Genomic DNA, 56,378 nt, shown 5'->3' with positions numbered 1-56,378 from the left:
CGTCTTCATGCAGTTCGAGCAGATCACGAAGGAAGAGCGCGTCGACCTGCCGCGTCCGTCGATCGATACCGGCATGGGGCTCGAGCGCGTCGCCGCGCTGCTCCAGGGCAAGCACGACAACTATGACATCGACCTGTTCCGCGCGCTGATCGACGCGTCCGTCGAGGCCACCGGCGTTCCGGCGGAAGGTGACGCGCGCGCCAGCCACCGCGTCATCGCCGATCACCTGCGCTCCTCCGCCTTCCTGATCGCCGACGGCGTGCTGCCGGCGAAAGACGGCCGCGGTTATGTGCTTCGCCGCATCATGCGCCGCGCCATGCGCCACGCGCAGCTGCTCGGCGCACGTGATCCGCTGATGTGGAGGCTGCTGCCGACGCTCGTCAGCGAAATGGGCCGCGCCTATCCGGAACTGCAGCGCGCCGAAGCGCTGATCTCCGAGACGCTGAAGCTTGAGGAAACCCGCTTCCGCACCACGCTGGAGCGCGGCCTCAACCTGCTTTCCGACGCGACGTCCACGCTGCACAAGGGCGATACGCTCGACGGCGAGACTGCCTTCAAGCTCTACGACACCTACGGCTTCCCGCTCGACCTGACACAGGACGCGCTGCGCGGCCGCGGCATCGGCGTCGATCTTTCCGGGTTTACCGATGCGATGGATCGCCAGAAGGCGGAAGCGCGTGCCCATTGGGCCGGCTCCGGCGAGGCCGCCACGGAAACGGTCTGGTTCGAGCTGCGTGAAAAGTTCGGCGCGACGGAATTTCTCGGCTACGACACGGAGACGGCCGAAGGCGTCGTCCAGGCGATCGTGCGCGAAGGCAAGGTCACCGATAGCGCGAAGGCCGGCGAGACGGTGCAGATCGTGGTGAACCAGACGCCGTTCTACGGCGAATCCGGCGGCCAGATGGGCGATACCGGCACGATCACGACGGATACGGCCCGCCTGACGGTGACCGAAACCCAGAAGAAGGGCGAAGGCGTCTTCGTCCATAGCGCGGTCGTTGCCGAAGGCACGCTCAATGTCGGCGACGCCGTGGCGCTGACGGTCGATCACGCCCGCCGCGCGCGCCTGCGCGCCAACCATTCGGCAACGCACCTGCTGCACGAGGCGCTGCGTGAGGTTCTCGGCACCCATGTGGCGCAGAAGGGCTCGCTGGTCGCGCCGGAGCGTCTGCGCTTCGACGTCTCGCATCAAAAGCCCATGTCGGCAGAGGAACTGCGCGTCATCGAGGACATGGCGAACGAGATCATCGTGCAGAATTCGCCGGTCACCACGCGCCTGATGACGGTGGATGACGCGATTGCGGAGGGCGCCATGGCGCTCTTCGGCGAGAAGTACGGCGATGAGGTGCGCGTGGTCTCCATGGGCACCGGCGTGCGCGGCGCGAAGTCGAACCGGCCTTATTCGGTCGAACTGTGCGGCGGCACGCATGTCGCGGCTACAGGTGAGATCGGCCTCGTGCGCATCGTTTCGGAAAGCGCCGTCGGCTCTGGCGTGCGCCGGCTCGAAGCGCTGACGGGCGAGGCGGCCCGCGCCTATCTTGCCGAGCAGGACGAGCGCGTGAAGACGCTTGCCACGACGCTGAAGGTGCAGCCGGGCGAAGTGCTTTCGCGCGTCGAGGCGCTGGTCGATGAACGCCGCAAGCTGGAGCGCGAACTGACCGAAGCCAAGAAGAAGCTGGCGCTTTCCGGCGGTTCGGCCGGCGGCGATGACGGCGTGCGCGATGTTGCGGGGATCAAGTATCTCGGCAAGGTCGTCACTGGCGTCGAGCCGAAGGACCTGAAGAGCCTGGCGGACGAGGGCAAGAAGAGCCTCGGTTCCGGCGTCGTCACCTTCGTCGGCGTTTCCGCCGATGGCAAGGCGAGCGCGGTGGTCGCCGTAACGGACGACCTGACCGGCCGCTTCAGTGCGGTCGATCTCGTGCGCCGCGCCTCCGAAGCGCTCGGCGGCAAGGGCGGCGGCGGTCGTCCCGACATGGCACAGGCCGGTGGCCCGGATGGCGCGAAGGCGGCCGATGCAATCGAGGCGGTTGCCGCGACAATCGCCGGCTGAGCGGGACGTCTCGCCATTCTGGATCGATACGAACGGCGGGCTTGTGCCCGCCGTTTCGTTTGCAAAGTCTTCAAGGTTTCCGCCTAGCATTCGCGCGCGCGGAGTACCGGTTGTGATCGAAGACATCGTCAGCATATCTACCTTGATGATCTGCACCTTTCTGTCGACCACGGTCGTCGGGATTTTCATGTTGCAGGTCTGGCTGACCGACCGGCGCCAAACGGCAGCCGGATACTGGTGCCTTTCCATGTGGGTCGGCTCGCTCTGCACGCTGCTGTTCACGTTGCGCCCGTTAGGAATTCCCGTCGTTACCATCGGCCTCGGCAATGCGCTTGCCGCGCTCGGCTATGCCCTGATGTGGGCGGGCTTTCGGGCTTTCGATCGCCGTCCCATCCATCTGCTTGTCGTACTGGCCGGCCCACTCCTGTGGAGCGCCGCCTATTTCGGCCTGCGTCCCGTGGCCGAGGACGTCAACAACCGGATCATCCTGACCTCGCTGATCATCTCCGGCTATTCCATCTGGATCGGGCTCGACATCTGGCGCGGACGTCTTGGCGAGCGGCTGCCGACCCGTTCCATCGCTGCCATCTTCTTCATGACGCATGGCGTCATCTATTTCCTTCGCGTGCCGATGGCGGTCGTTTCGCCCGCCCCGATGGAGAACGGCACGGCCTATTCGGCGTGGTTCGCGCTATTCTCGCTGGAGCTGTTCGCCCATACGATCCTTGCTGCCGTCGCCATGCTCGTGCTCATCAAGGAGCGCAGCGAGGCACGCTATCGCAAGGCCTCGCGCACCGATTCGCTGACGGGCATGGCCAATCGCGGCTCGTTCCTCGATGATATGCGCACCCACCTTGCTGCCGGGAACGAAGGCACGCTGATGATCTTCGATCTCGACCACTTCAAGTCGATCAACGACACCCATGGCCATCTGGCGGGTGATGCCGTGCTGATACGGTTTTCAGCGCGGGTATCGTCCTGGCTGGAGGAGGGCATGCTGTTCTGCCGCTTTGGCGGCGAAGAGTTTGCGCTCTTTGCGCCGCGGCACGATATCGACCGGGCGGAAGTTTTTGCGGAGCTGCTTCGCCGCGAGGTCGCAGCCATGAGCGTTCCCACGGAAGGGCACGATATCGGCATCTCGGTCAGCATCGGCCTTGCCGACGTTGCCACCTTCGGTACGGATTTCGACCGGCTGCATTCGGCCGCCGACAGGGCGCTGTATGCCGCGAAGGAATCCGGCCGCAACCGCGTCCTCCGGGCAACGCCTTCGGCGGGCCTCACTGACGTCGCCGGACGCATGCGCATGCCGGCTCCGGCCAGCGCGGCCATCGCCGGTTAGCGAACGGGCCGTAGGGCGTTGTTTACCGGGAGGGTATTGGTCTCGCGCGCGTGACCTGGCCATCGCGAGAACGCCGGTGCGCCGCGCCATACCGGTCATGGCACCTCAGTCGGCCTTCGCCGCCTGAAGCTGGCGGTGCATTTCCTCGTCGTCGATGGCGGTCGCCCGCTTGCATGCCGGCCGGTCCTTGAGGCGGTCCCAGTAGGCCTTGAATTCCACCCGCGGCTCGAGCGTGCCGAATTGCATGCCCCAGCTGATATGGGCGCCGACATAGACGTCGGCGGCGGTGAAGGTCTCGCCGGTGAGATAAGGGTAGCGCGTCACGGCGTAGGACAGGGCGTCCATCACCGAGCCGTAGCTGCCGCAGCCGATGCTGCGTTCGCGTTCCTTTGGAACATCGAAGCCGAAGGCCTTGAGCGACAGCCATTTCCAGCGGCCCGGCCGTGAAGAAGAGCCAGCGGTAATAGTCGCCGCGCCTGTCGGTCGGCGGCGCGAGGCCGGCTTCAGGGAATGCATCGGCCAGATAGGCGCAGATCGCGGCAGCTTCCGTGACGACGGTCTTGCCGTGGCGGATGGCCGGCACCTTGCCCATCGGGTTGATGGCCAGGAATTCGGGCGATTTCATCGAACCGTCGAAGGTCAGCCATTGCGTGCTGTAGGGCGCGCCGACTTCCTCCAGCATCCAGCGGGCGATGCGCGCCCGCGACATCGGGTTGGCATAGAAAACGAGATCCTCGGCCATGCTGTCCTCCTGTGGATAGCGCGGGAGGGTAGATAAGGCGCGCCGTCATTGCCGCAAGGGGGCGCAAACAAAAAGCCCGGCGCGAAGGCCGGGCTTTCGATGATCAGGCTGGCAGGCTCAGGCGGCCATGGCCTTCTTGAGGTTCTCGTCGATCTTGTCGAGGAAGCCGGTCGTGGAGAGCCACGGCTGGTCGGGACCGATGAGGAGCGCGAGGTCCTTGGTCATGAAGCCGGCTTCGACGGTGTCGACGCAGACGCGTTCCAGCGTCTCGGAGAACCGTGCCAGTTCCGCGTTTTCGTCGAGCTTGGCGCGGTGGGCGAGGCCACGCGTCCAGGCGAAGATCGAGGCGATCGAGTTGGTCGAGGTTTCCTCGCCCTTCTGGTGCTGGCGGTAGTGGCGCGTCACCGTGCCATGGGCAGCTTCCGCTTCGACGGTCTTGCCATCCGGCGTCATCAGGACCGAGGTCATCAGGCCGAGCGAGCCGAAGCCCTGGGCCACGATATCGGACTGCACGTCGCCGTCGTAGTTCTTGCACGCCCAGACGTAGCCGCCGGACCACTTGAGCGCCGAAGCGACCATGTCGTCGATCAGGCGGTGTTCGTACCAGAGCTTGGCTTCCTTGAACTTCTCGGCGAATTCGGCGTCGAAGACCTGCTGGAAGATGTCCTTGAAGCGGCCGTCATAGACCTTGAGGATGGTGTTCTTGGTCGACAGGTAGACCGGCACCTGGCGCTGCAGGCCGTAGTTGAACGAGGCCCTGGCGAATTCGGTGATCGAATCGTCGAGGTTGTACATGCCCATGGCGACACCGGCGGACGGTGCGTCGAAGACGTCGTATTCGATTTCCTTGCCGTCTTCGCCGACGAACTTCATCGTCAGCTTGCCCTTGCCGGGGAACTTGAAGTCGGTGGCGCGGTACTGGTCGCCGAAGGCGTGGCGGCCGACGATGATCGGCTTGGTCCAGCCCGGAACGAGGCGCGGCACGTTCTTGCAGATGATCGGCTCGCGGAAGATGACGCCGCCGAGGATGTTGCGGATCGTGCCGTTCGGCGACTTCCACATCTTCTTCAGCTTGAATTCCTCGACGCGGGCTTCGTCCGGCGTGATGGTGGCGCACTTGACGCCGACGCCGTGCTTCTTGATGGCGTTGGCCGCGTCGATCGTCACCTGGTCGTTGGTGGCGTCGCGGTTTTCCATGCCGAGGTCGTAGTATTCGAGGTCGAGGTCCAGGTAAGGATGGATCAGCTTATCCTTGATGAACTGCCAGATGATGCGCGTCATCTCGTCGCCGTCGAGTTCGACGACGGGGTTGGCGACCTTGATCTTTGCCATGGGGAGCCTCGTGTTTTGTAGGGGCTGAACGCCCCGGATCGTGGACTTGAAAGAACCGATTGGCCCTATAGCATTCAAGGCCGGGAAGGCAAAGCCAACCATTGGCTGAGGCGGTTTATTTTCGTTCGCGACCGCAATAAGTTTCGCCGGAATTCCGTTTCAGGAACGTTCGCTCGCAGATCCGTCCGGATCTGCCGCCATCCAGTGGAGACTATCATGTCGCGTGTCGGTTTCGTTGCGCTTGCCTTTCTGCTTCCCGTTTCCGTTCAGGCTGCCGATTTCAAGGCGCCGGTGGCGGAAATCATGGCCGCTGCGACCAGCAACTGGCAGGACCTGGGCGCCGACAGCGACGCCACGCCGCCCTATACCGACTATTTCAGCGAGGATTTCCTGAAGCGCCTCTACAGCAGGGATTTCGTCGCGAAGTACCGGGCGGCGGCGAAGTACCCGGCCTATGACGACGGCGGTTCGCCCTTCGGCTATGATCCGATCACCGGCGGGCAGGACGGCTGCGCGCTGAAAGACGTGACGACCACCGAGGGGCAGCCGGCAAACGGGGGCGAAGAGGTGACCGTAACGTTCGACAACAGCTCCTGCTTCGGCGAGCGCGCGCCGGACTGGCAGCCGGAAAAACTCGTCTTCAAGCTGATCGAGGAGGGGGGCCGCGCCGTCATCGACGATATCGACCGCCCGAGTTTCGAAGAGGGTGCGTCGCTGAAGAAGGAATTGGTCGAACTGGCGGAATATGGTGCAAAGGAGGGGGCAGGCGGCAACACGCAGAGCCCCGAATAGCGCTGCCGCACTTTTCATTTCCGGCCGATTGTGCCAGTGAGACCCCATCTTTCTAGGGACATATGGGCATGGCAGGCACGAACAGCGAACGCACGCTGATCGCCGAAGGACCGGCGATCATCCTCGTTCATCCGCAACTCGGTGAAAATATCGGCATGGTGGCGCGCGCCATGGCGAATTTCGGGCTGGCGGAACTGCGCCTCGTCAATCCGCGGGATGGCTGGCCGAGCGAAAAGGCGATTTCCGCAGCCAGCAAGGCCGATCACGTCATCGAGGCGGCAAAGGTCTATCCCTCGCTGGAGGCGGCCATCGCGGATCTCGAATTCGTCTATGCGACGACGGCGCGCGACCGGTACGGCTACAAGGAAGTCCGCTCGCCGGTCGTGGCGGCAAACGACCTGCGCGCCCGTTTTCGGGCGGAGCAGAAGACGGGCATCCTCTTCGGGCGCGAGCGCACGGGCCTTACCAATGAGGAGATTGCGCTGGCCGACGAGCTGGTGACCTTCCCGGTCAATCCTGCCTTCGCCTCGCTGAACCTCGCGCAGGCCGTGCTTCTGATGAGCTATGAATGGATGAAGAGCGGGCTTGTCTCCGAGGCGAGCACGCCGTTCGGCGCGCTTGCCCAGCGCCCGGCCCAGAAGGAAGAGTTGCAGGGGCTCTTCGATCATGTGGAAGAGACGCTGGATGCGCGCGGTTATTTCCGGCCCGCCGAAAAAAAGCCAAAACTGGTGGAGAACCTGCGCGCCATCCTGACGCGTCCTTCCTTCACCGGCACGGAGATTCAGGTCCTGCGCGGCATCGTGTCCTGCCTCGATCGCTTCACGCGGGAATCGCCGCGCGGCGCGGCCAACCCGAACCGCACCCGCAACCGCTGGCCCAAGGTGCCCCGTGACGACGAATAGGTTATCTCCAGAAGACGCGGGAACCGGTTTTTCGGCTGCGGAGCCGGGCGCCAAGCCCATCCTGATGTTCGACAGCGGCATCGGCGGTCTTACTGTGTTGCGCGAGGCCCGCGTGCTGATGCCCGAGCGGCATTTCACCTATGTGGCCGATGATGCCGGTTTTCCCTATGGCGGCTGGGAAGAGCCCGCACTGAAGGCGCATGTCATCGACCTCTTTGAAAAGCTGCTCGGCGAGCACGATCCGGAAATCTGCGTGATTGCCTGCAACACGGCCTTCACGCTGGTTGGCAGCGATTTGCGCGCTGCCTTTCCCCATATGCCCTTCGTCGGCACGGTTCCGGCCATCAAGCCGGCCGCCGAGCGCACGCGCTCCGGCCAGGTCTCTGTGCTGGCGACGCCCGGCACGGTCAAGCGCGCCTATACGCATGACCTTATCCAGTCCTTCGCCAGCCGCTGCGATGTCCGCCTTGTCGGCTCGGAAAACCTCGCGCGCATGGCCGAGGCCTATATCCGCGGCGAGACGCTCAGCGACGAGGCCGTGCGCGCCGAAATCATCCCGTGCTTCGTCGACGAGATGGGCCGCAAGACGGATATCGTCGTGCTCGCCTGCACCCACTACCCCTTCATGGCGAACCTTTTCCGCAAGCTCGCACCCTGGCCGGTCGATTGGCTCGATCCTGCCGAAGCGATCTCCCGCCAGGCCCGCCGCCTCGTGCCGCCGCTTGAGAGCGTCGCCCCCGGCGAGGACATCGCCATTTTCACCTCCGGCACGCCGGATTTCGCCACGCGCCGGCTGATGCAGGGGTTCGGGCTGCGTGTCGTCTAGTGGCTTTCCCTGTGGGTTTTTCAAAAGCCGGGCGTGACGCCGGCCGAATTCGTGTTAGGGCTCCCAGGTTGCCCGGCGGCGACCGGGCGAATCGCATTTTTCAGGAACGAGGAACGCAATGAAGGTCGGCATCGACATGGGAACGGTGCAGGGCGGCGCACCGGCCAAGCTCGATATCGAGGAACTGCTGGCGACGCGCCTCCTTGTGCAGGGCAATTCGGGTTCGGGGAAATCGCATCTTCTGCGGCGTCTGCTCGAACAGTCCGCGCCATGGGTGCAGCAGGTCATCATCGACCCCGAAGGCGACTTCGTCACGCTCTCCGACCGGTACGGCCATGTGGTCGTCGACGGCGAGCGCACGGAGGCCGAACTCGTCGGCATCGCCAACCGTATCCGCCAGCACCGCGTTTCCTGCGTTCTCTCGCTGGAAGGCCTTGAGGCCGACGAGCAGATGCGCGCGGCCGGCATTTTCCTCAATGCGATGTTCGATGCGGATCGCGACTACTGGTATCCTGTACTGGTGGTCGTCGACGAGGCGCAGCTGTTCGCGCCTGCGGTGAGCGGGGAGGTTTCTGAAGAGGCGCGAAAACTCTCGCTCGGCGCGATGACGAACCTGATGTGCCGTGGCCGAAAACGCGGCCTTGCCGGTGTCATCGCCACGCAGCGCCTTGCAAAACTTGCCAAGAACGTGGCGGCCGAAGCCTCCAACTTCCTGATGGGCCGCACCTTCCTCGATATCGATATGGCGCGCGCCGCCGATCTTCTCGGCCTCGACCGTCGGCAGGCGGAAATGTTCCGCGATCTGCCGCGTGGCTCCTTCGTTGCGCTCGGCCCGGCGCTGTCGCGCCGTCCGCTGCCGGTGACCATCGGCGCCGTCGAGACCTCTGCCCGTTCGACCAGCCCCAAGCTGATGCCGTTGCCGGATGCGCCGCAGGACGTGGAAGACCTGATCTTCACGCCCGACCCGGAGGAATTTACGCGCCCGCTCGTGCGCCGCGCGCCGCCCGCGCCGCGCCCGACCACCGACATTCTTGCCGAACTCTCGCGTGCCCGGCCCGAGCCGGTGCAGAGCGAGGCGAGGGCGCCCGCGCCGGAAATCTCGGCCGAAGAGCGCGAAGGCCTGCTCGATCAGGTGCTTGCCGAAATCCTCGACAATCCCGGCGCCGCCTTCCGGCCGGATGCCGAACTGTTCCAGGATTTCCTCGTGCGCTGCCGCATTCGCCGCGTGCCCGGCGCGCCACTGTCGCTTCCCGCCTTCCGCCGAAAGATGGCGGTCGCCCGGTCCGGGGTCGATACCGAGACGGCGGCGACGGACATCTGGGCGACGGCTCTCGACCTGTCGCGCAACGTGACCGAGGATCTGCAGGGTGTCTTCCTCCTCGTCGCGCAGGCCGCCGTGCGCGGGCTCGTCTGCCCGTCGGACGCGATGATCGCCCGCGCCTACGGCACCCATTCCGCCCGCCGCGCCCGCCGGCTGCTCGGCTATTTCGAGGAGCAGGGGCTTGTCGTCGTGCACAGCGATCTGGCCGGGCACCGAATCGTCGCCTTTCCCGATCTCAACTGCGAGACGCTGCCGGGCGATGCCAATGGGCCGGACCTGACCGATTCCCACCGTGATGCGGCGGAATAGGCGGTTTTTCCGGACTTTGTTCGTTGACAAAATTGTAAAAATGTACGACTACGCCGCCAACGCCGGGCAGCGATGCCTGGTGTTTCATTTGACATGTCCCGTGGATTCTCCGGTCGCGATCGTGAGAAACCTGTCGGAACCCGAGATTGGGTTCAGAGGAGGGCGTGTTTCCTTCAGCCGGTCCGGCAACGGAACGGTGCAACCAGACTTTAAGGAAATGCGATGAGCAAGCGCGCGTCATCCAAGTACAAAATCGACCGCCGTATGGGCGAAAACATCTGGGGCCGTCCGAAGTCCCCGGTCAACCGCCGCGAATACGGCCCGGGCCAGCACGGCCAGCGCCGCAAGTCGAAGCTTTCGGACTTCGGTGTGCAGCTGCGCGCCAAGCAGAAGCTGAAGGGCTACTACGGCGATATCCGCGAGAAGCAGTTCCGCGCGATCTATGAAGAAGCCAACCGCCGCAAGGGCGACGCAGGTGAAAACCTGATCGGCCTGCTCGAATCGCGCCTGGACGCCATCGTCTACCGCGCCAAGTTCGTGCCGACCGTGTTTGCTGCTCGTCAGTTCGTCAACCACGGCCACGTCAAGGTCAACGGCGTCCGCGTCAACATCGGTTCCTACCGCTGCAAGCCGGGCGACGTCATCGAAGTCAAGGAAAAGTCCAAGCAGCTCGTTTCGGTTCTCGAAGCCGTCCAGCTCGCAGAACGTGACGTTCCGGACTACATCGATGTCGACCACAACAAGATGGTCGCCACCTACGTTCGCATCCCGACGCTTTCTGACGTTCCCTATGCGGTCGTCATGGAACCGAACCTGGTCGTCGAATTCTACTCGCGTTAATCGCGGGCGACACCTTGCGAAATTTGGAAAAGCCGCCAAGAAATTGGCGGCTTTTTCTTTGGGCGCGATTCCGCAGAAGCGGGAAGGCACATGGACAAATGAGGCGGTCATGACGGATTTGCAGGCCATCGTCGAGGAGATCCACGCGACGCTGTCGCCACGGCGCGGCGAGGGAAGGGTGGCCGACTACATTCCGCAGCTCGCGCATGTCGATCCGCAGAAATTCGGCATGGCCGTGGTGACGGTGGATGGCGCGGTGCATCTTGCAGGCGATGCGAACGAGGCCTTCTCCATTCAGAGCATCTCCAAGGTGTTCACGCTGACGCTGGCCCTCGGCAAGCACGGCGAGGCGATCTGGAAGCGGGTCGGGCGCGAGCCGTCCGGCTCGGCGTTCAACTCCATCGTCCAGCTCGAGCACGAGGGCGGCGTTCCGCGCAATCCCTTCATCAATGCCGGCGCCATTGCCATCACCGACCTCGTGCTTGCCGGACATACGCCGAAGGAAGCGATCGGCGAGGTGGTGCGCTTCCTGCGCTATCTGGCCGACGAGGAAGACATCATCATCGACCAGGCCGTGGCGCGCTCGGAGCAAGCAACGGGCTTCCGCAATGCCGCGCTCGCCAATTTCATGGCCTCCTTCGGCAAGCTCGATCACGCTGCCGAACTGGTGCTCGGTGTCTATTTCCATCAGTGCGCCCTGGCGATGAGCTGCCGCCAGCTTGCAAGGGCCGGGCTGTTCCTCGCCAACAGCGGCACCAATCCGCTCACCGGCCATCGCGTCGTGTCCCATCTGCGGGCGCGGCGCATCAATGCGCTGATGCTGACCTGCGGCCACTATGACGGCTCGGGCGATTTTGCCTATCGCGTCGGCCTGCCGGGCAAGAGCGGTGTCGGCGGCGGCATTCTCGCCGTTGCGCCGGGAAAGGCGTCGGTCGCCGTCTGGTCGCCGGGCCTCAACGAGAACGGCAATTCGCTTCTCGGTTCGCTGGCGCTGGAAATGCTGGCGGCGCGCACCGGCTGGTCCGTCTTCGGGGCTTGATTGTGCGGGCCGTTCGGGGCATTGCAGGCGCATGACCCTTGCATTTACCGAGACCGACGACGACACACCGGATGACGGCCGCCATCCGCTCTTTTCGGATGCGCCCTCCAGCGTCTCGTTCAACAAGTTGCGCAAGCGCCTGCTGCGGCAGGTGCGGCAGGCGATGGACGATTTCGCCATGCTGAAGGGCCAGAAGCGCTGGCTCGTCGGCCTGTCGGGCGGCAAGGACAGCTACGGCCTGCTGGCACTGCTGATGGACCTGCAATGGCGCGGCCTGCTGCCTGTCGAACTGGTCGCCTGCAATCTCGACCAGGGCCAGCCGAACTTTCCCAAGCACATCCTGCCGGATTATCTGGCGTCGATCGGCGTGCGCCACAGGATCGAGTATCGCGACACCTATTCCATCGTGAAGGAGAAGGTGCCGTCGGGGGCGACCTATTGCTCGCTCTGCTCGCGGCTGCGGCGCGGCAATCTCTATCGTGTCGCCCGGGAGGAGGGCTGCGATGCACTGGTGCTCGGCCACCACCGGGAGGACATTCTCGAAACCTTCTTCATGAACTTCTTCCACGGTGGGCGGCTTGCCGCCATGCCGCCGAAGCTGCTCAACGACGAGGGCGATCTCATGGTGCTGCGTCCGCTTGCCTATGCGGCGGAGGACGACCTTGCGAAATTTGCCGTCGCCATGAAGTTCCCGATCATTCCCTGCGATCTCTGCGGCTCGCAGGACGGCCTCCAGCGCAATGCGATGAAGGCGATGCTGGCCGATATCGAGACGCGCATACCGGGCCGCAAGGATGCCATGCTGCGGGCGCTCGGTCACACCAATCCGTCCCATCTTCTCGATCCGAAGCTGTTCGATTTCTCCTCCCTCGAAACGGTAAGACGCAATGACGACGATTGATATCAATGCCCTCGCCCTCATACTTGCACAGGCGGCCGAGGCCGAAATCCGCCCGCGCTTTCGCGCCCTCGCAAAAGGCGACATCCGCACCAAGGCCGATGCCAACGATCTGGTGACGGCTGCCGACGAGGCGGCCGAACGCTTCATCAAGCGCGAGGTGACGGCGCAGTTTCCGGATGTGCTGTTCGTCGGCGAGGAATCGGTTGCGGCCGATCCGGCGCTGCTGGCGAAGCTTGCCGATGCCGACCTTGCCATCGTCGTCGATCCCATCGACGGTACGTTCAATTTCGCTGCCGGCGTGCCGCTGTTCGGCGTCATGGCGGCGATCGTTTCCGGCGGAAAGACCATTGGCGGCATCATCTACGACCCGATGGGCGACGACTTCGTGATGGCGGAAAAGGGCGGCGGCGCATGGCAGACCGGCGATCACCGCCCGGCCGCCCGCCTGAAGACGCGCGGGTCCGCACCGCTGGAGGCCATGACCGGCATGGCTTCCACGGGCTTCCTCGATCGCGAGCGTCGCGCCCGGGTGCTGACGAACCTCGCCAAGGTCGCATTCGTTTCCAACTACCGCTGCGCTGCGCACGAATACCGCACCTTCGCGGCCGGGCATGTGCATTACCTGATGTACAACAAGCTGATGCCCTGGGATCATCTGGCCGGTACGCTGATTGCGCAGGAAGCCGGCGCCTATGCCGCCCGCTTCGACGGTTCACCCTACCTGCCGCACCATGTCGACGGCGGCCTTCTGCTCGCACCGGATCAGGAGAGCTGGGAGCTGCTGCGCCGCGACGTCTTCGTCGACTGAAGCGGCTTTCCCGCCCCAAAGAAAAAGGCCCGGCTGCCAATGGCAACCGGGCCTTTCGTTTGGATCGCGGCTTTCGTCAGACCGCCTTGTTGTGCGGCTGGAAGAGCTTGCCGCGCTCGGCTATCAGCACGAAGATCAGGCCGATGACCGACAGGGTGAAGAAGCCCAGGACAAGCGGCAGTGCCGTGCCGTTGAACGACTGGCCGATGATCGCGCCGATAATGGTGCCGCCAGCCGTGCCCATGAAGCCGAGCACCGAGGAGGCTGTGCCGGCGACGTGGCCGAGCGGTTCCATGGCGAGCGAGTTGAAGTTCGAGCCGATCCAGCCGAACTGGAACATCGAGATTGCGAACAGCACGATGAAGAGCGGAAACGGCAGGTGCGTCGGCCAGGCAAGCGTCAGCAGCAGCCAAAGGGCGTTGACGGCAAGGAAGCCGACCAGTGCGCCATGCGACAGTCGCCGCATGCCGAACCGGCCGACGAGCCGGGCATTGACGAAGGACGACAGCGCCATGAAGGCGGCGACGCCGGCAAAGGCGACCGAAAACCAGACGCCAAGTCCATAGATGCCGACATAGATCTGCTGCGCCGAATTGATGAAGCCGAACAGCGCCCCGAAGATGAACGTGCTCGCCAGCGTGTAGCAGAGCGCCACGCGGTCCGTCAGAACGATGCGGAAGCCGGCAAGGACCGAGCGCACTGTGAAGGGACGCACGTCATCGGGATGCAGCGTCTCGGGCAGGCGGAAATACATCCACGCCCAGATGGCGGCCGCCATGACTGCCATGAAGACGAAGATCAGGTGCCAATCGCCGAAGAGCATAACGACCTGGCCCGTGCCCGGCGCCATGACGGGCACGACCATGAACACCATCATGATCAGCGACATGACCTCCGCCATCGCGCGCCCGCCGAAAATATCGCGGACAATAGAGACGGTGATGACGCGCATGGCGGCCGAGCCGATGCCCTGGACGAAGCGCAGCAACAGCAGTGCGGCAAAGCTCGGCACGAGAATGGCCGCCAGCGAGGACACGATGTAGATCGCGAGCCCGACGAACATGGGGATGCGGCGGCCGAACCGGTCGGAGACCGGGCCATAGGCCAGCTGCGCGATGGCAAAGCCGATCAGATAGGCAGAGATGACATATTGCCGATGGTTCTCGTTCTCGACGCCGAGGCTGGCGCCGATCTCCTGAAGACCTGGCAGCATGATGTCGATGGCGAGCGCATTGAGCGCCATCAAAAATGCCATGAGCGCAATGAATTCTATCTTGCCCATACCTTTGAGGCGCTGGGCCGATTCGGGGGAAAGTCCAGACATAACAATCAAATCCATAAAAGAGATAAGGCGCCGCTGTTATGCGGCGCCTTTGAAAAGCTTGCCGGTCGGGAAGACCGCAAAGCGTCAGGCCGCGCCCTTGACGGAAATACCAAGTCCCTGAAGGTGAGACTGCAATTCGCCTGCCTGGAACATTTCACGCACGATGTCGCAACCGCCGATGAACTCACCCTTCACGTAAAGCTGGGGGATGGTCGGCCAGTTGGAGTAGTCCTTGATGCCCTGGCGAATGTCGGCGTCGGCGAGCACGTCGATGCCCTTGTAGTCCACACCCACATGATTGAGGATCTGCACGACTTGGCCGGAGAACCCACACTGCGGGAATTCCGGCGTGCCCTTCAGGAAGAGGACGACGTCGTTGGTCTTCACTTCGTTTTCGATGAAATCGTGGATGCCACTCATTGCAATATTCCTTGGCAAATCGGCTTCAAGGGCCGATGCGATGAACAGTTCGCCCTAGATAACAACCTCGTGTGACAAATGCCAGAAGGCGTCGGGAAAAAACGCAAGGGGCTACCTTGCGATTTAAGGGCTGTTGCGCGATCGCCGCGTCCTCGCGAGGACTATCGGCTGCGCTGGCTGCTTCGGTTTGCCGCCGTTCGCCGGCGGCTCACCTGTTTGCGTGTGCGCTTGACCGTCTTCTTCTCCGGTTTCAGCGCAGCCTCGATGATGTCGCCGAGGATTCCGCCGGAAGCCTTCTTGCGCGTTGTCGTCCTGCGGCGCGTGCGCTTGGTGGTCTTGCGCACGCCCGTCTTCTTCAGCACTTCCTTGAGAGCTGAATCGACCACGCCGGAGATGAGTTCATCGAGAAGGCCGGCCATTGCGGATCAATCCGGGATGGATGTCTGAAGGGCGAGCGCGTGCAGTACGCCGCCCATATTTCCCTTCAATGCATCGTAGACCATCTGGTGCTGCTGGACGCGGGTCTTTCCTCGGAAGGCTTCGGCGACGACCTCTGCTGCGTAGTGGTCCCCGTCGCCGGCAAGATCGCGGATGACCACCTTTGCTCCGGGAATGCCGGATTTGATCATGTCTTCGATGTCGCCAGGTGCCATAGCCATGTGAACTGCTCCCTATTCTATTCCGCGGCGGCAGCGGCGTTGCCGTTGCCATCCATATAGTCAGGGAACCACGATTCATGGGTGCGGCGCAATTGCTCAATCGGCAGCGACAGCAAACCGTCCACGACCAAAGTATCCCCGCTCACCGTGCCGAGGCGGCGGAACGGTACGCCCGCACCTTCCGCATTGGCGCAGATGAAGTTTGCCAGATCGGCCGGCACGGCAACCACGTAGCGCGCCTGGTCTTCACCGAAGAGCAGCGCATGGGCCGGGCCGTTCGCCTCGGAAAGATCGACATTCGCGCCCTTGCCGGACGACATCGCCATTTCGGCAAGGGCGACGGCGAGGCCGCCCGAGGAAATGTCGTGGCAAGCCGTGACCTGGCCGTTGCGGATCGCCGAGCGCACGAAGTCGCCATTGCGGCGCTCCGCATGGAGATCGACTTCCGGCGCCGGGCCGTCGACGATGCCGAGCACGTCGCGCAGATAGACGGACTGGCCAAGATGGCTGCCGTCGGCGCCGATGAGGAGCAGGTGGTCGCCGTCCTTCGCGCCGCCGATCTTGGCCATGACGGACCAGTCGGGCAGGAGGCCGACGCCGGCAATGGTCGGGGTCGGCAGGATCGCGATGCCGTTCGTCTCGTTGTAGAGCGAGACGTTGCCGGAAACGATCGGGAAGTCGAGCGCACGGCAGGCTTCGCCGATGCCCTGGACCGCCTTGACGAACTGGCCCATGATTTCCGGCTTTTCCGGGTTGCCGAAGTTCAGGTTGTCGGTGGAGGCAAGCGGTTCGGCGCCGGTCGCGGTGATGTTGCGCCAGCATTCGGCAACGGCCTGCTTGCCGCCCTCGAACGGATCGGCCTCGACATAGCGCGGCGTCACGTCGGAAGAGAAGGCAAGCGCCTTGGTGGCATGGCCCTCGACGCGGACCACGCCGGCGTCACCGCCGGGGATCTGCAGCGAGTTGCCCTGGATCAGCGTATCGTACTGTTCGTAGACCCAGCGGCGGCTCGACTGGTTCGGCGAGCCGACGAGCGTCAGCAGCGCCTGACCGTAATCTTCGGGCTCCGCCACCAGATTGGCCGGCAGCGGCGAGGGCGTGCCCGGCTCGCGCCACGGGCGATCGTATTCCGGCGCTTCGTCGCCAAGCTGCTTGATCGGCAGGTTCGCGACTTCCTCGCCCTGATGCAGGATGCGGAAGCGCAGGTCGTCCGTGGTGTAGCCGACGATCGCGAAATCGAGGCCCCACTTGACGAAGATCGCCTTGGCGACTTCTTCCTTGGAGGGCTCGAGAACCATGAGCATGCGCTCCTGGCTTTCCGACAGCATCATCTCGTAGGCGGTCATCTGCTCTTCGCGGACCGGCACGAGATCGAGGTTCAGCTCGATGCCGAGGTCACCTTTGGCGCCCATTTCGACGGCCGAACAGGTAAGGCCGGCCGCACCCATGTCCTGGATGGCGATGACGGCGCCGGTCTGCATCAGTTCGAGGCAGGCTTCCAGCAGGCACTTTTCGGTGAAGGGGTCGCCGACCTGCACGGTCGGGCGCTTCTCCTCGATGGATTCGTCGAACTCGGCAGACGCCATGGTCGCGCCGCCGACGCCGTCACGGCCCGTCTTGGCGCCGAGATAGACGACCGGAAGGCCGACGCCCTTGGCTTCGGACAGGAAGATCGCGTTGGACTTCGCAAGGCCGGCCGCGAAGGCGTTGACGAGGATATTGCCGTTGTAGCGCTCGTCGAACTCGACTTCGCCGCCGACGGTCGGCACGCCGAAGGAATTGCCGTAGCCGCCGACCCCGGCGACGACGCCGGAGACGAGGTGGCGGGTCTTCGGATGGTCGGGCGAACCGAAGCGCAGCGCGTTCATCGCCGCGACCGGGCGCGCGCCCATGGTGAAGACGTCGCGCAGGATGCCGCCGACGCCCGTTGCCGCACCCTGGTAGGGCTCGATATAGGACGGGTGGTTGTGGCTCTCCATCTTGAAGACGACGCAGTCGCCGTCATCGATGTCGACCACGCCGGCGTTCTCGCCGGGACCCTGGATGACGCGCGGACCCTTGGTCGGCAGCGTGCGCAGCCAGCGCTTGGAGGACTTGTACGAGCAGTGCTCGTTCCACATGGCCGAGAAGATGCCCAGTTCGGTGAAGGTCGGCTCGCGGCCGATCAGCGAGAGGATGCGGTCATATTCGTCCGGCTTCAGTCCGTGGGCGGCAATCAGCTCAGGGGTGATCGGGCGGGTGTTTGAAATAGTCATCATCGCTCGTCTTGTCGTGGAAGGCAGGATTGCCGTCTCTTTAGCCTATGCTGCCGTGCAGTGCGACAGGAAAATGACCGCCAGCCACAGGGGAACGGGCCTTCAGGCCGGGCTGTCATAGCCGGTCGGGCCATGTGCGAGCAGCCGGCGCAGCCTCGTGAGGCCGGTTACGACGTCCTCGCGGCTTTCCGGCGAGGAAAGGCCGATGCGCACCCGGTAGAAGGTCTTCTCCGAACGGCCGGCTTTGAACTCGTCCTCGTCGTCTATGAGGATGTCCTCGGCAAAGGCCGCCTGGCGGAACGTGCCGGAGAGCCATGGATCGGGCAGTTTCAGCCAGAGGAACGGCACACGCGGGTGCGAATTGAAATCGAGCCCGGCAAGGATGTCGCGTGCCCGCGCTTCGCGAAGGCCGACTTCTTCGGAGACTTTTGCACGGATTGCTTCGGCCGTGCCCGAAAGGACCAGCCGGGCGGCGAGTTCCGCCAGAAGGAAGGGCAGGCCGCCGCTCACCATCTTGTGAGCGATGCGCACGCGCTGGGCAAGGTGCGGCGGGCAGGCGATCCAGCCGCCGCGCACGCCGGCCGCGACGCTCTTTGACAGGCCACCGACGAGGAAGGTGCGCTCTGGCGCGATTTCGGCAAGCAGGGGAATCCCGGTCTCCATCGTGCCGCCGTAGAGATTGTCCTCGATCAGGAAGACATTGTGCCGCTTGGCAATGGCGGCGATCGCCCTGCGCCGCTGCTCCGGCATGATCGACAATGTCGGGTTCTGAGCCGTTGGCATCAGGAAGGCGAGCTTGGGATGCTGCTGCATGCAGACCCGCTCAAAATCCTCCGGGATGACGCCGTCCTCATCCGATTCGACAAGGGCAGTCTGGCGGCCGATGAGAGTGGTGCCGCGGCTCACCTGCGAATAGGTGACGTGCTCGAAGACGATGCGGTCGCCCGGCGAGGTGATCACCGAGACGGCGGCGATGACGGCCGCATGCGCGCCGAGCGTCGGCACGATGCTTTCGATGGTCGGCTGCCAGTCGCCGCGCTTCAGCCATTGGCGGCCTGCCTCCAGCCAGTGTTGCGGGAAATTGCGGGTATAGCTGGCGATCTCGTTGGGGTGCTCGCTGCAGATGGCGGCGAGGATGTCGGTGATCGCCGTCGCCTGGCCGACATCGGTCGCGGCCGTCGTATCGAAACGCAGCTTGCCGGGCGGGGCATGGGCGGCGCGCGTGCCGACCAGCCTGGCGCTGACCGGATCGAGCGCTGCGGGATCATCGTCATTCGACGAGCCGAGCACATACGTGCCACGGCCAACCTCGCCGCTGACGAGGCCACGTTCGCGGACCATCGTATAGGCCCGGCTGATCGTGCCGATCGTCACGCCCACATCATAGGCGAGATTGCGCTGCGGCGGCAGTTTGCTGCCTACGGCAAGCGCACCCGTATTGATCGCCTGCTCGATCTGGTCGGCAATGCGGACGTAGAGCGGCCCGTCGGAGGCCTGAAGATCGGGGAGCCAATTTGTCATGGTGCCAATTCTTATATTGCACCGTTTATAGAGTCAATTATTCCCTGAATGCACCGATTGTCACACTCCCAGTGGCATTTCAGGAGGAATACAATGACAATTGATACAATATTCGCCGATGACGCTGTGACGAGCCATCGCACACCACGCACGCTGTTTCGTCGCGCATGGCATGCCTATCGCGCCTGGGCTCTCAAGCGGCGCACACGCTACCAACTATTGGAGCTGACGGATGACCAGCTTCTCGATATCGGCATCAGCCGCAGCGAGGCGCGGCAGGAAACCGGAAGGTCATTCTACTGGGATTGAGATGAAAACGCTCAGCAACCCTTGCCGCCGGCGGCCCAGCGTCTGACGTCGGTCGTGATGCGCCCGCCAACGGCTTCGCCCATCAGCGGCCCGAAGGCATCGAGCTTCGCCGGGCTGCCTTCGGCCTGCACGACGAGCAGCGGACGGGATTCCGGGGAATTGCGATGCACGACGAGAATGCGCGGCCGGCCGGAGAAGGAATTCAGTTCCGGTGCGAGGCGGTAGGCCTTGAAGGCCGGATCGCCCGACTTGAACCAGCAGCTGTTTGCGCCGAGCGCGATGCGTTCCATGGTGGGCAATGCGCCGCTATTGGCCTTCGGTGCGGGTGTCTTCGTCTGGCAACCGGCCAGAGCCGCGGCGAGTGCCAGCGGCAGAAGGAGCTTGGCGGAAAGAAGAGGGCGCATGAAAAGCCTTTCGGTGGCGGTCACGCGCCCTTGATAACAAGGCTGGGTTAAGCAGCGATTACGTCGAGCACCGAGGCGAACAGACCGCGGCCATCCGAACCGCCATGAGCGGCTTCGATGAGGTTTTCCGGATGCGGCATCAGGCCAAGCACATTGCCCCTGGCGTTGATCACGCCCGCAATGTCGTTGATCGAGCCGTTCGGGTTGGTGCCCTCAGCATAACGGAAGACGACCTGGCCGTTGCCTTCGATCGCGGCAAGCGTCTCGGCGTCGGCAAAGAAGTTGCCGTCGTGGTGGGCGACGGGGCAGCGGATGATCTGGCCCTTGTCATAGGCCCGGGTGAAGTCGGTCTCGGCATTGGCGACTTCCAGCTTCACTTCGCGGCAGACGAATTTCAGCGAGGCGTTGCGCATCAGCGCGCCCGGCAGAAGGCCGGCTTCGAGCAGAATCTGGAAGCCGTTGCACACGCCCAGAACCTTCACGCCGGCTTCCGCCTTCGCCTTGATCGCCTGCATGACGGGCATGCGGGCGGCGATTGCACCGCAGCGCAGGTAGTCGCCATAGGAGAAGCCGCCCGGAATGACGATCAGGTCGACATCCGGCAGGTCCGTTTCGGTCTGCCAGACGGTCACCGGCGCCTGGCCGGAAATCTTGGTCAGGGCCGCGATCATGTCGCGGTCGCGGTTGAGGCCGGGAAGTTGGACGACGGCGGACTTCATTTGGTGTTTCAAACCTTGCCTGGGCCTCGGCGCGTTCACGCATTTCGAGGCGGTTTTCGATACGGTCGAGGCGTTCTTCGCAGCGCGCGTATTTCGGACCGACCCTGCTTCAACTGTTTGTATCGGCCTGAATTTTCTTCAGGCGTTCGTACATCAGTTCCTGCGACCGGCCGGTCATGGACTATCCACTCAGCCGTCAGGCGAGAGCGATAGTGTAGTTCTCGATTACCGTGTTGGCCAACAGCTTGTCGCACATGGCCTTGAGGTCGGCTTCGGCCTGGCTGCGGTCGGCGGTCTGGATTTCGAGGTCGAAGACTTTGCCCTGGCGGACCTGGCCGACGCCGTCGAAGCCGAGGCTGCCGAGGGCGCCTTCGATTGCCTTGCCCTGCGGGTCGAGAACGCCGTTCTTGAGCGTAACCGTTACGCGTGCCTTGATCATGTCTTCCTCTTTAAACCAAAATTCTTCGAGCTGCCGTTGAAGCGTTACTTTACGAGAACCGGGCCGGTGCCGCGCAGGGGCTCGTTCTCGTTGATGACGCCGAGGCGGCGGGCTACTTCTTGATAGGCTTCGACAAGGCCGCCCATATCGCGACGGAAGCGGTCCTTGTCCATCTTCTCCTGGGTGGCGATGTCCCAGAGGCGGCAGCTGTCGGGCGAAATCTCGTCGGCGATGATGATGCGCATCATGTCGCCTTCGAAGAGGCGGCCGCATTCGATCTTGAAATCGACCAACTGGATGCCGACGCCGAGGAACAGACCGGACAGGAAGTCATTGACGCGGATGGCAAGTGCCATAATGTCGTCGAGTTCCTGCGGGCTTGCCCAGCCGAAGGCGGTGATATGCTCTTCGGAGACCATCGGGTCTTCCAGCGCATCGGCCTTGAAATAGAATTCGATGATCGAGCGCGGCAGCACGGTGCCTTCCTCGATGCCGAGGCGCTTGGAAAGCGAACCGGCGGCGACGTTGCGCACGACGACTTCGAGCGGAATGATTTCCACTTCCTTGATCAGCTGCTCGCGCATGTTGAGGCGGCGGATGAAATGGGTCGGAATGCCCATTTTGTTCAGCTGCGTGAAGAGATATTCGGAAATCCGGTTGTTGAGTACGCCCTTTCCGTCGATGATATCGTGCTTCTTCTTGTTGAACGCGGTGGCGTCGTCCTTGAAGAACTGAATCAGCGTGCCCGGCTCAGGACCCTCATAGAGAATCTTAGCCTTGCCCTCGTAGATACGGCGGCGACGGTTCATGGATTTTTCTCTTTGTTGGCGCGCTTGGGTCGCGCAGGTGTCGTTCGTTCCCGGCTGCATAAACGAATTGCCGCACTTTAACAATCGGGGTTACGCCCGATCCCCCGTTTTCCAGCCTTCACGGGACAGGGAACGATCACGAAAGTTCGCATTGCACTTTTGCCCTTGTTTTGATTTATGGGCTGGGAACCCTCTGGGAATAGAGAATCTACGGGAGTCATAGATGAGCAGCATGCAGGATCGGGAAAAGGCCTTCGAGGCCAAGTTCGCGCTGGACGAGGAGCTGCGCTTCAAGGCAGAGGCACGCCGCAACAAACTGGTCGGCCTGTGGGCTGCCGGGCTGATGGGCAAGACGGGTGCGGACGCGGAAGCCTACGCCAAGGAAGTCGTCGCTGCCGATTTCGAGGAAGTCGGCCACGAGGACGTCGTGCGCAAGGTCAAGGGTGATTTCGATGCGGCCGGCGTCGAACGCACCGAGGATGAAATCCGCGTGCAGATGATCGAGCTTCTGGCCGTCGCGATCTCGCAGGTCGAAGCCAGCTGATCAGCGCCGACCATACGCATTCAAGAGCCGTCCGGTCCTGCCGGGCGGCTTTTTGTTTCTAGCGGTTGATGGCGCGGCGGACGTCGTTCTGCATGCTCCGCACGGTGTTGCCCATCGAGCGCCATTCCTGACGCTGGACGAAATCGGGAAGCGCTGCCGCCGGCATGGGCCGGGCGAGCGCATAGCCCTGGAGAATGTCGCAGCCGAGATCGCGCATGATGGCGACATGGGCCGGCGTCTCGACGCCCTCTGCAATCACTTCGATGTCCAGCGAGCGGCCAATCTCGATGATGGTGCCGACCAGCTTGCGCTGTCCCGGAGAGCGGCCGACTGGTTTTATCAGCTGGCGGTCGATCTTGAGCCGCCGCGGGCGCAGCTTCATCAGGCTGACGATCGAGGCGTGGCCGGTGCCGAAGTCGTCGATCTCGATATCGATGCCGAGCTTGCGCATCTCGGCAAGGTTTTCCAGGACCGTGCGGTCGCAATCGTCGAGGAAAATCGATTCCAGCAATTCGAAGGAAAGCGCTTTCGGATCGATGTCCAGCGTGCGCAGGGAGTGCGCAAGATCCGGGTCATGCAGTCGCTTGGAGGAGACGTTGGCCGAGATCTTGTCGATGCCGAGCCCGAGCCTTTGCCATTCGGCAAAATCCGAAAGGGCCTGTTCGAGCACGATCCGGTCGATCGTCGAAAGGCAATCGAGGTCCTCGGCAATCTTGAGAAACGTATCGGGCGCAAGGACGCCGCGTGTCGGGTGGTCCCAGCGCGCCAGCGTCTCGACGCCGACGATATCGAGTGTGCGAGCCGAAAACTGCAGCTGGTAATAGGGCAGGAAGCGATGCTGCTCGATGCCGGAAAGGATATCGTCGGCTGTCTGCTTGTTGACGATGATCTGCGCGTGGAAGTCGGTGGTGAAGAACTCGTGCCGGCTGCGGCCGCGGTTCTTGGCGCGGTAGAGCGCAAGGTCGGCATGGACGAGCAGTTGCTTGGCATCGATGGCGGCGCCCGACTGGCTGGCGATGCCGACACTGGCACCGAAGCGGCAGACGTGACCGTTGAAGGTAACCGGCTTGCGCATGGCCGCCACGATGGCTTCGGCAAGTCTTGCAAGGTTGCGACCGACCGGGCCGGCGGAGAGGAAGACGAATTCGTCGCCGCCGATCCGGGCGACGAAATCGCCGGGCTTCCTGAGCTCGCTCAGCACGCGGGCGGCATGCACGAGCATCTGGTCGCCCGCAAGATGGCCGAGCGTGTCGTTGATTTCCTTGAAGCGGTCGAGGTCGATGTGCAGCACGGCAAGGCGGCTGCCGTCCTGCTGTGCGGCCTCCGCGGCCTGCTCGATGGCGGCGTCGAGATAGCGCCGGTTCGGAAGGCCGGTCAGGTGGTCGTGCAGCGCCGTGTATTCGATGCGCGCCCGTGCCGCCTCCAGTTCCTCGTTGTGGGCCTCGGCAAGATCCCGGGCGTGCTTCAGATCTTCCTGTAGCTGCACGTCGTCCGTTACGTCCCAGTTCGCACCGACAAGGCGAGGCACGCCCGTCATGTCGACATAGGGAGCGGCCCGTCCGCGGATATGACGGATTTCACCGTCCCCGCGGACAATACGAAACTCGTTGGCGAAATCCTGGCTGCAAGCGACGCCATCGAGGACTGTTTCCTTGGCCTTGCGCTCGTCTTCGGGATGCAGCGCCCGTTCCCAAGTGGTGGCGTCGGGCTCCTTCTCGATCCCGTACATCTCGATCATGCGGTCGTCCCAGCGTACTTCGTTCGTGCGCAGATTGACTTCGAAGACGCCGACGCGCGAGACGTCGAGCGCCAGCTCCAGGCGGCGGGATATCTGCGCGAGGCGTTCCTCGGCCTCCTTGCGCTCGGTGATGTCGGTGTCGGTGCCGGCGATGCGGCTCGGTTTGCCATCCGGTCCGTATTCGACGATGGCGCCGCGGCTTTCGATCCAGATCCAGTGTCCGTCCCTGTGCCGTTCGCGGTAGCTGAAGACGTTGAACGACGCTTCGCCGCTTTCCTGTTTGGCGATCTGGGCAAGCACCTGGGGCCTGTCGTCCGGGTGCACGGAGCCGATCCAGGCATCAAGCGAAGCCTCGATCGGGTCGTCCGGCCGCAGGCCGCGGATGGCGCGCCACTGGCGGGAATAGAACAGGTCGCCACGCGCGAAATCGTGATCCCAGACGCCCTGGCCGGCGGATTCGAGCGCATGGTTCCAGCGGCTCTCCCGCTCCGAAAGTTCAAGCGCATTGCGTTTGCGCTCGTCGATATCGATGATCTGCACGATCAGGGCGGGGGTGGCGTTGTCTTCCGGCAGCGCCGGCGGTTCAATGAAGGATGCAAGCACCCAGAATTCTTCGCCGGTCGGTCGCTGCAGACGGATTTCCGAAGGGGCCTGCTCGGCCATGAGGGGGCGCAAGGCGAAAGCCAGAACGGACCGGTCCTTGGGGGAGACACAGGCCTCGAAGGAGGGAAGGTGCGCTGGCGACGCGACGCCGAACGATCTGAGAAGGGTGGGATTCGCATCGATGATGCAACCGTCCGCGTCGAGCGCGGCGAAGCCGAAGCCGGAGCGCGCGAACAGGCGGTGGTAGAAGGGTTCCCGGTCCGTCTCACACACGGCAATGGGAGTGGAACCTGACGGTTTTGCCATGTAGCGCAGCGCCTGCAATGAACTCAACAGCCGCAGCCTGCAGGATTTCTATGAAGTTCCTCTTAATGACGAAACCGGATTTTGCTCAGGCGGGCGCCTTCAGCTTGCCGAGGAACTGGGCAAAGACCATCGTTCCCTCCGGCCAGGGGCCATGGCCGGACTCCGTGTTGATGTGCCCGGCCTCGCCGGCATCGAGCATCAGCGCGCCCCAGGCGGCAGCCATGTCGTCCGCGTGTTCGTAGGTTCCGAACGGGTCGTTGCGGCTGGCGATCACCACGGAGGGGAAGGGCAGCGGATCGCGGGGATAGGGACCGAAGGTCATGAAGTGCTTCGGGCGGATATCCGGGTTGGCGACATCAGGCGGGGCGACGAGGAAGGCGCCGGCAACCTTGTTGCCGACATGCGGCACCGCATGGACGGCTGTCGCCACTCCAAGCGAATGGGCGATGAGCACCACCGGCTTGCTGGCCGCCGAGACTTCCTCGATCAAGCGTTGCACCCAGTCTTCCCGCACGGGCTTGGCCCATTCCGCCTGCTCGACGCGGCGCGCCGAAGAGAGCTTGGACTGCCAGCGGCTCTGCCAATGGTCGGGGCCGGAATTGGTGTAGCCGGGGACGATGAGTATTTCTGCTTCTGACACTTTCATGCGGCGGCATGTGCGTTCACGAAGTGCTGAAGTCAAGAGGGCGGGACAAATAGCCCTGCCGGGTGTATGGTTCATTGTCTTCAATGCCTATCGCGGCCGCCGCGGTGGCGGACGATTGCCCTCCACGCGCATGCAGCCGTGACGGTTTCAAACCGGCAGGAGGTAGCAGCATGGCGACTTTTCATGTGATGTCGGGGCCCGACCACCTCGTGGCTCATCCGGCAATCCGGCGGATCGGACTTTCCGACGTGTGGGATGCGCTGGCGCGCGGCTTTGACGATTTTCGCGAAAAACCGTCCCACTACGTCTTTCTGAGCCTGATCTATCCGATCTGCGGCGTGGTGCTCGTCACCTGGAGTTCCGGCGCCAACCTGCTGCCGCTGATCTTTCCGCTGATTGCCGGTTTCGCGCTGCTCGGGCCGTTCTTCGCGCTCGGGCTCTACGAAATCAGCCGCCGGCGCGAGCGCGGCATGGATACGTCCTGGCTTCACGCGCTGACGGTGCGTCATTCGCCGGCCCTGCCGTCCATCCTTGCCGTCGGCGCCATGCTGATGGCGCTTTTCGTGGCGTGGCTCGTCTTTGCGCAGCTGCTCTATACCAGCCTGTTCGGGCCGGAACCGCCGCAATCGCTGTCGCTGTTCCTCACCTCGGTCTTTGGTACGGAAGAGGGGCTGTTGCTGATGCTGGCGGGCAATGCCATCGGCTTCTGCTTTGCCCTCGTCGTGCTGGCGACGACCGTTATCGCCTTTCCGATGCTGCTCGACCGGGATGTCGGCGCAGTCGCCGCCATCGAGACCTCGCTGCGTGCCACGCTGCTCAACCCTGTGCCGATTGCCTGCTGGGGCCTGATCGTTGCGGCGTTGCTGGTCATCGGCTCGATCCCGATCTTTGTCGGCCTTGCCGTGATCATGCCGATCCTCGGCCATGCCACCTGGCATCTCTATCGCAAGATCGTCGTCGACGAACGAGAGTGACAACGGGTCCGCGGGCGGTGCGCCAGGAGGAATGCGTAAGGCCGCCCGTCAGAGGGGAGCGATGGCGCCACTGGCGCCATCGCCGTTTCTGCTTGCTCTGGTCTCAAACGGTGCCGAAGACGCGGCGGAAGATCGTGTCGACGTGCTTGGTGTGATAGCCAAGGTCGAACTTTTCACGGATCTGCTCTTCGGAAAGGGCCGCGCGCACTTCGCCGTCCGCCAGCAGTTCTTCAAGGAAGTCCTTGCCCTGTTCCCACACCTTCATCGCGTTGCGCTGCACGAGGCGGTAGGAATCCTCGCGCGAAACGCCGGCTTGCGTAAGGGCAAGCAGGACGCGCTGCGAGTGAACAAGTCCGCGGAATTTGTTCATATTCTTCAGCATGTTCTCCGGGTAGATCACCAGCTTCTCGATGACGCCGGCGAGGCGATTGAGCGCGAAGTCGAGCGTGATCGTCGTATCCGGGCCGATGCCGCGCTCGACGCTGGAATGGGAAATGTCACGCTCGTGCCAGAGCGCCACGTTTTCCATGGCGGGCGTGACGGCCATGCGCACGAGGCGGGCAAGGCCGGTGAGGTTTTCCGTCAGCACCGGGTTGCGCTTGTGCGGCATGGCGGAGGAGCCCTTCTGGCCCGGCGAGAAGAACTCTTCGGCTTCCAGGACTTCGGTGCGCTGCATGTGGCGGATTTCGATCGCGACGTTCTCGATGGACGAGGCGATGACGCCGAGAACGGCGAAGAACATGGCGTGACGGTCACGCGGGATGACCTGCGTGGAAACCGGCTCCGGCACGAGGCCGAGCTTGGCGCAGACATGCTCTTCCACGCGCGGATCGATATTGGCGAAGGTGCCGACGGCGCCCGAGATCGCGCCGGTCGCGATTTCCGCGCGGGCAGCGACGAGACGGGCGCGGCCCCGGTCCATTTCGGCATAGAAGCGGGCGAGCGTCAGGCCCATCGTCGTCGGCTCGGCATGGATGCCATGGCTGCGGCCGATGCGGATGGTGTCCTTGTGCTCGAAGGCGCGGGTCTTGAGCGCGGCGAGCACGCGGTCCATGCCGGCCAGCAGGATATCTGCGGCGCGAACGAGCTGGATGTTGAAGGTCGTGTCGAGCACGTCCGAAGAGGTCATGCCCTGGTGCACGAAGCGGCTGTCCGGGCCGACGAATTCGGCAAGATGCGTCAGGAAGGCGATGACGTCGTGCTTGGTGACAGCTTCGATCTCGTCGATGCGGGCGACGTCGAATTCAGCCTTGCCACCCTTTTCCCAGATGGTTTCAGCGGCGGATTTCGGGATGACGCCGAGTTCGGCCAGCGCGTCGCAGGCATGCGCCTCGATCTCGAACCAGATGCGGAACTTTGTTTCAGGCGACCAGATCGCGACCATGTCCGGTCGGGAATAGCGAGGGATCATCGGTTCTAGACTTTCCTTGGGAGGTGGGAGTTGCCGCCGCTTTAGCAAAGATGGCCGGCAATCTCAACGCATCATGGATCGCGACGGCCAAAGGCTCGTGCATGAGGGGCACGGGCGAGGTAGTTGGATGACAGGGAACGGGGAAGAAGGAGAGGCAGGGGCGGGACGAACGGCGAGACCCGCAAAGGCCCCACCGCCGTGCATTGCTCAGGGGCGGAAGGGTACGGCGATCCAGCGGCCGTCAGCGCCCTCGAAGCCGAAGCTGCGCACGAGCACGAGTGCTACATGGACCGGGTCTGCGCCGATGGGGTTGAAGGTCATCGCGCCGGAAACCTGATAGGAGAGCGGGCAGCGGCGGCTTTCCGGTACGCGCTTGTCCTCATGGAGCAGAACGTCGGCCGCTTCGCCGTCACGCTTGGCGAGCTTCAGGCGAAAGCCCTTGCCGCCATCCGGCGTGATGTCGCGGCAATTGTCCGTGAGGTCCAGCGGGATTTCCTCGAGCGCCAGCGCAAAGCTGCCGCCCGGCGTCGGCTCGACGGCATGCTGCATGTATTCGATGCGCTTGCGATCTGCGCCCACTTCGCCCATCGGGTTGAAGGCGGCGAGCACGCCGGTATTCGAAAGCACCTTGTGCTGGTCGATCAGCGCCTTTGCCTTGTCATGGCTGTCGGCACGCGCCTTGGCGATGTCGGCCTCTTCGCTGTCAATGCGAACGCGGATCGGCGTGCCGGAGAGATAGGCGTCCTTTTCCGTGTCGATGAAATAGACGTTGGAATAAGGGAAGCCGGAGCCGTCCTGAATGCCGAATTCCTCGAAGGCGTAGACCTTTCCGTCCGGCGAAAAGCCGAGGGACTGGAAGGTCGAGAAATCGCCCGCAGAGGCACCGGCCGTCGCCGCGAGGCAGGTTGCAAGGGCGATTGCCGCTCTTCGCAAGATCATCACGCCCGTGCTCCCTCCGCATTGCTGCGCAGAATGTCGATGGTTTTGCGGTAGGCGTCAACATGGCCGCCGCCGAAGATGGCCGAGCCCGCGACGAAGACGTTTGCACCGGAAGCTGCCGGCATCGCGATCGTATCGACGGCGATGCCGCCGTCCACCTGGATGTCGATCGGCCGGTCGCCGACCATGGAGCGCACGCGGCGCAGCTTTTCCTGCATGGCCGGAATGAACTTCTGGCCGCCGAAGCCGGGATTGACCGTCATGACGAGGATGAGGTCGATCTTGTCGAGCAGGTAGTCGAGCACGCTTTCGGACGTGGCGGGATTGATCGACACGCCGGCGCGCTTGCCGAGCGCCTTGATGGCCTGCAGCGAGCGATCGAGATGGGGGCCGGCCTCGGCATGGACGGTGATGCTGTCGCAACCGGCCTTGGCGAAGGCTTCGAGATAGGGATCGGCAGGCGCGATCATCAGGTGGCAATCGAAGAAGGCGTCGGTATGCGGGCGCAGCGACTTGATGACGTCCGGGCCGAAGGAGATGTTCGGCACGAAATGGCCGTCCATGATGTCGAGGTGGATCCAGTCCGCCCCGGCCGCGACGACGTCGCGCACTTCCTGGCCCAGTTTTGCATAGTCGGCAGCAAGGATGGAGGGCGCGATCCGGATGGGAAGGGTCATGTCAGGCTCCTGGCAAGAATTTTGGCGAGGCCATACCATTCCCGGCAAGGGGGAACAACGGGCGAATTACCGCGCAGCCCAGCTCTGCATGACATCGCCGGGCAGCGGCTGCGCATCGTGAACGCCGCGGGCAATGGCCCGGGCCATGGTGGAAGCGGCGCCGGCGCAAAGCTCGACGAAGTCTTCCGGCGCGGGCGCACGGCCGCTCCTGCCGGTCGAAAGCGCGAAGACGAGGTCGCCGTCATGCGGCGTGTGCGCCGGCCAGAGGGCGCGGGAAAAGCCGTCATGGGCGGCAATCGCCAGGCGTTTGGCCTCGGCCTTGGTCAGGATGGCGTCGGTGGCAATGACGGCAATCGTGGTGTTTTCCGGTCCCGTCGGGCGGCGCGACATTTTTGTGCGCGGGATGCGGGCATCGGCCGGGAAAGGCGAGGGCAGGCCGAGACCGCCGAATTCTTCGGCCTCCTCGAAGGGGGCGGACCAGAAATGCCTGGTATTGCCGACCGTCGCGGAGCCGAGTGCATTGACCGCAACGAGCGCGCCGAGCGTAAAGCCGCAATCCAGAAGGCTGGAGGTCGAGCCGAGGCCGCCCTTGAAGGTGGCCGTCAGCGCCCCGGTACCGGCCCCGACGCTGCCCGTCTCGAAATCGCGGCTCGCATTGGCCAGCGCGGTGTAGCCGAGTTCCCGATAGGGCGGATAGCGGCCCCAGTCCTTGTCGCCGCCGTTCATCAGGTCGAAAAGAATGGCCGCGGGCACGATCGGTACCCGAAAGGGCCCGACGGCAAAGCCGCGCCCGGCCTCGCGCAGGCCCGCCTGCACGCCGGAAGCAGCATCGAGCCCGAAGGCCGAGCCACCGGAAAGCACGAGCGCATCGACCGTCTGCACGGTGTTGTGCGGCTCCAGGAGGTCCGTCTCCCGCGTACCCGGCGCGCCACCCAGAACCTGAACGGCGGCCGTCGCGGGCTCGTCGCAGACGACGACCGTGACGCCGGAGCGCAGGCCATGATCCGTCGCATTGCCCACCTTGAGACCGGCGACATCGGTGATCAGGTTTTTTGGGCCGGGCTTCATCTATTCGCTCTCCGTAGCCGTTTCGGCGGGCACGAAGGCGCCGGAGCGCCAGACAAGCAGGCGGTACGGGTTTTCACGCAGCTCATGGTCCGCGCCGAAGGCGAGGGGACCGATTGCCGTTGCAAAGTTGCCGCCGGCGAGCTTTTCCGTGAGGTTGCCGCCTGCTGCCGCCGCTGTTGCCAGCGCCGTGACGGCGGCGTGGGCGGGCAGCACGTAGCCTTCCGCGACAATGCCCTTTTCCATCATGGCCGCCGCTACCGGTTGGCCATCGGGCAGCGTACCGTAGTCGGGCATTGCGATGGCCTCGACACCCTCCGTCATCGGCACGAGCGGATCGGCGCCGAGCAGCGCCTCGCCGCCGAGGAGGGCCAGCGGCACCTTCTCAGCTTTCGCGTCACGGGCAATCACCGCCACGTCCGTGCGGTCGCCGCCGACGAAGACCCGGGTGACGCCCGTCTTGGCAAGCCGGCGCACCAGCGTGAGCTGCTGTTCCTGCGCGGGGCGGAACGTATCGACGAAAGCGGCTTTCATGCCGACGTCCTCCAGCCGCAGGCGAACCGTCTCGACAAGCTCGCGGGCATGGATGGTGCCGTCGTCGATGAGGGCGAAGGGTTCCGACTTCCAGTCGCGGGTAATGATCTCCACGGCTTTGTCGGCTTCAGCCTTCGGGCCGGGCGCGAGGCGGAAGAGCGGCCAGCCCTTTTTCACGGCGTCTTCCATGAGAATGCCGGAGCGTACGGAAAGGGTGACTGCCGGCACTTTTGCTTCTCCCAGTACCGGCAGAGACGCGGAGAGCCCTTCCGTGCAGAGGAAGCCGACGGCAGCGACGGCATTGGCGGCGAGAATTTCCCTGGCAATGCGCTCGCCATCGGTCTCGTCGCAGGATTCCGAAATCTCCACGAGCGTATCGCCATTCGCTTCGGCCGCAAAACGCGCGCCGTCGCGCACCTGCTGGCCGAGGATCGCAAGTGGCCCTTCCATGGGGGCGACGACCGCAAAGGTGAGGCCGGCGGCGACCGCGGGCGAGACGGTGAGCACGGAGGCTGCGAGCAGGCTGGATAGGAAGGCGGTTCTCATTCTCAATCCATGGATTGCGATCATGCCCTTTGTACGGATCACGCCCGGGGCGTCAAAGAGAAATATCTTCGCAAAATCGCGTTTACCTCTGGCGGGAAAGGAAAATTTGACTTCGGGGGTTACATTTTTCTTCACTTTCGCCATGTATCTCCTGTGTCAAAGGAGAATGCCGTGTTGGACAGACTGTTGGTGGATGCGTCGCTCTATCGCGATGCCATGAGCCGCTACGCCGGGCATGTGCAGATCGTGACGACGGCGCATGAGGGCGAGAAACGGGGCGTGACGATCACGGCTGCCTGTTCGGTGTCGGACAACCCGGGCATGGTGCTCGCCTGCGTCAACGCCTCCAACCCGAAAAATGCGATCTTCGAGAAGAGCGGCCGCTTTGCGCTGAACACGCTGGCCGCCGACCAGATCGACCTTGCCAACGCCTTTTCCGGCCGCGATCCCTCGCTCACCTCGGAAGAGCGTTTCGCCATGGGTAACTGGCAGGAACTGGTGACCGGTGCGCCGGTGCTGAAGGATGCGCTCGCCGCCTTCGACTGCCGCCTTGTCGAGTTCAAGGTCATGGCGACGCATATGGTGCTGATCGGCGAAGTGATGGGCGTTTCCTTCGGCGAGCACAAACCGGCGCTTCTCTATATGGACCGGGGCTACTGCACGCTATAAGTTCTCCCTCCGGAGTGGAGGAATGGCGTGGTCTATCAACGCGGAAACATCCCGCAATCAATCGACGAGACCGTCGAAATGCTCTCGGCGGGCAACTATCTTGCCGGGCGCTCGCTCGCGACGGTGCTTTTCCTGTCGCTGCGCATGAAACGGCCGCTTTTTCTGGAAGGCGAGGCCGGTGTCGGCAAGACGGAGATCGCCAAGGTGCTGGCCTCCGCGCTCGACCGGCCGCTGATCCGGCTGCAATGCTATGAAGGCCTCGACATTTCCTCGGCGGTCTATGAATGGAACTATCCGGCGCAGATGCTGGAAATCCGCCTTGCCGAAGCCTCCGGCACCACGGACCGCGGCCGCATAGAGGCCGACATCTTTTCCGAGCGCTACCTGATCCGCCGGCCGGTCCTGCAGGCCCTGTCCTCGCCGGATGGCCGCGCACCCGTCTTCCTGATCGACGAACTCGACCGCACCGACGAGGCCTTCGAAGCCTTTCTTCTGGAAGTGCTCTCCGATTTTCAGGTGACCGTGCCGGAGCTTGGCACGATCCGCGCCGCCGAGCCGCCCATCGTCATCATCACGACGAACCGTACCCGCGAGGTGCACGACGCGCTCAAGCGGCGCTGTCTCTACCATTGGGTCGACTATCCCGAGGCCGCGCAGGAACTGGAGATCATCCGACGCAAGGTGCCGGGCTGCAACGCGATGCTCTCGCAGCAGATCGTCGCCTATGTGCAGAAGCTGCGCGGGCTCGACCTCTTCAAGAATCCCGGTGTTGCTGAAACCATCGACTGGGCGACGGCGCTGACCGAGCTCGACCGGTTGGCGCTCGACCCGGAAACGGTGTCCGATACGCTCGGCACATTGCTCAAATACCAGGATGACATCGCCCGCATCGAGGGCGCGGAAGGCCGCAAGCTGCTGGACGAGGTGAAAACCGGTCTGGCGATAGCGGGCTGACGATGGTGGCGGTGCTCGACAGCGATGCATCCGGTGCCGCCATGGACGGGCGACTGGCCGACAACATCGTGCATTTCGCGCGTGTGCTGCGCAAGGCGGGCTTGCGCATAGGACCTGCGGCGGTGACGGACGCCATCGAGGCGGTGCAGGCCATCGGCATCGGCGACCGGGAAGAATTCTACGTCGCGCTGCATGCCACGCTGGTCAAGCGCCACGAGGACGATGCCGTCTTCGACGAGGCCTTCCGCCTGTTCTGGCGCTCGCGCGATCTCGTCGGCAAGATGATCGCGCTGATGTCGCCGGTCGTGACGCGCCATGAGGAGCGGGAAAAGCGCAAGGCGGGGGAAACCCGCGTTTCCGACGCGCTGTTCGCCGGGCGGGAAGACCCGAGACGTGAGCGAGACGAGCCGGATATCGAGATCGATGCCCGCTTCACCGCCTCCGGCAGCGAAATGCTGCGCAAGACCGATTTCGCGCAGATGACGTCGGCTGAACTTGCAGCGGCCAAGCTGGCCATCGCCAATCTCGTTCTGCCGATGGACGAGGTGCGCACGCGCCGGTTCCGCCGCAGCAACCGGCCGGTCGCCATCGATGCCCGCGCCACCATGCGCCATGCCATGCGCACCGGCGGAGCGCTGATCCTGCCGCGTCACCGCGAACCGAAGACGGTGCATCCGCCGCTTGTCGTGCTTGCCGACATTTCCGGCTCGATGAGCCAGTACACCCGCATTTTCCTGCATTTCCTGCATGCCCTCGGCGAGCAGCGCCGCCGCATGCACGCCTTCCTGTTCGGCACGCGGCTCACCAACGTCACCCGCCAGATGCGCCAGCGCGACCCCGATCTTGCGGTGGAGGCGTGCAGCCAGGCGGTGGACGACTGGTCCGGCGGAACGCGCATCGGCGAGACGCTGAAGGAGTTTAACCGGCTTTGGTCGCGCCGCGTGCTGGGGCAGGGTGCGGTCGTGCTCCTGATCACCGACGGGCTGGAGCGCGAAGGGATCGAACTGCTAGAAAAGGAGATGGACCGGCTGCATCGTTCCTGCCGGCGGCTCGTCTGGCTCAATCCGCTGCTGCGTTTCGAGGGGTTCGAGGCGCGGGCGCGCGGCGTCAGGGCCATGCTGGCGCATGTGGACGAATTGCGGCCGGTGCACAATCTGGAAGTCATGGCGGATCTGGTGGCGGCGCTTTCGGGTGGCGCGCGGCGTGGCGCCGGCGATCCGCGGCGCTTCCTGCTGGAGACATGAGGAGGAAAGAATGGACGGACACGCAAACGACGCGCTCGACCCGCTGACCATCGCCGAACGCTGGATGGACGACGGGCGCATGGTGGCGCTTGCCACCGTGGTCGAGACCTGGGGCTCGGCGCCGCGCCCGGTCGGCAGCCACCTGGTCATCGACGGCGAGGGCAATTTTCACGGCTCCGTCTCCGGCGGCTGCGTCGAGGGGGCGGTGATCGGCGAGGCGATGGAGGTGATCGTCGACGGCGAGCCGCGCATGCTGGAATTCGGCGTTGCGGATGAAACCGCCTGGCGTGTCGGCCTTTCCTGCGGCGGGCGCATCCGCGTCTATCTGGAACGGGTGGGCTGATGGATCCCTATCTGCTTCGCAAGCTGAACAAGGAGCGCGCCGCGCGCTGCGCCGTCATCCACCTGACGGACCTGGCCGACGGGCGCGACCGGGTGATCCGCGAGGGCGATCCCGTCGCCGGTCCGCTCGGCGAAGCTGTCGCAAACGCCTTCCGCTCGGGAAAATCCGGCGTGGCGGAGGTGGAGGAGAGAAAGTTCTTCCTCAACGTGCACCTGCCGCCCGCCCGCATCGTCATCATTGGCGCGGTGCATATCAGCCAGGCGCTGGCGCAGATGGCCATGGTCGCCGGCTTCGATGTGACCATCATCGACCCGCGCACGGCCTTTGCCACGGAGGAGCGTTTTGCCGGCATCGATCTCCTGGCCGATTGGCCGGAGGACGTTTTGAAGACCCGTCCGCTCGACGCCTATACGGCGCTTGTCGCCGTCACGCACGATCCGAAGATCGATGATTTCCCGCTGTCGCAGGCGCTTTCCACGGGCTGTTTCTATGTCGGGGCGCTCGGCAGCCGGAAGACCCATGCGAGGCGTGTCGAGCGGCTGCAGGCGCTGGGACATGGCGAGGCGGAGATCGACAGGATGTCGGCACCTATCGGCCTCGACATTGGCGCGGCAAGCCCGGCCGAGATTGCCGTCGCCATTCTGGCGGACATTATCGAGCATCTGCGGCGCCGGCCCTTGCGTGGGGCGGTGTCGTGATTTTCGGTGAAATCCCGGTTTCCGAAGCGATCGGTACATTGCTGGCGCATGGCGTGCGCGCCGAGGGCCTGTCGTTGCACAAGGGGCGTGCGGTGACGGCGCAGGACTGCGCGGCGCTGGCCGCCGCCGGCGTCGCAACCGTCATCGCGGTGCGCCTTGAGGACGGCGATATCGGCGAGGACGAGGCGGCCGCGATGATCGCCGCGGCCATCGAGCCCGATCATCTCGTCTTCACGCCGCCCGCCACCGGCCGCATCAATCTGCATGCGCAGGTGAACGGCCTCTTCATTGCCGACCGGGCGGCGATCGATCGTTTCAACCGTGTCGATCCGGCCATCACCATCGCCACCCTGCCGGACCATGCGAGCGTTGCGGCCGGCGACATGGTGGCGACGATCAAGATCATTCCGCTAGCCGTGCCCGGTGAAATCGCCCGCAAGGCGGCGGCCGTGCTGGCGTCAAGCCGGGTTCTGGAGGTCAAGCCGTTCGTGGCGCACCGCGTCGGCGTCGTTGCTACGCAACTGCCGCCCCTCAAGACCTCCGTCATGGACAAGACGCGCCGGGTTTTCGAGCAGCGCCTTCTGCCCTCCGACAGCCGTTTGACGAATGAGCTGCGTGTGGCGCACAGGCCGGACGCGGTGGCGGATGCCATCCGCCGGGCTGCCGAGGGCAACGACCTCGTCGTCGTCTTCGGCGCGTCGGCCGTCACCGATACGAACGATGTGATCCCCGCCGCCATTCGCGCGGCGGGCGGCGTCGTGGAGCATGTCGGCATGCCGGTCGATCCGGGCAATCTGCTGGTGCTGGGGCGCATCGGGACAGTGCCGGTGCTGGGTGCGCCCGGCTGTGCCCGCAGCCCCAAGGAAAACGGCTTCGATTGGGTACTGGCCCGCATTTTTGCCGGCGAGACGCCGGGAGCGCAGGAGATTACGGGCATGGGGGTCGGCGGGCTCCTCACGGAAATCCCGAGCCGCCCGCAGCCGCGCGACCTGCGCGGACCCGAGCGGCCGCTGTCCATCGCTGCGCTCGTGCTGGCCGCCGGCCGCGCCAGCCGCATGAAGGGCAGCCACAAGCTTCTCGCAGCATTCGATGGCGAGGCGCTTGTCCGCCGCTCCGTGGAGGCGGCGCTGACCGCCAAGCCGTCGCGGGTTCTGGTCGTGACCGGGCACCGCGCGGACGAGATCGAGGCGGAACTTTCCGGCCTCAAGATTGATATCGTGCGCAATCCTGACCACGCGCAGGGCATGTCGACATCGCTGCGGGCGGGGGTTTCGACGCTCGGGCCGGGCTGTGACGGTGTCGTGGTGATGCTGGCCGACATGCCGCATGTCACCGGCCTGGACGTAGGCAAGTTGCTCGATGCCTTTGCCGCGGCAGGAGGGCACGCTATCGTGCGTGCGGTCTCGGCCGGCAAGCGGGGCAATCCCGTCGTCCTGCCGCGTGCGACCTTCGCCGCCATTCTCCAGCTCGAAGGCGATGTCGGTGCGCGGCATATCGTCGAGAGCGCCGGGCTCGATGTGGTCGACGTGGAGATCGGCGATGCGGCGCATATCGATGTCGACACGCCCGAGGCGGTGCTTGCCGCGGGTGGCATTCTGAGGGATTAGGCATGGACCGGGATGCGATCGAGGAAATGTTCCAGGCGTTGGGACCGGTGACGATCAAGCGCATGTTCGGCGGCAAGGGTATATACCATCAGGGCCGCATCCTGGCGCTGGAAGTATCGGACGAGATCCTGCTGAAGGCCGATGAAGAGAGTGCGCCGGATTTTGCGGCGGCCGGAAGCCGGCAATGGTCCTATGAGGGAAGGCAGGGCAGGCCGGTGAAAATGCCCTATTGGACGATCCCCGACGAGGCCTTCGACGATCCGGATGAAATGGCGGTCTGGGTGCGACGGGCCTATGAGGCGGCGTTGCGCGCCAGGTGACGCTTGTTGAGCGCTTCTACGGCGTCAGCGGCAAAGCGCGAAAGCGGCGCGGGCAGGGCGTCGAGCGGGAACCAGCCGAATTCCGGCAGCTTCTCCGGCTCCATGACACGCGGTTCCCCGGAAAAATCCTCGCTCACATAGATGAACGACAGCCAGTGCTGGCGTTCCTCTTCGATGATCTGCTCGGAAACGCACAGGAAATCGACAGTGCCGACGGTAATGCCCGATTCTTCCTCCGCCTCGCGGCGGGCGGCGTCGATGGCGCGTTCCATATGGTCGATCTTGCCGCCGACGATGTTCCATGCGCCGGCTTCGGGCGCGCGCAGGCGCCGGTAGAGCAGCATCCTGCCCTCACGCAAAAGTGCCAGACCGCAACCGAGGCCTGGCACGTCGATGCCTGGAATGGGCATGGATAAGGATCAGGCCTTGCCGGCGATCAGCATGAAGGCCGGAACGTCTTCGCCGAAGCCGAGCGGCGTCGGACCATCGTCCTCGTCGCGGCGGTAGCGGTTGCGGCGATCACGGCTGTCGTCATTGGCCGGACGCGGAGCGGCATGGTTTGCGGCTCGCGGATTGCGAGCGGGAGTCTGCGGCCGCCCTTCCGCCTTGCGTTCAGCTTTCACGACTTCCACCTTCTCTTCGGGCTCGCTGGTCTCGATGCGGGGTTCCGCTGCGCGGGTTTCGCCCTTGTTGCGACCGCGCGAACGATCACGGTCCCTGTCACGACCACCGCGATCGCGGCCGCCGCGGGGGCGTTCACGCTCCTCGCTCTCGGCCTGCTGCGGCAGGTCGTCGATACCGCCGCTCAGCCATTCGATCTTCTGATCGATCAGCTTTTCGATGGCGTCGACGAACTTGCCGTCGCGCTTGGATACCAGGGTGAAGGCGGCGCCCGAGCGGCCGGCACGGCCGGTGCGGCCGATGCGGTGGACATAGTCCTCGGCATGGATCGGGACGTCGAAGTTGAAGACGTGGCTCACGTCCGGAATGTCGAGGCCGCGGGCCGCAACGTCGGATGCCACGAGAAGCGTGAGCTTGTTTTCCTTGAAATTGGCCAGCATGGTCGTGCGAGAGCGCTGGTCCATGTCGCCATGCAGCGCGCCGACGGAGAAGCCGTGGCGGTCCAGCGAGCGGAAGAGGTCGGCGACGTCAACCTTGCGGTTGCAGAAGATGATCGCGTTCTTCAGTTCTTCCTGGGAGCGGATAAGATCGCGCAGCGTTGCGCGCTTCTCGTAATCCTTGCCGTGCGTGGCGACGAGGCGCTGCGTCACGGTCTTGGCGGTCGAAGACGGCGGCGCCACTTCAATCCGCTCCGGGTTCTGCAGGAAGCGGTCGGCCAGCTTCTGGATTTCCGGCGGCATGGTGGCCGAGAAGAACAGCGTCTGGCGGGTAAAGGGGATAAGCTTGGCGATACGCTCGATATCCGGGATGAAGCCCATGTCGAGCATGCGGTCGGCTTCGTCGATGACGAGGATCTCGACACCGGTCATCAGCAGCTTGCCGCGCTCGCAATGGTCGAGCAGGCGGCCGGGGGTGCAGATCAGGACGTCTGCGCCGCGCTCCAGCTTGCGATCCTGTTCATCGAAGGAAACGCCACCGATGAGCAGCGCGACGTTCAGCTTGTGGTTCTTGCCGTACTTCTCGAAGTTTTCCGCGACCTGCGCGGCGAGCTCGCGCGTCGGCTCGAGAATGAGCGTGCGCGGCATGCGGGCGCGGGCGCGGCCCTTTTCGAGCAGCGTCAGCATCGGCAGCACGAAGGAAGCCGTCTTGCCGGTGCCCGTCTGGGCAATGCCGAGAATGTCGCGCCGCGAAAGCGCCGGGGGAATGGCGCCAGCCTGGATCGGGGTCGGGATCGTGTAGCCCGAGTCGGTGACGGCGGACAGGACTTTCGGGCTCAGGCCAAGATCAGCAAAAGTGGTCAAAGGGAAAACAGTTTCCGTTCCGGTTCTTGCGAACGCAATGAGTTCAGCAGCCACATGGTGGCGAGGATGGAGCGCAGATATGCCGAAAGTGCCGGAAAGTCAAGAAAATCAGCGAATTTGGTAAATCCGCAAGCGATTTGAACTCTGTGGCGGATAATTTTGTCATAACAAGGCGCTTGGCCTTGCGTTACGTCAATCCATATAGGACGTCAATTTCATGCCCGCCGTGAGGAAGCGCATGGGGTCGATGGCCTTGCCGTCGCGCCGCACTTCATAGTGCAGGTGCGGGCCTGTCGAGCGGCCCGTCGTGCCGGAAAGCCCGACCGGATCGTCGGTTTCCACCGTATCGCCGACCTTGACGAGGACGCGGGAAAGGTGGGCGTAGCGGGTTTTCAGACCGTCGCCGTGGTCGATCTCGACCATGTTGCCATAACCGCCGTTGCGGCCGGCGACGACGACAGTGCCGGTCCCGCTGGAGCGGATTTGTGTGCCGGTAGGGGCGCGGAAATCGATGCCGGCATGCAAGGCGAGGCGGCCGAGGAACGGGTCTGTCCGATTGCCGAAGCGGCTGGTGATGCTGCTGCCCGGCGATGGATTGCCGAAGGGCAGCTTGCGCGCAGTCCGCCGCGCGGAATCAAGGCGCTCCAGCGCCACGTCGAGATCGTTGATCGAATCTTCAAACGGATCCGTGAAGGCCGCGGGCTCCACGAACGGGCCGCCGATGGCCATATCCGAATCGCTGTCGATGGACGCTTGCTCGGTGACCTCGAACCCGTTGCGGCGCAGGATCGTCCGGATCGCGTCCGCCGTTTCCGATGCTCCGGCCGCCAGCGACTGGATCCGGTTGATCTGCTGATGTTCGAGATCCTTCAGCGATAGCGTGACCTTGGAGAAGGTGCGGTCCGCCCGGTCGGCGACCGATTCGCCCGTTGCGGCATAGGCGAGCTGTGTCGTCTTCGGGCGTGCGCCCCCGGTCATGCCCATGATGGCGTTGATAGCGCCGGCCGCGTCCGCGCGGCGACCGTCGACCAAGGGCTTGTCGTCGGGCAGGGGCACGGTATCGGTGGCTTCGATGCCGCTGTTTTCGGCGCGACTGAGAAGGGCGTCGAGTTTGCCATGACGCTGGGAGAGCGCGAGCTGCTGCTGCATCAGCTTCTCGACCTTCTCTTCCACGACCTGCTGGTCGAGGAGCTGGCGGCTGGTCACGCGGTCGACCTGCGCGCGCAGGGCGGAGATGCGGTCCTCATAGTCATGCTGCATGCGCGCCTGACGCGCCATGGTGGCGCCGATCAGGTCGTCTCGCAGGACAAGATAGGATGTGGCGGCGAGATAGCCGACGGTGAACATGCCGGCAAAACAGAAGGTGACGGCAGCCATCCACGGGCGGATGGTCATGTGGCGGATCTTGTCGCCGCTTGCCAGGATCACGACATGCTGCTGCGCGCGTTTTCCGAATACGCGGTTTTCAGGACGCTCCGCCACAGATGACTCCCCGACCGTTCTCTAGGTCTCGTGTGGGAGGGATTACATATTGTTAGGGTTAATAAAGCCTTTCATGGCAGCTATTTCTGCGGGAAATATCAGCTCTGGCTGACGGAAACGAGCGAGCGGTAGAAGGATGGCGTGAGGCCGGCTTCGGCGCGCGCGACATCGTTGAAGGGAGGCTTCAGCGGTCCGCGGAAATTCGTGCGCACAAGTTCCTTGAAGGTGGCGGACGGATCCTTCTTTTCGCGGGCGCACAGGAAGCGGAACCATTTCGCCCCGACCGCCACATGGCCCTTCTCGTCATTGTAGATGATGTCGAGGATGTCGGCGCTGGCATGGTCGCCGGTGTCGCGCATCTTGGCCTGCAATGGCGGCGTCACGTCGAGGCCGCGCGCCTCCAGAATGAGCGGCACCACGGCAAGCCGGGCAGTAAGGTCGTTGCGGGTGTCATGCGCGGCGCGCCACAGGCCGTCATGCGCCGGCAGGTCGCCATAGTCCGCGCCGAGATCGCGCAGGCGGTCGCGGATGAGGCGGAAATGCTTGGCCTCCTCGAAGGCCACCTGCATCCAGCCGTCGAAAAAGGAGTGCGGCACGCGCTCCGTGGTGAAGCGGGCGACGATGTCGAGCGCAAGGTCGACGGCGTTGAGTTCGATATGGGCGAGCGCGTGGAGGAGCGCGATACGGCCCTTCTGCGTATGCAGCGAGCGCTTTTCCATGTGTTTCGGCGGGATGAGTTCCGGCTTTTCCGGTCGGCCGGGGCGGCTCGGCAGCGCGGGGTCGCGCGGCGAGCGCATCGAAAGCGTGCGCGCGAACCAGCGCCGGGCCGTCTCCTGTGCCAGCGCGGTCTTCAGGTCCAGATCGGCGGCGGCGATTGCGGCCGTGGCGCCGCCGCGCAAGCTTTCGATATGCGGAAGTTCAGTCATTCCAGTGCCTTGTGTTTTGTTCTTACAGTTTTCTGGCGGCTTCCAGAACGGCCTGGACATGGCCTTTGACCTTCACTTTCGGCCAGATCTCGGCGATCCTGCCGGTGGCGTCAACGAGCACCGTCGTCCGCTCGACGCCCATATAGGTGCGGCCATACATGCTTTTTTCCTTCCAGACGCCATAGGCTTCCAGCGTCTGGAGGCCTTCGTCCGAGGCGAGCGGCACACCAAGCTCGTGTTTCTGCACGAACTTGTCGTGCTTCTTTACGGGATCCGGCGACAGGCCGATGACGGCGACGCCGGCCGCCTCGAAGTCGGGTCTGGCGGCGGTGAAATCCTTCGCTTCCGTCGTGCAGCCCTGCGTGTCATCCTTGGGATAGAAGAAGAGGACGACGGGCCGGCCGCGGAATTGGGACAGCGAAATGCTGCCGCCGCCATCGCGCGGAAGGGTGAAATCCGGAGCTTCGACGCCCGGGGCCAGTTCTGCCATGGGATTTCCTTTCTTTGGCCGGCTTTTTGAGTCAGGGAGACGGCCTCCCGCATATATAGTGACAGGCAGAATCGTCCAGCACCGATCGGACGAGGCGAAGCCAATACGCGAAATGACGCAGCGGCAGGTGAAAGGAAACGATCGCGAGATGGGAGTTATCCGCGGCGAGAAAGTCGTGTTCCGCAAGCAGGACATCGTTCCGCTGCACGAATTGCCGTCCGCGCAGGCGCACGAACCCATCGTCCTGCACGCGGTCGAGGCGAGCCGCACGGGTATCCTCTGCCGCATCGCCGCCGCCGCCGTCGCGCTCGTCCTCTTTCTCGGAGCCCTCGTCATCGGCCTTGTCGAGACCGGGCTTTTCGACAGCACGCTCAATGCGCGCGCGGTCACCGCACTCAATCAGGCGCTCGGGCCGCGCTATCGCGCGTCGGTCGACCATACGGTCCTGCGCCTCGCCGGTTTCAGTGGCTTTGCCCTCAAGGCGGAAGATGCGCGGATCATCGATGTCGATTCGGGCAAGGAACTGGCGACGACGGCGTCCGTCGGCATCGTGCTCGATCCTTTTGCGCTTGTTTCCGGCCAGATCGCCGTTTCGCGGCTCGATGTGGATGGCGTCATGTTCAATGCGGCGCTGCTGCCCAAGAGCAAGCCGCTCGATCTTGCGGCGCTGCGCATCTCCGATGTGCCGGATTATCTGGAAACCACCTTCGAACGGCTTGACGGCATCAATCGCCTGATCGACGCCAACGGCATGCAGACGGTCAGCATTTCCGATCTCGGCGCGACCTTCGAGGGGCCGAATGGCCGGCCCGTCATACTTTCCGTGACGAGCCTGCAGTTTTCCCGCGACGATGAGGGCACCATATCGATCAGCGGCGGCTTCTTGCTCGATGGCAAGGAGGGCGAGATCGACCTGACGGCCAGGAGCGGCGAGGGAAGCGTCCACACGTTGGACGGCGCGATCCGCAACATTGCGCTTGGCGATTTTCTTCTCAGTCATGCGCCTGACGGTGCCGTCCACGCCGGACTGGACTCGACCGTGAACGTTTCCGTCGGTGCGCAGCGCGAGGCGGAGGGGAGAAAGCCGAAGCTGGTTGTCGACGTCAACCTTGCGGCAGGCGCGATCTATGGTGATGGCATCGCCGCGGAGCTTCGCCCGTCCTCTGTGAGGGCGAGCTACAATTTCGCCAAGGGATCCATCGAGCTTGCCTCTTCGGATGCCAGCGTCGGCCAATCGCTTTTTCCGTTCACCGGGGGGCTTATCGACCTCGACCGGGTTTCCGACAAGGCGGACAAGGGGTTCGCCATCGATCTCGTCTTCAGCAATGCCATCAGCCGTCCCGTCGATTCCGGCGAGGCGCCGATCCGCTTCGATGCCAAGGCCAAGGGCTACTATCTGCCGACGGCAAAGAAGCTGCTGTTCGAGGAAATGGCCGTATCGAGCGAGAAGGGAAACGTCGCCGGCTCGCTCGCCATGCGTTTCAGCGACCTTGAGCCGGAGGTGAGCTTCGTCATGCTCGCCAGCGAGCTGCAATCGGTGGCGGTCAAGCAGTTCTGGCCTTTCTGGATGGGCAAGACGGCGCGCAAGTGGGTGATCGGGAACATCTTCGGCGGCACCGTCACCAACGGCCGTATCGAGTTCTACCTTGCAGAAGGCCGCGAGCGCGAACCGGGCGTGCCGATGCATCTGAATGCGGACGAACTCAAGATCGACTTCGATATCGAGGGCGCACGCATGAATGTCACGGGCGAAATCCCGCCGTTGCGCGATACGTCCGGAACATTCCGCCTGCGTGGCCAGCGCGCGGAGATCGGCATTTCCGGCGGCACGGCGTATTTCCCGTCCGGCCGGACAGTAGCGCTCACCGGCGGCACCTTCGTGCTGCCCGACAACTATACAAAGCCGCTGATGGCGGACATGGATATCGACGTTTCGGGAAATGCCGATGCGATTGCCGAACTCGTGACCTATCGCCCGATCCGGGCTCTCCCTGCGACAGGGTTCAAGCCAGAGGATTTCACCGGGCAGGTGAAGGCCAAGGTGAAGGCGCATTTCGGCGTCATTTCGGCGCACAATCCACCGCCCGCGCAATGGACCGCGGCTCTCACCCTTGATGATGTGGACGTGCACAAGCCGATTGCCGGCCGCAAGGTGACAGGGCTGCATGGGTTGCTGGCGATCGACCCTGCGATGGCCGACCTCGACGCCAAGGCCGATATCGATGGCGTCACGCTCGATCTGGAACTGGTGCAGCCGGTCGAGAAGACGGGGACCGTAAAGCGCAAGACGGTGCTTTCCGGCACGCTCGGCAACAGGGATCGCGCCAAGCTGCTGCCGGGCTTCGAGAATGTGATCGAAGGCGAGATCGCCGTCCGGCTCGAGCAGGAGGGCGACGGGCCGCAAAGCGTCGAGGCCGACCTAACCGGTGCGGCGGTGTCCGTTCCATGGATAGGCTGGACAAAGGGTGCGGGTATCAACGGCAAGGTCTCGCTGACGGCTGATACCAGGGACGGCGCCACCAGGGTTTCCGATTTCCGTTTCGTTGGCGATGGTTTCAGCGCGTCGGGTGATCTTGTCTTCCGTGGCCGCGCCCTCGAAACGGCGAATTTCTCGTCGATCAAGCTTTCGGCGGACGATCGGTTCCGGATGAAGGTCGAGCGGGGCAAGTCGGGCTATTCGGTGGTGGCCAATGGCGAGGTGGCGGACGTGCGCGCCGTGCTCGCCCGGCTGAAGAACACGACGGGCGGCAGCGGCGGCGGCGGGATTCAGGGCGCCACGGTGCAGGCCAACCTGGCGCGCGCTGTCGGCTTCAATGGCGAAAGTCTTTCCAATGTGAACTTCCGCTACACGACGACCGGCAGCCGCATCTCGGCGCTCGATCTTTCCGCCGTGACCGCAAGCGGCGCGCCCCTGGTTGCGCAGATGGCCAAGGACGTCATCCAGTTGACCAGCGGCGATGCTGGGGCTGTCGCGCGCTTCGCCGACATCTACCGCCATATGAGCGGCGGCCTCCTGAATGTGCGCCTGCGCGAAACGGCAAACAGCGGCTGGCTCGGCTCCGTCGATGTACGCAATTTTGCGCTGGTCGGCGAGGAGCGGTTGCGCTCGCTGGTTTCCACGCCAGCCGGCGATGGCGGACGAAGCCTCAACGACGCCGTTCGCCGCGAGATCGATGTCAGCGCCGTCAAATTTTCCCGCGGTTTTGCGCAGCTGCGCGCGGGCGGCGGGGCACTCAGCCTTGCCAATGGCGTTGTGCGTGGCGAAGCGGTGGGGGCGACCTTCCAGGGCACCGTGCGCGATGCCAACGGCCAGACCGACATGACCGGCACCTTCATGCCGGCCTATGGCCTCAATCGGCTCTTTGCCGAACTGCCACTGATCGGCATCCTTCTCGGCAACGGCAACGATCGCGGCCTGATCGGCATTACCTTCAAGCTTTCCGGCGCCTTCGATAAGCCGAAGCTCACCATCAATCCGCTATCGATCATCGCGCCCGGCGTCTTCCGCAACATCTTCGAGTTCCAATGAAAAAGGCCGCCCGAAGGCGGCCTTGATCGACGTTCCCTCTTGCCGGTCTTCAGACAGGCCGCACGAGGATGTGCTTCTTCTTGCCGAGCGAGAGCTTGATGACGCTATCGGCAGAAACGTCTGCCGTGCTTATCAGGCGGCGCTCGTCCGAGATGGCGACGTCGTTGATGCGCACGGCGCCGCCCTGCACGTGGCGACGGGCTTCGCCGTTGGAGGCGGCAAGGCCGGCCTTGACGACGAGCGTCAGCAGGCCGATGCCGGCTTCCAGTTCGCTCGCGGCAATGTCCACCGATGGCAGGTTCTCTGCGATTGCGCCTTCCTCGAAGGTCTTGCGGGCGGTTTCCGCTGCCTGGTCTGCCGCGTCGCGGCCATGCAGCATCGCGGTCACTTCCGTCGCGAGGATCTTCTTCACCTCGTTGATCTCGGCGCCGCCGAGTGCCGCAAGGCGGGCGATCTCATCCATCGGCAGTGTCGTGTAGAGCTTCAGGAAGCGCGCCACGTCCGCATCCTCGGTGTTGCGCCAGTACTGCCAGAAATCGTAGGCCGACAGCATTTCCGGGTTGAGCCACACCGCGCCCGACAGCGACTTGCCCATCTTGGCGCCCGATGCAGTGGTCAGCAGCGGCGAGGTCAGCGCGTAAAGCTGCGGCGTGCCCATGCGGTGGCCGAGGTCGATGCCGTTGATGATGTTGCCCCACTGGTCGGAGCCCCCCATTTGCAGGCGCACGTCATAGCGCTTGTTCAGCTCGACGAAATCGTAGGCCTGCAGGATCATGTAGTTGAATTCGAGGAAGGACAGCGACTGCTCGCGATCAAGACGCGTCTTCACGCTGTCGAAGGAGAGCATGCGGTTGACCGAGAAATGCCGGCCGACATCGCGCAGGAATTCCAGGTAGTTGATGCCGAGCAGCCAGTCGGCGTTGTTGATCATCAGCGCGTCCTTCGCGCCTTCGCCGTAGGACAGGTAGTTGGAGAAGACCTTCTTGATACCGGCGATGTTGCTGGTGATGGTGTCGGGCGTCATCAGCTGGCGTGCGTCGTCCTTGAAGGACGGATCGCCGACCATGCCGGTGCCGCCACCCATCAGCGAGACCGGCCGGTGGCCGGTCTTCTGGAACCAGTGCAGCATCATGATCTGGATGAGACCCCCGGCATGCAGGCTCGGCGCCGTCGGGTCGAAGCCGATATAGGCCGTCACGGTTTCCTTGGCCAGAAGGTCGTCTAGGCCGGTTTCATCGGAGATCTGGTGGATGAAGCCGCGCTCTTTCAGCGTGCGAAGGAAATCGGATTTGAATTCGGACATGGCCTGTCTCTCTGGTGGAATCGTTCTTGGTTGGGAAGATTTTCCCGCGGACGCCGGGCGTTTAGCACCGTTTGCGCGCATAATCACTCCTAAAGTGATTCTGGAGTTGGTGGATGACGGGTGTCCTTACGGCGATCGGCCTGATGAGCGGAACGAGCCTCGACGGTATCGATGTCGCGCTGGTGCGCACGGATGGCGAAACCGTCGTGGAGCGCGGCCCATCGATGGGGTGCTCCTACGACGCCGCGTTTCGCCGCCGCCTTCAGGGGGCCCTGGAAACCGCCAAGGCAATAAACGAGCGCAACGAGCGTCCGGGGGATCTTGCGGATATCGAGCGGGAACTGACACTGCGTCACGCGCAGGCCGTGCGTGCCTTACTTTCCGAAAACAGCCTGGAACCGTCACAGATCGACATCGTTGGCTTCCATGGCCAGACGGTGCTGCACCGCCCGAACCTTCGCCTGACGGTGCAGCTCGGCGACGGCGGGTTGCTGGCGCGTGAGACGGGGATCGACGTGGTCCACGACATGCGGGCGAACGACATGGTGCATGGCGGGCAGGGCGCGCCGCTCATTCCCGTCTATCATGCGGCACTGGCCGCCGGCCTGCCGCGCGCGAAGGGCAGGGCCGTGGTCTTCGTCAATATCGGCGGCATTTCCAACCTCACCTTCATCGGCAGCGGCGGTGACATCGTCGCCTTTGACAGCGGGCCGGGCAATACGCTGATCGACCAATGGGTGGAGGCCCATGCCGGCATTCCCTTCGATCAGGGTGGCATGATCGCCTCGGAAGGTAGCGTCGATCCGGACCTTGCCGACCGCTATCTCAGCCACGCCTTCTTCACCGATCCGGTCCGCCGTTCGCTCGACCGCAACGATTTCCAGCCGCCGGAGGGCGCGGCGGCAAGCCTGGAAGACGGCGCGCGCACGCTGGCGCATGTCACGGCGGCGGCGATCCTGCGTTCCGCCCGTCACCTGCCCGAACGGCCAAGCCTCTATGTCGTGTGCGGCGGCGGACGGCTCAACCGGATCATCATGGGCGATCTGGCAGCGCTTGCAGAGGTGGAGGGAGCCGAGGTCGTTGCGGCCGAGGCGCTTGACCTCAATGGTGACAGCATGGAAGCGGAGGCCTGGGCCTATCTCGCCGTGCGTTCGCTGCGGGGCCTTGCGCTCACCTTCCCCGGAACGACCGGCGTAACGTCGCCCGTCACCGGAGGCGTTTTGCGGAAAGCTGCCCTCGGCGATTAACGCTTTTTTCGCGGTGGTTCTATAGCATCCCCCTCGATCGTTCCGGGCGTATCTGCGCGAGACGATCGAAGTGTCTTGCGTAGGGTGGCCAATGAGTGGCGCAGGCTTCCTGCTGACGGTGAACTTCTTCATCGCGCAGTGTTTTTGCATGTTTTTCCTGGCGGTCTCCGCCAGAAGCCGCAATCGCGCGGCCGCCCGCTGGTTCGCCGGATGTTTCGCAGTGGCCTCGCTGTCGGCGATTTTCGAGCTGTTCGTCGCCTATGTCTACCCGCCGAAACTCTGGGCGATCCTCGCCTTCGCCTCGATGCTCGGCGGCATGTTCATGCTGCGCATCGGCATTGGGCAACTCTACGGCCTGAAGACCAATCGCACGCTGCTCGCCGCTGTCTTCTGCGCCTTCGTGGCTCTCGACTACATGATCTACGATCTGCCGCGCGGCACGCTGCAACATGCGCTGCCCTACCAGATGCCCTTTGCCGTCGCGCTGGGCATGAGCGCCTGGGCGGCCTATCGGGCGCGGGTGACATCCTTCGTCGACCGGGCGCTTGTCGTGCTGCTCGCCGTGACCAGTGCGCATTTCATGGTGAAGGCGTTCGCGGCCGTGTTCGCAGGCTCGGGCAATACGGCGAAGGATTATATCGCCAGCCAGTTCGCGCTCGTTTCGCAGAGCATGGGCGCGGTGCTGATCGTCACCGTCGGCCTCATGCTGCTGTGCGTCCTGGTGCTGGAGATCGTTGCGGATGAGAAGGTCAATTCGGAGGTCGATCCGCTGTCCGGCCTGCTCAACCGCCGCGGCTTCGACAACCGTGTCGATGCACTGATGGCCGGCAAGGGGCCGCACAGCATCGTGCTCTGCGATCTCGATCACTTCAAATCCGTCAACGATACCTATGGCCATCAGGGCGGTGACGCCGCCATTCGCGCTTTCGGGGAAATGTTGCAGGCCGCTGCACCGCACGGGGCGCTCGTCGCCCGCATCGGCGGGGAGGAGTTCATGCTGTTCCTGCCCTTTGCCGGCAAGGATGCGGCCATGCTGTTTGCCCATGCGCTGCGCGCGACGCGGTCGGTTTCGCCCATTCCCGGCCTGCCGCCGACCGCACGGGTCACCGCGAGTTTCGGCGTTACCGAGATCGGCCAGAGCGAGCCGCTGCGGTTTGCCATGCGTCGCGCCGATGATGCCCTCTACGCTGCCAAAAATGCCGGCCGTGACTGCGTGCGCGAGGCCGAGCCGCCAGCCGTTGTGCTCGAAGTGGTCAAGCGGGCGAACTGAGGGCAGGCAACGGGCCTCGCCCTTGGCAGGGCAAACAAATCTGTGCATCACTGATAACACATGATTCGCGGTGATTTAGTTCGCTGTCGAACTCGCCTAGGGTTTTCGGGATGTCCGGTACGCCTCTTGCGGCAGGCCCAGGACGCCGCAGAGAACGGGGATAGAAATGGCTCAGCCAAATGTAGCGCGTGAACCGTCCATGGATGAGATCCTGGCGTCCATTCGCAAGATCATCGAGAACAACGAAGCCCAGCCGGATTTTGCCGCCGATGCGCAGGAGGACGATGGCTTCGACATCTCGACGGAAAGCGACGCGAACCTGCTCGACCATCCCTCCGTGCTGGAGCAGTTCCACGCCGAAGAATATCGTTCAGTCGCTGTCCAGCCGCTGCCGCGCGCCGAGCCGGCGCAGGCCGCCCAGCCGGCCATGTCGCTGGCCGATGTCGCTGCGCGCGTTCGCGCCGCTTCGGATCGTCATATTGCCGCGAACCGCGAATCCCTTGAGCGCGCGCCGGTCGCAGTCGAACCGGTGCAGCGCGAAGAGAGCCCGCTGGTGACGACGCGCATGGCCGCGAATGCCGGCCGCTCCGAGCCGGTGGAAAAGATCGAGCCGGCCGCCGAGCCGGTTGAAATCGCCGAGCCCGTCGCGGTTGCGGAAGCTCCCGCCGCCGGGCCGCTGGTGGCGGGCCGCGATATCGCCGCGCTCGTTTCGCCGGCCGTGAGCGAGCGCGTCGCCCAGTCCTTCGGTGCGCTCGCCGAGGCCATGGATGCCGGCCCGCGCCGCTCCTTCGACGAGATCGCCGAGGAGATGCTGCGCCCGATGCTGCAGGATTGGCTCGAGGATAACCTGCCGACGCTCGTCGAGCGGCTGGTGCGCGAAGAGATCGAACGGGTGGCGCGCGGCCCGCGCCGCTGACCGCCGCCGTCATTCTTTCGTGAAGAGATGATTTGAGCCGCGCCGGCCCCCCGGTGCGGCTTTTCTCTGATATTGTTGACTCCAGGCCGGCCATCCGGTTTACAAAACCCACCGACAAACAGCAGGCCACGCACGAAAATGCTTGAAAAAACCTATGATTCCGCAGCGGTCGAGCCGCGCATCGCCAAGACGTGGGAAGACGCGGACGCATTCCGCGCAGGCGAGGGCGCAAAGCCCGGCGCCGAGACCTTCACCATCGTGATCCCGCCGCCGAACGTGACGGGTTCGCTGCATATGGGCCATGCGCTCAACAACACGCTGCAGGACATCATGGTCCGCTTCGAGCGCATGCGCGGCAAGGACGTGCTGTGGCAGCCGGGCATGGACCATGCCGGCATCGCGACCCAGATGGTTGTCGAGCGCAAGCTTGCTGCCGAAAAGCTTCCCGGCCGGCGCGAGATGGGCCGCGAGGCCTTCGTCGAGAAGGTTTGGGAGTGGAAGGCGGAATCGGGTGGCCTCATCTTCAACCAGCTGAAGCGCCTCGGTGCGTCCTGCGACTGGTCGCGTGAGCGCTTCACCATGGACGAGGGCCTTTCCGAGGCCGTTCTGGAAGTCTTCGTCTCGCTTTACAAGGAAGGCCTGATCTACAAGGACAAGCGTCTCGTCAACTGGGACCCGAAGCTCCTGACGGCGATCTCCGACCTTGAAGTCGAGCAGATCGAGGTCAACGGCAATCTGTGGCACCTGCGCTATCCGCTGGAGCCGGGTGTCACCTACCAGCATCCTGTCGCCTTCGACGAGGACGGCAAGCCGACGGAATTCGAAACGCGCGACTATCTCGTCGTCGCGACGACCCGTCCGGAAACCATGCTTGGCGATACCGGCATCGCGGTCAGCCCGGAAGACGAGCGCTACAAGTCCATCGTCGGCAAGCATGTCATCCTGCCGATCGTCGGCCGCAGGATTCCGATCGTCGCGGACGAGTATCCGGATCCGACCGCCGGTACCGGTGCCGTCAAGATGACGCCCGCGCACGACTTCAACGACTTCGAGGTCGGCAAGCGGCGCCACCTGCGCCAGGTCAACGTGCTGACGATCGACGGCAAGATCACGATCAAGGAGAACGAGGACTTCCTCGAAGGCCTCGATCATCCCGCCGCGCTGCATGGCGCCTGGGACGAGCTCGAAGGCAAGGATCGCTTCGAGGCGCGCAAGATCATTGTCAATATCTTCGAGGAAGCCGGCCTGCTCGACAAGATCGAGCCGCACAAGCACACGGTGCCGCATGGCGACCGCGGCGGTGTGCCGATCGAGCCGCGCCTGACCGAGCAGTGGTATGTCGACGCCAAGACGCTCGCCCAGCCGGCGATCGCCTCGGTTCGCGAAGGCCGTACCAAGTTCGTCCCGAAGAACTGGGAAAAGACCTATTTCGAGTGGATGGAAAACATCCAGCCGTGGTGCGTCTCGCGCCAGCTCTGGTGGGGCCACCAGATTCCGGCCTGGTACGGTCCGGATGGTCAGGTCTTTGTCGAGAAGACCGAGGAAGAGGCGCTGCACGCCGCCATCCAGCACTACATCGCCCATGAAGGCCCCTGGAAGGCCTGGGTCGAGGAGAAGCTGGAGAACTTTGCGCCGGGCGAAATCCTGACGCGCGACGAAGACGTGCTCGACACCTGGTTCTCTTCCGCGCTCTGGCCGTTCTCGACGCTCGGCTGGCCGGAACAGACGAAGGAGCTGGAAAAATACTACCAGACCGACGTGCTGGTCACCGGTTTCGACATCATCTTCTTCTGGGTCGCCCGCATGATGATGATGGGCCTGCATCTCATGAAGGATGAGGCCGGGAACCCGATCGAGCCGTTCCACACCGTCTATGTCCACGCGCTGGTGCGCGACAAGAACGGGCAGAAGATGTCGAAGTCGAAGGGCAACGTCATCGATCCGCTCGAACTGATCGACGAATACGGTGCGGACGCGCTGCGCTTCACGCTGGCCATCATGGCCGCGCAGGGCCGCGACGTGAAACTCGACCCGGCCCGTATCGCAGGCTACCGCAATTTCGGCACCAAGCTTTGGAACGCCACGCGCTTTGCCGAGATGAACGGCGTCAAGAGCGATCCGAAATTCGTGCCCGAAACGGCGTCGCTGACGATCAACCGCTGGATCCTGACGGAACTTGCCCGCACGGCGCGCGATGTGACCGAGGCGATCGAGACCTACCGCTTCAACGATGCGGCCGGTACGCTCTACCGCTTCGTCTGGAACCAGTTCTGCGACTGGTATCTGGAGCTGCTGAAGCCTGTCTTCATCGGCGAGGACGAAGCCGCCAAGGCGGAATCGCAGGCCTGCGCCGCCTATGTTCTGGAGGAGATCTACAAGCTCCTGCATCCGTTCATGCCCTTCATGACGGAAGAGCTCTGGGCGCATACGGCCGGTGAAGGCAAGACGCGCGACCGGCTGGTCTGCCATGCCGAATGGCCGTCGCCGGCCTATGCCGACGATGCGGCGGCCGATGAGATCAACTGGCTGATCGATCTGGTTTCGGGCATCCGCTCGGTACGCTCCGAGATGTACGTGCCGCCGAGTGCGACGGCACCGCTCGTCATGGTCGGCGCCAATGCCCTGACGCAGGGGCGGCTTTCGACGCACGATTCGGCCATTCGCCGTCTCGCCCGCGTTGAAAATGTCCGTCTCGAGGCTTCGGCTCCCAAGGGTGCGGCGCAGATCATCATCGGCGAGGCGACCGCCTGCCTGCCGCTCGGCAACCTGATCGATCTTTCGGCCGAGAAGGCCCGCCTCGAAAAGGCGATCGACAAGGCGAAGGCGGAGGCCTCGCGCATCGAGGGCAAGCTGTCGAACGAAAAGTTCGTCGCCAATGCCAAGCCCGAGGTCGTCGAGGCCGAGCGCGAGCGCATGGCGGAGCTGGACCAGCAGCTTGCAAGCCTTTCCGTGGCGCTTGCCCGGGTCAGCGAAGCCGGTTGATTCCCGGATATCGCCTTTGAATGCCATGAAAACCGCGCCGGAAGCCCCGGCGCGGTTTTCATTCGTCGGGCGGTTTGCAAAACTTTGGCTGTGTTCAAAAAGTGACACCGGGTTTCTGCGATGGAAAATTCATCGCGTTTCTGCTGGGAATTTCGCGATCTTGAGAATTTTGTTTCCTTTGGCTGATTTGCTGAGGGACTTCAAAAAAATGTTACGTAATTAAATGATCGCTAAGGTGAATTTCCGGCAAAAAGTCGGGTTTGCCAAGCTGTTGCTACTCTTCGATAGTCGCTTTCGGAGATGCGCGGCGACGGAGGCAGCTGTCGGCCGCGGGAGATACTCGCAGGGGAGGATTGCATGCATAGAAAAAACATCGGCATCGGCGCTGCAACGGCGGTAGCGCTTCTTTCGGCGACGACCGCGCAAGCGGGCGGCCTTGAGCGCAGCGGCTACAATATCGATCTGCTGTTCGACCCTTCGGGATATGCCATTGAATCGACGGCCACCTACGTCAATCCGCAGCGCGACTTGAACAATGTCCGGGACAATCCGGCAGACGGCGGCGACATTAGCGCTCGCCCGAGCAATGGTATTCGTGCAACCGAAGGTTACTGGGTCCCGCGAATTGGCTTTAAGGCCTCGGTCGGTAACGCGATAGATTGTATGGCCGACTACTCCGAGCCTTGGGGCGCGCATCTTAATCAGGGCTCCAACTGGGCGGGCGCAAGCGAGAACATCGAAACGAAGATTGATAGCCGGAACTATGCGGCTACCTGCTCTTATTCCTTCGATGTCGGGGCGGGCCAGTTGCGCATTATTGGCGGTGGCTTCTATCAGGAAATTTCCGGCTTCCAGGAACGGCTGGTGAGCGCTATTCCCGCGGGCTTGCCGTTTAATGGTATTGGCCGCCTGGATCTAGAGGGTAACGGCTGGGGCTGGCGTGCTGGCGTGGGCTATGAAATCGAGGAATACGCATTACGCACGAGTCTCGTATACAATAGCGCCGTGGATCTGGACGATATCACAGGCACGCTGGACCTGAGGCAAATTCCTGGAAGAGGAATCATTCCGGTCTTTGGTTCCGCCAGCATGCCGGATTCCCTTGAATTCAAGTTCCAGACTGGTGTGGCCCCGGGGTGGCTGATCTTCGGTGGTGTTAAGTGGACCGATTGGAGCCAGTTGCAGAGCCTGTCGTTCTGCCCGGAGTTCACTCGGGGAATTGCGTGTAGTGCGCGCACGCAAGCGACATCGCTTGATCTGCTCTACCGTGACGGCTGGACGATCTCCGGCGGCGTCGGACACAAGTTCAACGAACAGTGGAGCGGTGCGCTTAGCCTGGCCTGGGACCGTGGCGTAACCACCGGCATCGGGACCCATTCGGATACCTGGACGCTCGGCGCCGGTGTCTCCTATGCGCCGACCGAAAACATCGAGTTCCGCGTCGGCGGTGCCCTCGGCCTGCTGACGAGCGGTTCGTCTGGGGAGGTGACTAGGGATGGCCAGACTTTCGGCCAGCGCGCGACCTACGATTTCGACACCGATCTCGTGAGCGCAATTTCGACGTCGCTTAAAGTCAAGTTCTGACCGGCGGACCACTTTAAGGTCAGAATCAGGCCCGGCGTCATCGCCGGGCCTTTTTCTTGGTTAACGTTTCCTTTCCTCATGCTGTCTTCGATGGGGAAATCGCAGCGACATCTGAAAATATGTGACGGAAACGCAACACATTATTTTCCAGAGTTTGCTACACCCATAGCGAGGGAACGAGATGTCCATTTCCCGCCACAAACGGGGCGCAGCGATAAGGGCACAGAGACGCGGTGAACCGCGCCCAAGGAAACGATGAGCCAGCCGATGTCATTGCAGCCTGAATATCCGGAAGTTCGTACGCGCCCCGTGCGTTTCCGGTTCGGCACGGCGATGAAGGCCAGGCGCGGATTAGTAGAAGTGATGCAAAAGTCCGAGTTGATGCCGATGAAAGTACTGGTAATGGGCCTTTGTCTTTCGCTGTCCTCCGGGATGGCGTCCCAGGCCTTCGCGTTCGATCCTCAGGCTGGTGTCAGCAAGGAAAGCGGTCCCTTCGACCTCTTCAAGTTCGGTTTCTTTTCCTACAAGGAAGGTCGCAAGCGCGATGCTGTCGAGGCCTACCGCTATGCGGCCGAAAAAGGCCATACGGGCTCGCGCTGGGCGCTGGCCAACATGTATGCCGACGGCGACGGGGTGCCGGAAAACGATCTCGAAGCCTTCAAGATCTACAGCGAAATCGCGCAGGCCGGCGTCGAGCCGGGATCCGAGGATACGGGCTATTTCGCCAATGCGCTGATCGCCCTTGCCAGCTACTATCGCCGCGGAATCCCGGAAAGCCCCGTCAAGATCGATCTCTCGCAGGCCCGCCAGCTCTATTTCCAGGCGGCTTCCGCCTTCGGTATTCCGGAA

51 protein-coding genes and 1 pseudogene (2 of these 52 running past the window's edge) are annotated in these 56,378 nt (G+C 63.7%); 27 read left to right on the top strand and 25 right to left on the bottom strand.

The annotated features are described in order from the left end of the window. Nucleotides 1–2,050, top strand: the 3' portion of a protein-coding gene (gene alaS / locus WA950_RS13635) for an alanine--tRNA ligase (protein ID WP_424552234.1). The gene continues 611 nt to the left of window position 1, outside the view; the window shows 2,050 of its 2,661 coding nt (coding positions 612–2,661); its start codon lies off the left edge, out of view; its stop codon occupies nt 2,048–2,050. Nucleotides 2,051–2,162: 112 nt separating this feature from the next. After that, nucleotides 2,163–3,389 carry a GGDEF domain-containing protein gene (locus WA950_RS13630; RefSeq protein WP_424552233.1) on the top strand — a complete coding sequence of 409 codons (1,227 nt, stop codon included), beginning with the start codon at nt 2,163–2,165 and terminating at the stop codon, nt 3,387–3,389. 105 nt (nt 3,390–3,494) lie between these two features. Here the strand turns inward: WA950_RS13630 and WA950_RS13625 are convergent. Together WA950_RS13625 and WA950_RS13620 are read right to left on the bottom strand one after the other, a co-directional pair. Then, nucleotides 3,495–4,131 (bottom strand): annotated as a pseudogene (locus WA950_RS13625) (glutathione S-transferase family protein). 117 nt (nt 4,132–4,248) lie between these two features. Further along, nucleotides 4,249–5,463, bottom strand: coding sequence for an NADP-dependent isocitrate dehydrogenase (locus WA950_RS13620; RefSeq protein WP_424552232.1), 1,215 nt, complete (start codon nt 5,461–5,463; stop codon nt 4,249–4,251). 216 nt (nt 5,464–5,679) lie between these two features. Here WA950_RS13620 and WA950_RS13615 point away from each other — a divergent pair, with 216 nt between their 5' ends. The 8 genes from WA950_RS13615 to WA950_RS13580 all read left to right on the top strand — a co-directional run bounded on the left by WA950_RS13615 (nt 5,680) and on the right by WA950_RS13580 (nt 13,201). Then, nucleotides 5,680–6,255: a hypothetical protein gene (locus WA950_RS13615; protein WP_424552231.1), complete on the top strand. Its 576-nt coding sequence runs from the start codon at nt 5,680–5,682 to the stop codon at nt 6,253–6,255. Between the two features lie 68 nt (nt 6,256–6,323). Then, nucleotides 6,324–7,157, top strand: coding sequence for an RNA methyltransferase (locus WA950_RS13610; protein ID WP_424552230.1), 834 nt, complete (start codon nt 6,324–6,326; stop codon nt 7,155–7,157). Nucleotides 7,158–7,221: 64 nt separating this feature from the next. Beyond that, nucleotides 7,222–7,983 carry a glutamate racemase gene (gene murI / locus WA950_RS13605; protein ID WP_424552406.1) on the top strand — a complete coding sequence of 254 codons (762 nt, stop codon included), beginning with the start codon at nt 7,222–7,224 and terminating at the stop codon, nt 7,981–7,983. A 118-nt stretch (nt 7,984–8,101) separates the two neighbouring features. Beyond that, entirely contained in the window at nt 8,102–9,613 is a 1,512-nt protein-coding gene (locus WA950_RS13600) for a helicase HerA domain-containing protein (protein ID WP_424552229.1), read from the top strand. A gap of 222 nt (nt 9,614–9,835) precedes the next feature. Beyond that, nucleotides 9,836–10,453 carry a 30S ribosomal protein S4 gene (gene rpsD, locus WA950_RS13595; RefSeq protein ID WP_424552228.1) on the top strand — a complete coding sequence of 206 codons (618 nt, stop codon included), beginning with the start codon at nt 9,836–9,838 and terminating at the stop codon, nt 10,451–10,453. A 109-nt stretch (nt 10,454–10,562) separates the two neighbouring features. Next, on the top strand, nt 10,563–11,492 hold the full coding sequence (locus tag WA950_RS13590; RefSeq protein ID WP_424552227.1) for a glutaminase: 930 nt from the start codon (nt 10,563–10,565) through the stop codon (nt 11,490–11,492). 31 nt (nt 11,493–11,523) lie between these two features. After that, nucleotides 11,524–12,393, top strand: coding sequence for a tRNA 2-thiocytidine(32) synthetase TtcA (gene ttcA, locus WA950_RS13585; protein WP_424552226.1), 870 nt, complete (start codon nt 11,524–11,526; stop codon nt 12,391–12,393). Further along, a complete protein-coding gene (locus tag WA950_RS13580) occupies nt 12,380–13,201 on the top strand; it encodes an inositol monophosphatase family protein (RefSeq protein WP_424552225.1) in 822 nt (273 codons plus the stop codon). The genes ttcA and WA950_RS13580 overlap by 14 nt, the downstream gene beginning before the upstream one ends. A gap of 76 nt (nt 13,202–13,277) precedes the next feature. Here the strand turns inward: WA950_RS13580 and WA950_RS13575 are convergent, their stop codons facing one another. The 6 genes from WA950_RS13575 to WA950_RS13550 all read right to left on the bottom strand — a co-directional run bounded on the left by WA950_RS13575 (nt 13,278) and on the right by WA950_RS13550 (nt 19,380). Then, nucleotides 13,278–14,483, bottom strand: coding sequence for a multidrug effflux MFS transporter (locus WA950_RS13575; RefSeq protein ID WP_424552405.1), 1,206 nt, complete (start codon nt 14,481–14,483; stop codon nt 13,278–13,280). Between the two features lie 126 nt (nt 14,484–14,609). Continuing rightward, complete coding sequence (gene grxD / locus WA950_RS13570; RefSeq protein WP_424552224.1) at nt 14,610–14,945, bottom strand: Grx4 family monothiol glutaredoxin; 336 nt, start codon at nt 14,943–14,945, stop codon at nt 14,610–14,612. Between the two features lie 161 nt (nt 14,946–15,106). After that, entirely contained in the window at nt 15,107–15,364 is a 258-nt protein-coding gene (locus WA950_RS13565) for a hypothetical protein (protein WP_424552223.1), read from the bottom strand. Nucleotides 15,365–15,370: 6 nt separating this feature from the next. Continuing rightward, nucleotides 15,371–15,604: a BolA/IbaG family iron-sulfur metabolism protein gene (locus WA950_RS13560; RefSeq protein ID WP_424552222.1), complete on the bottom strand. Its 234-nt coding sequence runs from the start codon at nt 15,602–15,604 to the stop codon at nt 15,371–15,373. A gap of 17 nt (nt 15,605–15,621) precedes the next feature. Continuing rightward, the gene (gene purL, locus WA950_RS13555) at nt 15,622–17,859 is read right to left on the bottom strand and encodes a phosphoribosylformylglycinamidine synthase subunit PurL (RefSeq protein ID WP_424552221.1); all 2,238 of its coding nucleotides are present in this window, start codon (nt 17,857–17,859) and stop codon (nt 15,622–15,624) included. A 102-nt stretch (nt 17,860–17,961) separates the two neighbouring features. Further along, nucleotides 17,962–19,380, bottom strand: coding sequence for a PLP-dependent aminotransferase family protein (locus WA950_RS13550; RefSeq protein ID WP_424552220.1), 1,419 nt, complete (start codon nt 19,378–19,380; stop codon nt 17,962–17,964). Between the two features lie 93 nt (nt 19,381–19,473). Here WA950_RS13550 and WA950_RS13545 point away from each other — a divergent pair, with 93 nt between their 5' ends. Further along, complete coding sequence (locus WA950_RS13545) at nt 19,474–19,689, top strand: DUF1127 domain-containing protein (protein ID WP_424552219.1); 216 nt, start codon at nt 19,474–19,476, stop codon at nt 19,687–19,689. 11 nt (nt 19,690–19,700) lie between these two features. On the opposite strand, the gene WA950_RS13540 is transcribed toward WA950_RS13545, so the two are convergent. The 4 genes from WA950_RS13540 to purC form a co-directional block, all read right to left on the bottom strand. Next, complete coding sequence (locus WA950_RS13540) at nt 19,701–20,093, bottom strand: hypothetical protein (RefSeq protein ID WP_424552218.1); 393 nt, start codon at nt 20,091–20,093, stop codon at nt 19,701–19,703. 47 nt (nt 20,094–20,140) lie between these two features. Further along, entirely contained in the window at nt 20,141–20,812 is a 672-nt protein-coding gene (gene purQ / locus WA950_RS13535; protein ID WP_424552217.1) for a phosphoribosylformylglycinamidine synthase subunit PurQ, read from the bottom strand. Nucleotides 20,813–21,008: 196 nt separating this feature from the next. Further along, the gene (gene purS / locus WA950_RS13530; protein ID WP_424552216.1) at nt 21,009–21,251 is read right to left on the bottom strand and encodes a phosphoribosylformylglycinamidine synthase subunit PurS; all 243 of its coding nucleotides are present in this window, start codon (nt 21,249–21,251) and stop codon (nt 21,009–21,011) included. A gap of 44 nt (nt 21,252–21,295) precedes the next feature. Then, nucleotides 21,296–22,060, bottom strand: a complete 765-nt coding sequence (gene purC / locus WA950_RS13525; protein WP_424552215.1) for a phosphoribosylaminoimidazolesuccinocarboxamide synthase — start codon at nt 22,058–22,060, stop codon at nt 21,296–21,298. Between the two features lie 223 nt (nt 22,061–22,283). Here purC and WA950_RS13520 point away from each other — a divergent pair, with 223 nt between their 5' ends. After that, the gene (locus tag WA950_RS13520; protein ID WP_424552214.1) at nt 22,284–22,604 is read left to right on the top strand and encodes a DUF1476 domain-containing protein; all 321 of its coding nucleotides are present in this window, start codon (nt 22,284–22,286) and stop codon (nt 22,602–22,604) included. 58 nt (nt 22,605–22,662) lie between these two features. Here WA950_RS13520 and WA950_RS13515 read toward each other — a convergent pair whose 3' ends face one another. Together WA950_RS13515 and WA950_RS13510 are read right to left on the bottom strand one after the other, a co-directional pair. After that, nucleotides 22,663–25,251: a sensor domain-containing protein gene (locus tag WA950_RS13515; protein WP_424552213.1), complete on the bottom strand. Its 2,589-nt coding sequence runs from the start codon at nt 25,249–25,251 to the stop codon at nt 22,663–22,665. 85 nt (nt 25,252–25,336) lie between these two features. Beyond that, on the bottom strand, nt 25,337–25,897 hold the full coding sequence (locus WA950_RS13510) for an RBBP9/YdeN family alpha/beta hydrolase (protein ID WP_424552212.1): 561 nt from the start codon (nt 25,895–25,897) through the stop codon (nt 25,337–25,339). A 170-nt stretch (nt 25,898–26,067) separates the two neighbouring features. Here WA950_RS13510 and WA950_RS13505 point away from each other — a divergent pair, with 170 nt between their 5' ends. Next, complete coding sequence (locus WA950_RS13505) at nt 26,068–26,871, top strand: DUF2189 domain-containing protein (RefSeq protein WP_424552211.1); 804 nt, start codon at nt 26,068–26,070, stop codon at nt 26,869–26,871. Nucleotides 26,872–26,974: 103 nt separating this feature from the next. Here WA950_RS13505 and purB read toward each other — a convergent pair whose 3' ends face one another. The 5 genes from purB to WA950_RS13480 all read right to left on the bottom strand — a co-directional run bounded on the left by purB (nt 26,975) and on the right by WA950_RS13480 (nt 32,067). Then, on the bottom strand, nt 26,975–28,282 hold the full coding sequence (purB, locus tag WA950_RS13500; protein WP_424552210.1) for an adenylosuccinate lyase: 1,308 nt from the start codon (nt 28,280–28,282) through the stop codon (nt 26,975–26,977). 207 nt (nt 28,283–28,489) lie between these two features. After that, nucleotides 28,490–29,221 (bottom strand): DUF2259 domain-containing protein, encoded by a 732-nt coding sequence (locus WA950_RS13495; protein WP_424552209.1) that lies wholly within the window; start codon nt 29,219–29,221, stop codon nt 28,490–28,492. After that, nucleotides 29,221–29,898: a ribulose-phosphate 3-epimerase gene (gene rpe, locus WA950_RS13490; RefSeq protein ID WP_424552208.1), complete on the bottom strand. Its 678-nt coding sequence runs from the start codon at nt 29,896–29,898 to the stop codon at nt 29,221–29,223. Before rpe ends, WA950_RS13495 begins: the two co-directional genes overlap by 1 nt. Before the next feature lie 66 nt (nt 29,899–29,964). Then, nucleotides 29,965–30,966 (bottom strand): P1 family peptidase, encoded by a 1,002-nt coding sequence (locus WA950_RS13485; RefSeq protein ID WP_424552207.1) that lies wholly within the window; start codon nt 30,964–30,966, stop codon nt 29,965–29,967. Next, nucleotides 30,967–32,067: an ABC transporter substrate-binding protein gene (locus tag WA950_RS13480; protein WP_424552404.1), complete on the bottom strand. Its 1,101-nt coding sequence runs from the start codon at nt 32,065–32,067 to the stop codon at nt 30,967–30,969. It lies immediately after the preceding gene. A gap of 192 nt (nt 32,068–32,259) precedes the next feature. Here WA950_RS13480 and WA950_RS13475 point away from each other — a divergent pair, with 192 nt between their 5' ends. The 7 genes from WA950_RS13475 (at nt 32,260) to WA950_RS13445 (ending at nt 37,878) form a co-directional block, all read left to right on the top strand. After that, on the top strand, nt 32,260–32,712 hold the full coding sequence (locus WA950_RS13475) for a flavin reductase family protein (RefSeq protein ID WP_424552403.1): 453 nt from the start codon (nt 32,260–32,262) through the stop codon (nt 32,710–32,712). 78 nt (nt 32,713–32,790) lie between these two features. Beyond that, on the top strand, nt 32,791–33,666 hold the full coding sequence (locus WA950_RS13470) for an AAA family ATPase (protein WP_424552402.1): 876 nt from the start codon (nt 32,791–32,793) through the stop codon (nt 33,664–33,666). A 41-nt stretch (nt 33,667–33,707) separates the two neighbouring features. Beyond that, nucleotides 33,708–34,910: a vWA domain-containing protein gene (locus WA950_RS13465; protein ID WP_424552401.1), complete on the top strand. Its 1,203-nt coding sequence runs from the start codon at nt 33,708–33,710 to the stop codon at nt 34,908–34,910. A gap of 10 nt (nt 34,911–34,920) precedes the next feature. Then, nucleotides 34,921–35,253, top strand: a complete 333-nt coding sequence (locus WA950_RS13460) for an XdhC family protein (RefSeq protein ID WP_424552206.1) — start codon at nt 34,921–34,923, stop codon at nt 35,251–35,253. Next, a complete protein-coding gene (locus tag WA950_RS13455) occupies nt 35,253–35,951 on the top strand; it encodes an XdhC family protein (RefSeq protein ID WP_424552205.1) in 699 nt (232 codons plus the stop codon). The genes WA950_RS13460 and WA950_RS13455 overlap by 1 nt, the downstream gene beginning before the upstream one ends. Then, nucleotides 35,948–37,558, top strand: a complete 1,611-nt coding sequence (locus WA950_RS13450) for an NTP transferase domain-containing protein (protein ID WP_424552204.1) — start codon at nt 35,948–35,950, stop codon at nt 37,556–37,558. The genes WA950_RS13455 and WA950_RS13450 overlap by 4 nt, the downstream gene beginning before the upstream one ends. Nucleotides 37,559–37,560: 2 nt before the next feature. Next, nucleotides 37,561–37,878 carry a TfoX/Sxy family protein gene (locus WA950_RS13445; protein ID WP_424552203.1) on the top strand — a complete coding sequence of 106 codons (318 nt, stop codon included), beginning with the start codon at nt 37,561–37,563 and terminating at the stop codon, nt 37,876–37,878. On the opposite strand, the gene WA950_RS13440 is transcribed toward WA950_RS13445, so the two are convergent. From WA950_RS13440 to WA950_RS13420, 5 genes are all read right to left on the bottom strand, one after another. Further along, nucleotides 37,851–38,288: an NUDIX domain-containing protein gene (locus tag WA950_RS13440; RefSeq protein WP_424552202.1), complete on the bottom strand. Its 438-nt coding sequence runs from the start codon at nt 38,286–38,288 to the stop codon at nt 37,851–37,853. The genes WA950_RS13445 and WA950_RS13440 overlap by 28 nt on opposite strands. Before the next feature lie 9 nt (nt 38,289–38,297). After that, nucleotides 38,298–39,800 carry a DEAD/DEAH box helicase gene (locus WA950_RS13435; RefSeq protein ID WP_424552201.1) on the bottom strand — a complete coding sequence of 501 codons (1,503 nt, stop codon included), beginning with the start codon at nt 39,798–39,800 and terminating at the stop codon, nt 38,298–38,300. A gap of 192 nt (nt 39,801–39,992) precedes the next feature. Further along, nucleotides 39,993–41,282, bottom strand: coding sequence for a M23 family metallopeptidase (locus tag WA950_RS13430; RefSeq protein ID WP_424552200.1), 1,290 nt, complete (start codon nt 41,280–41,282; stop codon nt 39,993–39,995). A gap of 98 nt (nt 41,283–41,380) precedes the next feature. After that, the gene (locus WA950_RS13425; RefSeq protein ID WP_424552199.1) at nt 41,381–42,208 is read right to left on the bottom strand and encodes a ferritin-like domain-containing protein; all 828 of its coding nucleotides are present in this window, start codon (nt 42,206–42,208) and stop codon (nt 41,381–41,383) included. A gap of 22 nt (nt 42,209–42,230) precedes the next feature. Continuing rightward, nucleotides 42,231–42,698 carry a peroxiredoxin gene (locus WA950_RS13420; RefSeq protein ID WP_424552198.1) on the bottom strand — a complete coding sequence of 156 codons (468 nt, stop codon included), beginning with the start codon at nt 42,696–42,698 and terminating at the stop codon, nt 42,231–42,233. A 148-nt stretch (nt 42,699–42,846) separates the two neighbouring features. Here WA950_RS13420 and WA950_RS13415 point away from each other — a divergent pair, with 148 nt between their 5' ends. Beyond that, nucleotides 42,847–46,227, top strand: coding sequence for a DUF3971 domain-containing protein (locus tag WA950_RS13415; protein ID WP_424552197.1), 3,381 nt, complete (start codon nt 42,847–42,849; stop codon nt 46,225–46,227). 49 nt (nt 46,228–46,276) lie between these two features. Here WA950_RS13415 and tyrS read toward each other — a convergent pair whose 3' ends face one another. Continuing rightward, nucleotides 46,277–47,530, bottom strand: coding sequence for a tyrosine--tRNA ligase (gene tyrS, locus WA950_RS13410; protein ID WP_424552196.1), 1,254 nt, complete (start codon nt 47,528–47,530; stop codon nt 46,277–46,279). Nucleotides 47,531–47,643: 113 nt separating this feature from the next. Here tyrS and WA950_RS13405 point away from each other — a divergent pair, with 113 nt between their 5' ends. From WA950_RS13405 to exoR, 6 genes are all read left to right on the top strand, one after another. Continuing rightward, complete coding sequence (locus WA950_RS13405) at nt 47,644–48,777, top strand: anhydro-N-acetylmuramic acid kinase (RefSeq protein ID WP_424552195.1); 1,134 nt, start codon at nt 47,644–47,646, stop codon at nt 48,775–48,777. A 91-nt stretch (nt 48,778–48,868) separates the two neighbouring features. Beyond that, the gene (locus WA950_RS13400) at nt 48,869–50,047 is read left to right on the top strand and encodes a diguanylate cyclase domain-containing protein (protein ID WP_424552194.1); all 1,179 of its coding nucleotides are present in this window, start codon (nt 48,869–48,871) and stop codon (nt 50,045–50,047) included. Between the two features lie 166 nt (nt 50,048–50,213). Beyond that, entirely contained in the window at nt 50,214–50,963 is a 750-nt protein-coding gene (locus WA950_RS13395; RefSeq protein ID WP_424552193.1) for a PopZ family protein, read from the top strand. 138 nt (nt 50,964–51,101) lie between these two features. Then, nucleotides 51,102–53,945, top strand: a complete 2,844-nt coding sequence (locus WA950_RS13390) for a valine--tRNA ligase (protein WP_424552192.1) — start codon at nt 51,102–51,104, stop codon at nt 53,943–53,945. A 357-nt stretch (nt 53,946–54,302) separates the two neighbouring features. After that, complete coding sequence (locus WA950_RS13385) at nt 54,303–55,529, top strand: OmpP1/FadL family transporter (protein ID WP_424552191.1); 1,227 nt, start codon at nt 54,303–54,305, stop codon at nt 55,527–55,529. A gap of 363 nt (nt 55,530–55,892) precedes the next feature. After that, on the top strand, nt 55,893–56,378 hold the 5' portion of the coding sequence (gene exoR, locus WA950_RS13380; RefSeq protein ID WP_424552400.1) for an exopolysaccharide production regulator ExoR. Its footprint extends 318 nt past the window's final position; 486 of the gene's 804 nt are visible here — the first part of the coding sequence; its start codon is at nt 55,893–55,895; its stop codon lies beyond the right edge, outside the window.

The sequence above is a fragment of the Shinella sp. genome (genome assembly GCF_049651085.1).
Classification (GTDB): domain Bacteria; phylum Pseudomonadota; class Alphaproteobacteria; order Rhizobiales; family Rhizobiaceae; genus Shinella.
This window is presented reverse-complemented; position numbering and strand designations above follow the sequence as displayed.

What these genes read in the sequence shown, in the direction of transcription:
- WA950_RS13600 (WP_424552229.1), top strand. Translation starts at nt 8,102, where the DNA reads ATGAAGGTCGGCATCGACATGGGAACGGTGCAGGGCGGCGCACCGGCC.
- WA950_RS13425 (WP_424552199.1), bottom strand. Translation starts at nt 42,208, where the DNA reads ATGACTGAACTTCCGCATATCGAAAGCTTGCGCGGCGGCGCCACGGCC.
- WA950_RS13515 (WP_424552213.1), bottom strand. Translation starts at nt 25,251, where the DNA reads ATGGCAAAACCGTCAGGTTCCACTCCCATTGCCGTGTGTGAGACGGAC.
- WA950_RS13505 (WP_424552211.1), top strand. Translation starts at nt 26,068, where the DNA reads ATGGCGACTTTTCATGTGATGTCGGGGCCCGACCACCTCGTGGCTCAT.
- WA950_RS13560 (WP_424552222.1), bottom strand. Translation starts at nt 15,604, where the DNA reads ATGGCTATGGCACCTGGCGACATCGAAGACATGATCAAATCCGGCATT.
- WA950_RS13440 (WP_424552202.1), bottom strand. Translation starts at nt 38,288, where the DNA reads ATGCCCATTCCAGGCATCGACGTGCCAGGCCTCGGTTGCGGTCTGGCA.
- WA950_RS13615 (WP_424552231.1), top strand. Translation starts at nt 5,680, where the DNA reads ATGTCGCGTGTCGGTTTCGTTGCGCTTGCCTTTCTGCTTCCCGTTTCC.
- WA950_RS13495 (WP_424552209.1), bottom strand. Translation starts at nt 29,221, where the DNA reads ATGATCTTGCGAAGAGCGGCAATCGCCCTTGCAACCTGCCTCGCGGCG.
- WA950_RS13475 (WP_424552403.1), top strand. Translation starts at nt 32,260, where the DNA reads ATGAGCCGCTACGCCGGGCATGTGCAGATCGTGACGACGGCGCATGAG.
- tyrS (WP_424552196.1), bottom strand. Translation starts at nt 47,530, where the DNA reads ATGTCCGAATTCAAATCCGATTTCCTTCGCACGCTGAAAGAGCGCGGC.
- WA950_RS13400 (WP_424552194.1), top strand. Translation starts at nt 48,869, where the DNA reads ATGAGTGGCGCAGGCTTCCTGCTGACGGTGAACTTCTTCATCGCGCAG.
- rpsD (WP_424552228.1), top strand. Translation starts at nt 9,836, where the DNA reads ATGAGCAAGCGCGCGTCATCCAAGTACAAAATCGACCGCCGTATGGGC.
- WA950_RS13455 (WP_424552205.1), top strand. Translation starts at nt 35,253, where the DNA reads ATGGATCCCTATCTGCTTCGCAAGCTGAACAAGGAGCGCGCCGCGCGC.
- rpe (WP_424552208.1), bottom strand. Translation starts at nt 29,898, where the DNA reads ATGACCCTTCCCATCCGGATCGCGCCCTCCATCCTTGCTGCCGACTAT.
- grxD (WP_424552224.1), bottom strand. Translation starts at nt 14,945, where the DNA reads ATGAGTGGCATCCACGATTTCATCGAAAACGAAGTGAAGACCAACGAC.
- WA950_RS13610 (WP_424552230.1), top strand. Translation starts at nt 6,324, where the DNA reads ATGGCAGGCACGAACAGCGAACGCACGCTGATCGCCGAAGGACCGGCG.
- purQ (WP_424552217.1), bottom strand. Translation starts at nt 20,812, where the DNA reads ATGAAGTCCGCCGTCGTCCAACTTCCCGGCCTCAACCGCGACCGCGAC.
- murI (WP_424552406.1), top strand. Translation starts at nt 7,222, where the DNA reads ATGTTCGACAGCGGCATCGGCGGTCTTACTGTGTTGCGCGAGGCCCGC.
- WA950_RS13395 (WP_424552193.1), top strand. Translation starts at nt 50,214, where the DNA reads ATGGCTCAGCCAAATGTAGCGCGTGAACCGTCCATGGATGAGATCCTG.
- WA950_RS13520 (WP_424552214.1), top strand. Translation starts at nt 22,284, where the DNA reads ATGAGCAGCATGCAGGATCGGGAAAAGGCCTTCGAGGCCAAGTTCGCG.
- WA950_RS13485 (WP_424552207.1), bottom strand. Translation starts at nt 30,966, where the DNA reads ATGAAGCCCGGCCCAAAAAACCTGATCACCGATGTCGCCGGTCTCAAG.
- WA950_RS13405 (WP_424552195.1), top strand. Translation starts at nt 47,644, where the DNA reads ATGACGGGTGTCCTTACGGCGATCGGCCTGATGAGCGGAACGAGCCTC.
- purB (WP_424552210.1), bottom strand. Translation starts at nt 28,282, where the DNA reads ATGATCCCTCGCTATTCCCGACCGGACATGGTCGCGATCTGGTCGCCT.
- WA950_RS13385 (WP_424552191.1), top strand. Translation starts at nt 54,303, where the DNA reads ATGCATAGAAAAAACATCGGCATCGGCGCTGCAACGGCGGTAGCGCTT.
- WA950_RS13470 (WP_424552402.1), top strand. Translation starts at nt 32,791, where the DNA reads ATGCTCTCGGCGGGCAACTATCTTGCCGGGCGCTCGCTCGCGACGGTG.
- WA950_RS13420 (WP_424552198.1), bottom strand. Translation starts at nt 42,698, where the DNA reads ATGGCAGAACTGGCCCCGGGCGTCGAAGCTCCGGATTTCACCCTTCCG.
- WA950_RS13465 (WP_424552401.1), top strand. Translation starts at nt 33,708, where the DNA reads ATGGACGGGCGACTGGCCGACAACATCGTGCATTTCGCGCGTGTGCTG.
- ttcA (WP_424552226.1), top strand. Translation starts at nt 11,524, where the DNA reads ATGACCCTTGCATTTACCGAGACCGACGACGACACACCGGATGACGGC.
- WA950_RS13565 (WP_424552223.1), bottom strand. Translation starts at nt 15,364, where the DNA reads ATGGCCGGCCTTCTCGATGAACTCATCTCCGGCGTGGTCGATTCAGCT.
- WA950_RS13445 (WP_424552203.1), top strand. Translation starts at nt 37,561, where the DNA reads ATGGACCGGGATGCGATCGAGGAAATGTTCCAGGCGTTGGGACCGGTG.
- WA950_RS13580 (WP_424552225.1), top strand. Translation starts at nt 12,380, where the DNA reads ATGACGACGATTGATATCAATGCCCTCGCCCTCATACTTGCACAGGCG.
- WA950_RS13460 (WP_424552206.1), top strand. Translation starts at nt 34,921, where the DNA reads ATGGACGGACACGCAAACGACGCGCTCGACCCGCTGACCATCGCCGAA.
- WA950_RS13545 (WP_424552219.1), top strand. Translation starts at nt 19,474, where the DNA reads ATGACAATTGATACAATATTCGCCGATGACGCTGTGACGAGCCATCGC.
- WA950_RS13590 (WP_424552227.1), top strand. Translation starts at nt 10,563, where the DNA reads ATGACGGATTTGCAGGCCATCGTCGAGGAGATCCACGCGACGCTGTCG.
- WA950_RS13390 (WP_424552192.1), top strand. Translation starts at nt 51,102, where the DNA reads ATGCTTGAAAAAACCTATGATTCCGCAGCGGTCGAGCCGCGCATCGCC.
- WA950_RS13575 (WP_424552405.1), bottom strand. Translation starts at nt 14,483, where the DNA reads ATGGGCAAGATAGAATTCATTGCGCTCATGGCATTTTTGATGGCGCTC.
- WA950_RS13510 (WP_424552212.1), bottom strand. Translation starts at nt 25,897, where the DNA reads ATGAAAGTGTCAGAAGCAGAAATACTCATCGTCCCCGGCTACACCAAT.
- WA950_RS13415 (WP_424552197.1), top strand. Translation starts at nt 42,847, where the DNA reads ATGGGAGTTATCCGCGGCGAGAAAGTCGTGTTCCGCAAGCAGGACATC.
- purL (WP_424552221.1), bottom strand. Translation starts at nt 17,859, where the DNA reads ATGACTATTTCAAACACCCGCCCGATCACCCCTGAGCTGATTGCCGCC.
- WA950_RS13540 (WP_424552218.1), bottom strand. Translation starts at nt 20,093, where the DNA reads ATGCGCCCTCTTCTTTCCGCCAAGCTCCTTCTGCCGCTGGCACTCGCC.
- purS (WP_424552216.1), bottom strand. Translation starts at nt 21,251, where the DNA reads ATGATCAAGGCACGCGTAACGGTTACGCTCAAGAACGGCGTTCTCGAC.
- WA950_RS13550 (WP_424552220.1), bottom strand. Translation starts at nt 19,380, where the DNA reads ATGACAAATTGGCTCCCCGATCTTCAGGCCTCCGACGGGCCGCTCTAC.
- WA950_RS13480 (WP_424552404.1), bottom strand. Translation starts at nt 32,067, where the DNA reads ATGATCGCAATCCATGGATTGAGAATGAGAACCGCCTTCCTATCCAGC.
- WA950_RS13620 (WP_424552232.1), bottom strand. Translation starts at nt 5,463, where the DNA reads ATGGCAAAGATCAAGGTCGCCAACCCCGTCGTCGAACTCGACGGCGAC.
- purC (WP_424552215.1), bottom strand. Translation starts at nt 22,060, where the DNA reads ATGAACCGTCGCCGCCGTATCTACGAGGGCAAGGCTAAGATTCTCTAT.